Annotated in this window: 50 protein-coding genes, 1 tRNA gene and 5 pseudogenes (1 of these 56 only partly in view); 18 read left to right on the top strand and 38 right to left on the bottom strand. The window is 71.3% G+C overall.

All coding sequences use genetic code 11. The features are described 5' to 3' along the window. The 11 genes from MF605_RS08805 to MF605_RS08755 all read right to left on the bottom strand — a co-directional run. Positions 1-489, bottom strand: the 5' portion of a protein-coding gene (locus tag MF605_RS08805; RefSeq protein ID WP_041104228.1) for a GNAT family N-acetyltransferase. It extends 444 nt beyond the left edge of the window; only the first 489 of its 933 coding nucleotides appear in the window; it begins with the start codon at positions 487-489; its stop codon lies beyond the left edge, outside the window. Next, complete coding sequence (gene ispG, locus MF605_RS08800) at positions 464-1,648, bottom strand: flavodoxin-dependent (E)-4-hydroxy-3-methylbut-2-enyl-diphosphate synthase (RefSeq protein WP_061866731.1); 1,185 nt, start codon at positions 1,646-1,648, stop codon at positions 464-466. The genes MF605_RS08805 and ispG overlap by 26 nt, the downstream gene beginning before the upstream one ends. 105 nt (positions 1,649-1,753) lie before the next feature. Then, positions 1,754-3,121, bottom strand: coding sequence for a M50 family metallopeptidase (locus MF605_RS08795; protein WP_041104226.1), 1,368 nt, complete (start codon positions 3,119-3,121; stop codon positions 1,754-1,756). Then, on the bottom strand, positions 3,118-4,353 hold the full coding sequence (dxr, locus tag MF605_RS08790) for a 1-deoxy-D-xylulose-5-phosphate reductoisomerase (protein ID WP_166795261.1): 1,236 nt from the start codon (positions 4,351-4,353) through the stop codon (positions 3,118-3,120). Before dxr ends, MF605_RS08795 begins: the two co-directional genes overlap by 4 nt. 139 nt (positions 4,354-4,492) lie before the next feature. Then, positions 4,493-6,115 carry a monocarboxylic acid transporter gene (locus MF605_RS08785; protein WP_134416520.1) on the bottom strand — a complete coding sequence of 541 codons (1,623 nt, stop codon included), beginning with the start codon at positions 6,113-6,115 and terminating at the stop codon, positions 4,493-4,495. Beyond that, a complete protein-coding gene (locus MF605_RS08780; RefSeq protein WP_134416518.1) occupies positions 6,112-6,486 on the bottom strand; it encodes a DUF485 domain-containing protein in 375 nt (124 codons plus the stop codon). Before MF605_RS08780 ends, MF605_RS08785 begins: the two co-directional genes overlap by 4 nt. 201 nt (positions 6,487-6,687) lie before the next feature. After that, positions 6,688-7,566, bottom strand: coding sequence for an HpcH/HpaI aldolase/citrate lyase family protein (locus MF605_RS08775; protein WP_134416516.1), 879 nt, complete (start codon positions 7,564-7,566; stop codon positions 6,688-6,690). Next, positions 7,563-8,093, bottom strand: coding sequence for a MaoC family dehydratase (locus MF605_RS08770; protein ID WP_002855019.1), 531 nt, complete (start codon positions 8,091-8,093; stop codon positions 7,563-7,565). The genes MF605_RS08775 and MF605_RS08770 overlap by 4 nt, the downstream gene beginning before the upstream one ends. Before the next feature lies 1 nt (position 8,094). Next, positions 8,095-9,282, bottom strand: a complete 1,188-nt coding sequence (locus MF605_RS08765) for an acyl-CoA dehydrogenase family protein (RefSeq protein WP_036314059.1) — start codon at positions 9,280-9,282, stop codon at positions 8,095-8,097. Between the two features lie 15 nt (positions 9,283-9,297). Next, on the bottom strand, positions 9,298-11,424 hold the full coding sequence (locus MF605_RS08760) for an acetyl/propionyl/methylcrotonyl-CoA carboxylase subunit alpha (RefSeq protein WP_134416514.1): 2,127 nt from the start codon (positions 11,422-11,424) through the stop codon (positions 9,298-9,300). 7 nt (positions 11,425-11,431) lie between these two features. Next, a complete protein-coding gene (locus MF605_RS08755; protein WP_134416512.1) occupies positions 11,432-13,048 on the bottom strand; it encodes a carboxyl transferase domain-containing protein in 1,617 nt (538 codons plus the stop codon). A 113-nt stretch (positions 13,049-13,161) separates the two neighbouring features. Here MF605_RS08755 and MF605_RS08750 point away from each other — a divergent pair, with 113 nt between their 5' ends. After that, positions 13,162-13,809: a TetR/AcrR family transcriptional regulator gene (locus MF605_RS08750; RefSeq protein ID WP_036338402.1), complete on the top strand. Its 648-nt coding sequence runs from the start codon at positions 13,162-13,164 to the stop codon at positions 13,807-13,809. Positions 13,810-13,913: 104 nt separating this feature from the next. After that, positions 13,914-14,387, top strand: a complete 474-nt coding sequence (locus MF605_RS08745; RefSeq protein ID WP_051995227.1) for a GNAT family N-acetyltransferase — start codon at positions 13,914-13,916, stop codon at positions 14,385-14,387. 108 nt (positions 14,388-14,495) lie between these two features. Here MF605_RS08745 and MF605_RS08740 read toward each other — a convergent pair whose 3' ends face one another. The 9 genes from MF605_RS08740 to rpsB form a co-directional block, all read right to left on the bottom strand. Next, entirely contained in the window at positions 14,496-15,935 is a 1,440-nt protein-coding gene (locus MF605_RS08740) for a dihydrolipoamide acetyltransferase family protein (protein WP_134416510.1), read from the bottom strand. Then, complete coding sequence (locus MF605_RS08735; RefSeq protein WP_050773885.1) at positions 15,932-16,987, bottom strand: alpha-ketoacid dehydrogenase subunit beta; 1,056 nt, start codon at positions 16,985-16,987, stop codon at positions 15,932-15,934. Before MF605_RS08735 ends, MF605_RS08740 begins: the two co-directional genes overlap by 4 nt. 8 nt (positions 16,988-16,995) lie before the next feature. Beyond that, positions 16,996-18,150, bottom strand: coding sequence for a pyruvate dehydrogenase (acetyl-transferring) E1 component subunit alpha (gene pdhA / locus MF605_RS08730; protein ID WP_049147670.1), 1,155 nt, complete (start codon positions 18,148-18,150; stop codon positions 16,996-16,998). A 156-nt stretch (positions 18,151-18,306) separates the two neighbouring features. Then, positions 18,307-18,906: a DivIVA domain-containing protein gene (locus MF605_RS08725; RefSeq protein WP_134416508.1), complete on the bottom strand. Its 600-nt coding sequence runs from the start codon at positions 18,904-18,906 to the stop codon at positions 18,307-18,309. Positions 18,907-18,955: 49 nt separating this feature from the next. Further along, positions 18,956-19,792 carry a phosphatidate cytidylyltransferase gene (locus tag MF605_RS08720; RefSeq protein WP_134416506.1) on the bottom strand — a complete coding sequence of 279 codons (837 nt, stop codon included), beginning with the start codon at positions 19,790-19,792 and terminating at the stop codon, positions 18,956-18,958. 36 nt (positions 19,793-19,828) lie between these two features. Next, positions 19,829-20,386 (bottom strand): ribosome recycling factor, encoded by a 558-nt coding sequence (gene frr, locus MF605_RS08715; protein WP_036314042.1) that lies wholly within the window; start codon positions 20,384-20,386, stop codon positions 19,829-19,831. 53 nt (positions 20,387-20,439) lie between these two features. Then, positions 20,440-21,207, bottom strand: a complete 768-nt coding sequence (gene pyrH / locus MF605_RS08710; protein ID WP_002857706.1) for a UMP kinase — start codon at positions 21,205-21,207, stop codon at positions 20,440-20,442. Positions 21,208-21,413: 206 nt separating this feature from the next. Next, entirely contained in the window at positions 21,414-22,250 is an 837-nt protein-coding gene (gene tsf, locus MF605_RS08705; protein ID WP_134416505.1) for a translation elongation factor Ts, read from the bottom strand. Between the two features lie 103 nt (positions 22,251-22,353). After that, a complete protein-coding gene (rpsB, locus tag MF605_RS08700; RefSeq protein ID WP_061866738.1) occupies positions 22,354-23,220 on the bottom strand; it encodes a 30S ribosomal protein S2 in 867 nt (288 codons plus the stop codon). A 404-nt stretch (positions 23,221-23,624) separates the two neighbouring features. Between rpsB and MF605_RS08695 the strand changes: the two genes are divergently transcribed. Next, the gene (locus tag MF605_RS08695; protein ID WP_060974055.1) at positions 23,625-24,299 is read left to right on the top strand and encodes a M23 family metallopeptidase; all 675 of its coding nucleotides are present in this window, start codon (positions 23,625-23,627) and stop codon (positions 24,297-24,299) included. Here MF605_RS08695 and MF605_RS08690 read toward each other — a convergent pair. Continuing rightward, positions 24,235-25,431, bottom strand: coding sequence for a glycosyltransferase family 4 protein (locus MF605_RS08690; protein WP_134416504.1), 1,197 nt, complete (start codon positions 25,429-25,431; stop codon positions 24,235-24,237). The two genes, MF605_RS08695 and MF605_RS08690, sit on opposite strands and share 65 nt — an antisense overlap. 312 nt (positions 25,432-25,743) lie before the next feature. Between MF605_RS08690 and MF605_RS08685 the strand changes: the two genes are divergently transcribed. Further along, positions 25,744-26,622: a LysM peptidoglycan-binding domain-containing C40 family peptidase gene (locus tag MF605_RS08685; protein ID WP_134416503.1), complete on the top strand. Its 879-nt coding sequence runs from the start codon at positions 25,744-25,746 to the stop codon at positions 26,620-26,622. 61 nt (positions 26,623-26,683) lie between these two features. On the opposite strand, the gene MF605_RS08680 is transcribed toward MF605_RS08685, so the two are convergent. The 8 genes from MF605_RS08680 to glsA all read right to left on the bottom strand — a co-directional run bounded on the left by MF605_RS08680 (position 26,684) and on the right by glsA (position 33,979). Next, positions 26,684-26,757, bottom strand: a tRNA-Ile gene (locus MF605_RS08680). 45 nt (positions 26,758-26,802) lie between these two features. Beyond that, positions 26,803-28,023, bottom strand: a complete 1,221-nt coding sequence (locus MF605_RS08675; protein ID WP_134416502.1) for a glycosyltransferase — start codon at positions 28,021-28,023, stop codon at positions 26,803-26,805. 124 nt (positions 28,024-28,147) lie between these two features. Beyond that, on the bottom strand, positions 28,148-28,789 hold the full coding sequence (locus tag MF605_RS08670; protein WP_134416501.1) for a CDP-alcohol phosphatidyltransferase family protein: 642 nt from the start codon (positions 28,787-28,789) through the stop codon (positions 28,148-28,150). Between the two features lie 151 nt (positions 28,790-28,940). Further along, entirely contained in the window at positions 28,941-29,864 is a 924-nt protein-coding gene (locus MF605_RS08665; protein WP_049147661.1) for a phage holin family protein, read from the bottom strand. 131 nt (positions 29,865-29,995) lie between these two features. Continuing rightward, positions 29,996-30,829, bottom strand: coding sequence for an aldo/keto reductase (locus MF605_RS08660; protein WP_134416500.1), 834 nt, complete (start codon positions 30,827-30,829; stop codon positions 29,996-29,998). 80 nt (positions 30,830-30,909) lie between these two features. After that, positions 30,910-31,980 carry a nucleoside hydrolase gene (locus tag MF605_RS08655; RefSeq protein ID WP_049147658.1) on the bottom strand — a complete coding sequence of 357 codons (1,071 nt, stop codon included), beginning with the start codon at positions 31,978-31,980 and terminating at the stop codon, positions 30,910-30,912. Continuing rightward, positions 31,977-32,915: an SDR family oxidoreductase gene (locus tag MF605_RS08650; protein ID WP_134416499.1), complete on the bottom strand. Its 939-nt coding sequence runs from the start codon at positions 32,913-32,915 to the stop codon at positions 31,977-31,979. Before MF605_RS08650 ends, MF605_RS08655 begins: the two co-directional genes overlap by 4 nt. Positions 32,916-33,028: 113 nt before the next feature. Then, entirely contained in the window at positions 33,029-33,979 is a 951-nt protein-coding gene (gene glsA / locus MF605_RS08645) for a glutaminase A (protein WP_166795259.1), read from the bottom strand. A gap of 272 nt (positions 33,980-34,251) precedes the next feature. On the opposite strand from glsA, the gene MF605_RS12095 reads away from it, so the two are divergent. After that, entirely contained in the window at positions 34,252-34,461 is a 210-nt protein-coding gene (locus tag MF605_RS12095) for a DUF72 domain-containing protein (protein WP_242821267.1), read from the top strand. Positions 34,462-34,548: 87 nt separating this feature from the next. Then, the gene (locus MF605_RS08635; protein ID WP_010079170.1) at positions 34,549-35,394 is read left to right on the top strand and encodes an alpha/beta fold hydrolase; all 846 of its coding nucleotides are present in this window, start codon (positions 34,549-34,551) and stop codon (positions 35,392-35,394) included. Positions 35,395-35,872: 478 nt separating this feature from the next. On the opposite strand, the pseudogene MF605_RS08630 reads toward MF605_RS08635, so the two are convergent. Then, positions 35,873-36,214 (bottom strand): annotated as a pseudogene (locus tag MF605_RS08630) (transposase); the annotation flags it as partial. 310 nt (positions 36,215-36,524) lie between these two features. Between MF605_RS08630 and MF605_RS08625 the strand changes: the two are divergent. Together MF605_RS08625 and MF605_RS08620 are read left to right on the top strand one after the other, a co-directional pair. Continuing rightward, on the top strand, positions 36,525-36,935 hold the full coding sequence (locus MF605_RS08625) for a four-helix bundle copper-binding protein (RefSeq protein WP_113913952.1): 411 nt from the start codon (positions 36,525-36,527) through the stop codon (positions 36,933-36,935). A gap of 96 nt (positions 36,936-37,031) precedes the next feature. Further along, positions 37,032-37,916: a fructose bisphosphate aldolase gene (locus MF605_RS08620; RefSeq protein WP_113913951.1), complete on the top strand. Its 885-nt coding sequence runs from the start codon at positions 37,032-37,034 to the stop codon at positions 37,914-37,916. A gap of 106 nt (positions 37,917-38,022) precedes the next feature. Here the strand turns inward: MF605_RS08620 and MF605_RS08615 are convergent. From MF605_RS08615 to MF605_RS08590, 6 genes and pseudogenes are all read right to left on the bottom strand, one after another. Then, positions 38,023-39,077 (bottom strand): annotated as a pseudogene (locus tag MF605_RS08615) (type II glyceraldehyde-3-phosphate dehydrogenase). A gap of 88 nt (positions 39,078-39,165) precedes the next feature. After that, positions 39,166-39,840, bottom strand: a complete 675-nt coding sequence (locus MF605_RS08610; RefSeq protein ID WP_060974078.1) for a DUF305 domain-containing protein — start codon at positions 39,838-39,840, stop codon at positions 39,166-39,168. Positions 39,841-39,899: 59 nt separating this feature from the next. Beyond that, a complete protein-coding gene (locus tag MF605_RS08605; RefSeq protein ID WP_113913950.1) occupies positions 39,900-42,137 on the bottom strand; it encodes a copper-translocating P-type ATPase in 2,238 nt (745 codons plus the stop codon). Positions 42,138-42,212: 75 nt separating this feature from the next. Further along, positions 42,213-42,542, bottom strand: coding sequence for a heavy-metal-associated domain-containing protein (locus MF605_RS08600; RefSeq protein WP_002854303.1), 330 nt, complete (start codon positions 42,540-42,542; stop codon positions 42,213-42,215). 97 nt (positions 42,543-42,639) lie between these two features. After that, on the bottom strand, positions 42,640-43,782 hold the full coding sequence (locus MF605_RS08595; protein WP_113913949.1) for a sensor histidine kinase: 1,143 nt from the start codon (positions 43,780-43,782) through the stop codon (positions 42,640-42,642). Then, on the bottom strand, positions 43,779-44,504 hold the full coding sequence (locus tag MF605_RS08590; RefSeq protein ID WP_017488138.1) for a response regulator: 726 nt from the start codon (positions 44,502-44,504) through the stop codon (positions 43,779-43,781). Before MF605_RS08590 ends, MF605_RS08595 begins: the two co-directional genes overlap by 4 nt. Before the next feature lie 157 nt (positions 44,505-44,661). On the opposite strand from MF605_RS08590, the gene MF605_RS08585 reads away from it, so the two are divergent. The 6 genes and pseudogenes from MF605_RS08585 to MF605_RS08560 form a co-directional block, all read left to right on the top strand. After that, on the top strand, positions 44,662-45,528 hold the full coding sequence (locus MF605_RS08585) for a F510_1955 family glycosylhydrolase (protein WP_060775534.1): 867 nt from the start codon (positions 44,662-44,664) through the stop codon (positions 45,526-45,528). A gap of 612 nt (positions 45,529-46,140) precedes the next feature. Next, the gene (locus tag MF605_RS08580; RefSeq protein WP_113913948.1) at positions 46,141-47,706 is read left to right on the top strand and encodes a multicopper oxidase family protein; all 1,566 of its coding nucleotides are present in this window, start codon (positions 46,141-46,143) and stop codon (positions 47,704-47,706) included. 221 nt (positions 47,707-47,927) lie between these two features. Further along, a complete protein-coding gene (locus MF605_RS08575) occupies positions 47,928-48,227 on the top strand; it encodes a transposase (protein ID WP_002854321.1) in 300 nt (99 codons plus the stop codon). Next, on the top strand, positions 48,224-48,907 hold the full coding sequence (locus tag MF605_RS08570) for a DDE-type integrase/transposase/recombinase (protein WP_113913947.1): 684 nt from the start codon (positions 48,224-48,226) through the stop codon (positions 48,905-48,907). The genes MF605_RS08575 and MF605_RS08570 overlap by 4 nt, the downstream gene beginning before the upstream one ends. Then, positions 48,873-50,315 carry an IS30 family transposase gene (locus tag MF605_RS08565; RefSeq protein WP_422614627.1) on the top strand — a complete coding sequence of 481 codons (1,443 nt, stop codon included), beginning with the start codon at positions 48,873-48,875 and terminating at the stop codon, positions 50,313-50,315. Before MF605_RS08570 ends, MF605_RS08565 begins: the two co-directional genes overlap by 35 nt. Before the next feature lie 4 nt (positions 50,316-50,319). Then, positions 50,320-50,613 (top strand): annotated as a pseudogene (locus tag MF605_RS08560) (integrase core domain-containing protein); the annotation flags it as partial. A 499-nt stretch (positions 50,614-51,112) separates the two neighbouring features. Here the strand turns inward: MF605_RS08560 and MF605_RS12125 are convergent. Continuing rightward, positions 51,113-51,209: pseudogene (locus MF605_RS12125) on the bottom strand (IS5/IS1182 family transposase); the annotation flags it as partial. A gap of 59 nt (positions 51,210-51,268) precedes the next feature. Between MF605_RS12125 and MF605_RS08550 the strand changes: the two are divergent. From MF605_RS08550 to MF605_RS12090, 4 genes and pseudogenes are all read left to right on the top strand, one after another. Continuing rightward, a complete protein-coding gene (locus MF605_RS08550) occupies positions 51,269-52,051 on the top strand; it encodes an abortive infection family protein (RefSeq protein WP_036314019.1) in 783 nt (260 codons plus the stop codon). 42 nt (positions 52,052-52,093) lie between these two features. Continuing rightward, positions 52,094-54,928, top strand: a complete 2,835-nt coding sequence (locus MF605_RS08545) for a DNA methyltransferase (RefSeq protein ID WP_242821265.1) — start codon at positions 52,094-52,096, stop codon at positions 54,926-54,928. 297 nt (positions 54,929-55,225) lie between these two features. Then, on the top strand, positions 55,226-56,215 hold the full coding sequence (locus tag MF605_RS08540; protein WP_127435241.1) for a nucleotidyltransferase domain-containing protein: 990 nt from the start codon (positions 55,226-55,228) through the stop codon (positions 56,213-56,215). Next, positions 56,212-57,198 (top strand): annotated as a pseudogene (locus MF605_RS12090) (ThiF family adenylyltransferase); the annotation flags it as partial. The gene MF605_RS08540 and the pseudogene MF605_RS12090, both read left to right, overlap by 4 nt. Positions 57,199-57,207: 9 nt before the next feature. Here the strand turns inward: MF605_RS12090 and MF605_RS08530 are convergent. Next, the coding region (locus tag MF605_RS08530) for an integrase core domain-containing protein (RefSeq protein WP_242821269.1) at positions 57,208-57,339 on the bottom strand (132 nt) is incomplete at its 5' end.

Here is a 57,339-nt window from a genome sequence, read left to right as displayed (position 1 = left end):
GATCCCCCCGGCCGTGCCCAGCACGAGCAGCGGCTGGTTGGGGCGCACGGACCGGGACCGGTGGCCCGCGGCGGCGAGGGCCTCGCCGGCGGCCAGCACGGGACCGGCCGGGCCGTAGACCGACCCGTACCGGCGGCGCAGCGCGGCGGCCGCCGCGCCGAGCGCCTCCGCGTCGCCCGGCGCCCAGCCCGCGTCCGGGGCCTCGGACGCGGCGACCGGCACCACGTTCGAGCCGATCCAGACGGCCGCGCGCAGCGCGCCGGCGCCCGGGGCGTCGTCGTCGATCCCGAGGAACAGGGTGCCCGCCGCTCCCCCGCGCGGGCCGGCCAGGCGGCCCGCCTCGAGCAGGGAGTCCACGAACACGTTGGACACGGGGGCACGGGCGGACAGGGCCGCGAGCGCGGCGGTGTCCGCGTCGGTCAGCAGGCGGACGCGGTCACCCGTGGCGGCCCGGACCTCCCGGTCAGTGGACGGAGACCACCGGGGCACCGGCGGCAGCCTGGTCACCGCCGTCCTCCCCCAGGTCCATCTCACCGGCGATCCGGTTGGCCTCCTCGATGAGGGTCTCCACGATCTGGTCCTCGGGCACGGTGCGGATGACCTCGCCCTTGACGAAGATCTGGCCCTTGCCGTTGCCGGAGGCGACGCCGAGGTCGGCCTCGCGGGCCTCGCCCGGCCCGTTGACGACGCAGCCCATGACGGCCACCCGCAGCGGGACCTCGAGGTCCTGGAGGCCCTCGGTGACCTGCTCGGCCAGCGTGTACACGTCCACCTGGGCTCGGCCGCACGAGGGGCAGGAGACGATCTCGAGCTTGCGCTCGCGCAGGTTCAGGGACTGCAGGATCTGCAGGCCCACCTTGACCTCCTCGACCGGCGGCGCGGAGAGGGAGACGCGGATGGTGTCGCCGATGCCCTGGCCGAGCAGGTAGCCGAAGGCGGTGGCGGACTTGATGGTGCCCTGGAAGGCCGGACCGGCCTCGGTGACGCCGAGGTGCAGCGGCCAGTCACCCTGCTCGGCGAGCAGCTCGTAGGCGCGGGCCATGATCACCGGGTCGTTGTGCTTGACGGAGATCTTGAAGTCCTTGAAGCCGTGCTCCTCGAAGAGGGAGGCCTCCCAGACGGCGGACTCGACGAGGGCCTCCGGGGTGGCCTTGCCGTACTTCTGCAGCAGGCGCGGGTCCAGGGAGCCGGCGTTGACGCCGATGCGGAGGGAGGTGCCGTGGTCCGAGGCGGCCTGCGCGATCTCCTTGACCTTGTCGTCGAACTTCTTGATGTTGCCCGGGTTCACGCGCACGGCGCCGCAGCCGGCCTCGATCGCCGCGAACACGTACTTCGGCTGGAAGTGGATGTCCGCGATCACGGGGATGGTGGACTGCTGGGCGATGACCTTGAGGGCCTCGGCGTCCTTGTCCGTGGGGCAGGCCACGCGGACGATGTCGCAGCCGGCGGCCGTGAGCTCGGCGATCTGCTGCAGGGTCGCGCCGATGTCGTGCGTCTTGGTGGTGGTCATCGACTGCACCGAGACGGGGTGCTGCGAGCCGACGCCCACCGAGCCCACCTGGATCTGCCGGGTGGTGCGGCGCGGGGCCAGCACGGGCGGCGGGGCGGACGGCATTCCAAGGCTGACGGGCACGGGGGCGCTCCTCATGGGTTCTCGGGGTCGACGGCGCGGGGCCGCCGGGTTCTCCGGTCCATCCTAGGCGCGCGGGCGCCCCGGGGCTCGGGGCGACCGCCCACGGCGAACGGGCCGGGCTCAGAACAGCCGGACCGGCTCCACGATGTCCGCCACGATCAGGATGACGCCCATGAGCAGCATCGCCGCGCCCACCGCGTAGGTCAGCGGCAGCATGCGGGCCAGGTCGAACGGCCCCGGGTCGGGGCGGCCCGTGAGCCGGGCCCAGCCTCGGCGGACCGCCTCCCACAGGGCGCCGGCCACGTGGCCGCCGTCGAGCGGGAGCAGCGGGATGAGGTTGAACACCATGAGCGCCACGTTCACGCCCGCCAGCAGGGACAGCAGCAGGGCGGCCTTGTCCGTCAGCGTGGCCTGCTCGAGCGCCGCCGCCTCCCCGGCGATCCGTCCGACGCCCACCACGGACATCGGTCCGTCCGGGTCGCGCTCGGCCGGGGTCACCACGGCGACGGCGGTGTCCCACAGCCGCTGCGGCAGCACGAGGACGACGTCGACGACGCCCCGCACCTGCTGGGCCACGAGCGGGCCGGCGTCGAGCGGAGTGCCGCGGACCGTCTCGAGCTGCGCGCCCATGCCGATGAACCCGACCTCGTGGGTCGCGACGGTCCCGTCCGGGGCCCGCTCGGGCCGGCCCAGCGCGTCCGTCACGGGCCGTTCCGTCAGGCGCGGGGTCAGGGTGGCGCTCATCCGCTCGCCGTCGCGCTCCCACTCGATCCGGGTGGGCTGTCCGGCGCGGTCCCGGATCGCGGCGGAGAGGGCGTCCCAGTCGGAGACCGGCCGCCCGTCGAAGGCGAGCACGGTGTCCCCGGGGCGCAGTCCCGCCTCGTGGGCGGGCGCGGCGGGATCGCCCGGGCGGCAGTCCTCTGTCCCGCCCGAGGCGGCGCGGGCCTGCTGCTCCTGCATCGTGACCACGCACCGGTAGACCTCGGCGACGGTGGTGCTGGGCTGCGAGGTGCCCACCGTGGTGACCAGCAGGGCGGTGGCGCCCAGCGCGATGAGCAGGTTCATGAACGGCCCGCCGAGCATGATCACCACCCGCTTCCATACCGGCAGGGCGAGGAAGCGGCGGTGCTCGTCGCCGGGGCGGACCTCCTCGGCGGCCTGGGCCCGCGCGTCGTCGGCCATGCGGCCCAGCTGCTGGACGAAGCCCGTGGACGCCGCGCGGGGCGTCTGCCCGGGCCGCGGCGGGGGCAGCATCCCGATCATCGCGACGTAGCCGCCCAGCGGCACGGCCTTGAACCCGTACTCCGTCTCGCCGCGGCGCCACGAGACGAGCGTCGGGCCGAAGCCGATCATGTACTGCGTGACGCGCACGCCGAAGAGCTTGGCCGGGACGAGGTGGCCGATCTCGTGCAGGGCGATCGAGACCGCCAGGCCCAGCGCGACCGCGAGGACGCCCGCGACGTACCAGAGGATCTCCACGACGGTCACCAGCGGGCCCGCGCCGCACGGCGCGCCCAGGCCTCGGCGGCGAGCACGGCATCCACGGTGAGCCCCGTCGGCGCGGGGTCGTGGCCGGCCGCGGCGAGCACGTGCTCGGGGGCATAGTCGGCGACGACGGCGCGGACCGTGTCCACGATCCCGTCGAAGGGCAGGGCGCCGGCGTGGAAGGCGTCCACGGACTCCTCGTTGGCGGCGTTGAACACGGCCATGTGGGTGGGCGAGGCGGCCGCCGCCTCCTTCGCGGCCCGTACCGCGGGGAAGGCCTCCTCGTCGAGGGGCTCGAACGTCCAGGTGGCCGCCCGCGTCCAGTCGCCGGCCGGGGCCGCGCCCGGGAGACGGCGCGGCCAGCACAGCCCCAGGGCGATGGGCAGGCGCATGTCCGGCGGGGAGGCCTGGGCGAGCGTGGACCCGTCGACGAACTCGACCATCGAGTGGACCACGGACTGCGGGTGGACCACGACGTCGATCCGGTCCAGGGGCACGTCGAACAGCAGGTGGGCCTCGATCACCTCGAGGGCCTTGTTCACGAGGGAGGCGGAGTTGGTGGTGACGACGCGGCCCATGTCCCACGTGGGGTGTGCGAGGGCCTGGGCGGGCGTGACGGCGTGCAGGGCGGCGCGGTCCAGGCCGCGGAACGGCCCGCCCGAGGCCGTGAGCACGAGGCGGCGGACCTCGTCCGCCGTGCCCCCGCGCAGCGCCTGCGCGAGCGCGGAGTGCTCGGAGTCCACCGGCACGAGCTGGCCCGGGCGGGCGGCCGCCTTCACGAGGGCCCCGCCGACGATGAGCGACTCCTTGTTGGCCAGGGCCAGGCGGTGGCCGGCGTGCAGCGCGGCGAGGGTGGGCCGCAGGCCGATCGAGCCCGTGATCCCGTTGAGCACGGTGTCGGCGCCGGGCCACGCGGCGATCTGCTCGGCGGCGCACGGACCGGTGAACAGCACGGGTCGGGGGGCCGGGCGCCCGAGACGGGCGGCGGCGTCGGCGAGGGCGGCCCGCAGCTCCTCCTCCCCCGCCGCGGCGGAGCCCACCGCCTCGACCTCGAAGCGCACGGCCTGCTCGGCCAGCAGGGTCGTGTTCGCCCCGCCCGCGAGCGCGACGGCCCGGAGCCGGGCGGGGTCCTGGGCGATCACGTCGAGGCCCTGGGTGCCGATCGAGCCCGTGGAGCCGATCAGGGCGACGGCGCGCGGGGCGCCGTCGTCGTCCGCCGGGGCGGGGGCGGGCAGCGTGTAGTCGGTGAGGGATCCGTGCGTCACCCCGCCATGATGCCAGTCGGGCCTGGACACGGACGGGGGGCCGGCCGGACGGACACCGCACCGCGACGTCCCGCCCCGCCGACCCCCGTGGGGCCGGGTCAGCCGCGGATCAGTGCTGCACCGGCTTCTCGGCGCCGATGCCGGTGAGGGAGCGGACCTCCATCTCGGCCTGCTTGTCCGGGTCCTCGGCGCGCGACGAGGTCACCGAGCCGAGCCAGCCGAGGAAGAAGGCCAGCGGGATGGAGACGATGCCCGGGTTCTTCAGCGGGAACACCGCGAAGTCCGCGCCCGGGATCATCGAGGTCGGCGTCCCGGACATCACCGGGGACAGGACGATCAGGATGATCGCGGAGAGCAGTCCGCCGTACATCGACCACACCGCGCCGCGGGTGGTGAAGCGCCGCCAGAACAGGGAGTAGAGGATGGTCGGCAGGTTCGCCGAGGCCGCCACCGCGAAGGCGAGCGCCACGAGGAACGCCACGTTCTGGCCCTGGGCGGCGATGCCGCCGACGATCGCCAGGACGCCGATCACCACCACGGTGATCTTGCCGATCCGCACCTCCTCCTGCGGGGTGAGCGGGTGCTTGGCGATCACGGAGCCGTACACGTCGTGGGCGAAGGACGCCGCCGCCGTGATGGCCAGGCCCGCGACCACCGCGAGGATGGTGGCGAACGCGACCGCCGAGATCAGGCCCAGCAGGATGGAGCCGCCGAGCTCGAACGCCAGCAGCGGGGCCGCGGAGTTCTGCCCGCCGGGCGCGGCCAGGATGCGCTCGGGGCCGATCAGCGCGCCGGCGCCGTAGCCCAGCACGAGGGTGAACAGGTAGAACGCGCCGATGAGGACGATGGCCCACACCACGGACTTGCGCGCCTCCTTGGCGGTGGGCACCGTGTAGAACCGCATGAGCACGTGCGGCAGGCCGGCGGTGCCGAGCACGAGCGCGATGCCCAGGGACACGAAGTCGAGGCGGGTCAGCGCGCTGGCGCCGTACTGCAGGCCCGGCTCGAGGATCGCCTCGCCCTTCGGGTTCATCTCGACGGCGGCCCCCAGCAGGGCGTTGAAGTCGAAGCCGAACAGGGCCAGCGACCACACGGTCATGATCCCCGCGCCGGCGATCAGCAGGATCGCCTTGATGATCTGCACGTAGGTGGTGCCCTTCATGCCGCCGATCAGCACGTAGACGATCATCAGCACGCCCACGATCACGATCACGAGGGCCTGGCCGGCCCGGTCGTTGATGTTCAGCAGCAGGGACACCAGGCCGCCGGCGCCGGCCATCTGGGCCAGGAGGTAGAAGAGGCAGACGGCCATGGTGCCGAAGGCGGCGGCGATGCGCACGGGCTTCTGGCGCAGCCGGAAGGAGAGCACGTCCGCCATGGTGAACTTGCCGGTGTTGCGCAGCAGCTCGGCCACCAGCAGCAGGGCCACGAGCCACGCCACGAGGAAGCCGATCGAGTAGAGGAAGCCGTCGTAGCCGTAGAGGGCGATCGCGCCCACGATGCCCAGGAACGAGGCCGCGGAGAGGTAGTCACCCGCGATGGCCGTGCCGTTCTGGGTGCCGGAGAAGCCGCGGCCGCCGGCGTAGTAGTCGGCCGAGGACGCGTTCGTCTTGGACGCGCGGATCACGATCACGAGGGTGACCACCACGAAGGCGACGAAGATGCCGATGTTCACGGCGGGGTTGCCGACCGTCTGCGCGGCGGCCTGGAGCAGGGGGGTGAGCGCGCTCATCGCGTGGCCTCCGGGTTCTCGGGGGCGCCGGCCGCCTCGCGCTCGAGGCGCTCGCGCAGCGCCGTGGCGCGGGGGTCCAGGGTCCGGTTGGAGAAACGGACGTAGGCGAAGGTGATCAGGAACGTGGTGACGAACTGCAGCAGTCCGAGGACCAGGCCGAGGGTGATGTTGCCGCCGAGGCGGATCGCCATGAACTCGGGGAAGAACGCGCCGACGATCACGAACACCAGGTACCAGACGAAGAACGCCACGGTCATGGGGAAGGCGAAGGATCGGTGGGTGCGCCGGAGCTCGATGAACTCCTCGGACTGCTGAGCGGCGCGGAACTGCGCGGCCGTGGGGACCGGCGCCGTGGGCTCGCTGGATGACATGGGCCCTCCGGGGTGCGTGGGACGGATCAGTGTGAGACAGATCACTGTGATGACAACCACACTCTGGCGGTCGGAGGGGTGCGCCGTCAAGCGCACCCCTGGGCCGTGCGCCCCTGTGACAGCCCCGGGGCGCAGCCGTGCGGACACGGCCGCGCCCCGACGGCACGGAGCCGCCGGGGCACGGGGCCGCCGAGGAGCCGGTCAGGGACTCGCGGGCCGGGCCGCGTCCGCGCGGCGCAGGACCGCGCGGGCCTGGGCGAGGACCACCTCGTCGACCATCGTCCCGTCCAGCTCGAAGGCCCCGTGTCGGCCCTCGGCCGCGGCGAGGACGCGCCGGGCGCGCTCGACGGCCTCCGGGGCGGGCGTGTAGGCGGAGCGCACGACGGGCACCTGGCGCGGGTGCAGGCACACGGTCGCGGTGCAGCCCAGGGCGACGGCGTCCTCGGCCTCGGCGGCCAGCCCGGCCTCGTCGCCGAGGTCCAGGTGGACGGCGTCCCATGCGGCCGCGCCGTGGGCGGCCGCCGCCAGCAGCACCGTCGCGCGGGCGTGCTGGACCACGGAGCGGTAGGCGCCCTCGGGGGTACGGGAGGAGCTGCCGCCCATCGACGCCACGAGGTCCTCGGCGCCCCACATCAGCGCACCCACGTGCGGGTGGGCGGCCAGTTCGGCGGCGGCAAGGATCCCGGCCGCGGTCTCGCACAGGGCGACGACGCGGGTCTGCGGTCCGAGGGCGGCGACGACCCCGTCCACCTGCGCGGCGGACTCGGCCTTGGCGAGCATGAGCGTGCGCCAGCCCGTCCCGGCGAGCATGGCCAGGTCGGCGTCGTGGTCCGCGGTGCCCGCGGGGTTCACGCGCACCACCACGCGGTCCTCGTCCAGCGGGCCGCCGTCGACCCCGCCCGTCGCCCGCCCCGCCCAGGCCGCCGCGACGGCGTCCCGCGCGGCGGGCCGGGCCTCCGGGATGACGGCGTCCTCGAGGTCGAGGATCACCGCGTCCGCGCGTTCGAGCGCCGTGGCGTACCGCTCGGGGCGGTCCGCCGGGGTGAACATGACGGCCGGTCCGAGGGTCAGCGCGCTCATGCCCGCTCTCCCGTCCCTGCGGCGTCGGCGGCCTTCGCCTTGGCCTCCGCGTGCGCCTGCGCGGTCCACATCAGACAGGTGCGCTGGGCGCGGACGACGACGTCGCCGTGCTGGTTCTCCCCCGTCATCGCGAACGTGACGATCCGCTGCCCCGGCCGCGAGGAGGACTCGCGGATCGCGGTGACCTCGGAGCGCCCGTAGAGCGTGTCCCCGTGGAAGACCGGCTTCGGGAACGCGATCTCCCCCAGGCCGAGCTGGGCCACGAGCGTGCCCTGCGTGGTCTGCCCGACGGCGAGGCCCACCAGGGTGGACAGCGTCAGCATCGAGTTGACCAGCGGGCGGCCGAACGGCTGGGCCGCCGCGTACGCGTGGTCCAGGTGCAGGGCCTGCGGATTCATGGTGAGGGTGGTGAACAGCACGTTGTCCGCCTCGGTGAGCGTGCGGCCGGGCCGGTGCAGGTAGACCTGACCGACCGCCAGCTCGTCCGCGTAGCGGCCCCGCTGCTCGATCTCGACGCGTTCTGTCACGTCAGAGGCCCAGCTCGCGGGCGATCAGCATGAGCTGCACCTCGGTGGTGCCCTCGCCGATCTCGAGGATCTTGGAGTCGCGGTAGTGACGGGCCACGAGGGTCTCGTTCATGAAGCCGTAGCCGCCGAACACCTGGGTGGCGTCCCGGGCGTTGTCCATGGCGGCCTCGCCGGCGATCAGCTTGGCCATGGCGGCCTCGGTCTTGAACGGCTTGCCGGCCAGCATCTTCTGGGCGGCCTCGTAGTAGGCCAGGCGGGCGGCGTGCGCGCGGGCCTGCATGCGGGCGATCTTGAAGGACACGGCCTGGAACTGCCCGATCTTCTGGCCGAACGAGGTCCGCTGCGTGGCGTAGGCGACCGACTCGTCCACGCAGCCCTGGGCCGCTCCGGTGGCCAGGGCCGCGATGGCGATGCGGCCCTCGTCGAGGATCTCGAGGAAGTGGGCGAAGCCGCGGCCGCGGGCGCCCAGCAGGTTCTCCTCCGGCACGCGCGCGTCCGTGAAGTGCAGGGCGTGGGTGTCCGAGGAGTTCCAGCCGACCTTGTCGTAGGCCTTGGCCACGGAGAAGCCCTCGGTGCCGGCGGGCACGAGGATCGTGGAGATCTCCTTGGCGGGGCGGCCGTCGTGGCCGGTCCTGCCCTCCACGGTGCCGGTCACGGCGGTGACGGTGACGAGCGAGGTGATGTCCGTGCCGGAGTTGGTGATGAACTCCTTGGCGCCGTTGATGCGCCACTGGCCGTCCTCGAGCGCGGCGGTGGTCTGGGTGCCGCCGGCGTCGGAGCCCGCGCCCGGCTCGGTGAGGCCGAAGCCGGCCAGGTGCGTGCCGGCCACGAGGTCCGGCAGCCAGCGCTGCTTCTGCTCCTCGGTGCCGAACTTCAGCAGCGGCATGGCGCCCAGGGAGACGCCGGCCTCGAGGGTGATGGCCACGGACTGGTTGACGCGGCCGAGCTGCTCGAGGGCCAGGGCCAGGGCGAAGTAGTCGCCGCCCATGCCGCCGTACTCCTCGGGGAACGGCAGGCCGAACAGGCCCATCTCGCCCATCTGGGCCACGATCTCATACGGGAACTCGTGCTTGGCGTCCAGCTCGGCGGAGACCGGGGCCACGACCTCGTCGGCGAACTCGCGGACGGTGTCGGAGAGGACCTGGTAGTCCTCCTCGAGGGCGGGCAGGGTGCGGTGCTTGGTGCTCATGGTCCTCTCCTGTTCTCAGGCGTTCTCTTCGGGTGCTGCGTTCTCGGCGGGCTCGACGACGGCGATCAACGCCTGCGCGGCCACGGGGTCGCCCTCGGCGACGTGGACGGTCACGACGCCGGCGACGGCGGCCGTGACGGGGTGCTCCATCTTCATGGCCTCGACCACCGCCAGCTCCTGGCCCGCGGCCACGGTGTCCCCGGTGGCCACGGACACGGCGACGACGGTGCCCGGCATGGGTGTGCGGGCCTCGGGGGACGCTGCGCCGGCCGGGGCACGGCGCGCGGCCGCGGCCGCGCGGGCGGCCTCGACCACCTCGGCCCGGGTGAGGCGGCGGACCTGCCACGCGGCGCCGTCGCGGTGCAGCCACGCCGAGCGCGGGTCCCGCGGGTCACCGGCCAGGAGGTTGACGCCCGCCAGGGCTCCGGCGTCTTCGTCCACCTCGGCGTCGGCGGCGGGGGCGGTGAGGATGCGGTCCTCGTCCCCCACCCGGACGCGCATCCCGGGCTGCGGGGCGCCTGCGCCGCGCCAGCCGTCCGCCCGGGCCCACGCGGTGCCGGCCGCGCGCTGCTCGGCGGCGGCCGCGTCCTCGGACACGTCGGCCAGGGCCTCGGCCGCGAGGGCGGCGAGGTCCTCGGGCAGCGCGGGGGCGGTCCACGCCTCGAGGCCGTCGATCAGCTCGGTGGTGAGCCGGCCGGCCTGCACGTCCTCACGAGCGGCGAGCTCGCGCAGCCAGCCCAGGTTGGAGCGGACGCCGAACAGCACGGTGTCCGCGAGCGCGGCGTCGAGCCGCTCGAGGGCCTCGGTGCGGTCGGCGCCACGAGCGATGAGCTTGGCGATCATCGGGTCGTAGAAGCCGGTGATCTCGGGCTGAGCGCCGTCGACGTCCACGGGGTCCACGGCGCCGACGGCGGTGGCGGGCCCAGAGCCGAACGCACGCTCCTCGCCCTGCGAGGGCAGCAGGAGCGTGTCGACGCGGACGCCCTCGCCGGCGGGCTCGCGCCAGCGCAGCACCGGCCCGGTGGAGGGCAGGAAGCCGTTCGCGGGGTCCTCCGCGTAGACGCGGGCCTCGACGGCGGCGCCGTCGAGGCTCACGTCCTCCTGGGCGAAGCCGAGCGGCTCCCCCGCGGCGATGCGCAGCTGCAGCTCCACGAAGTCCAGGCGCTGTCCGCGCACCCGGACGACCTCCTCGGAGACCGGGTGCTCCACCTGCAGGCGGGTGTTCATCTCCATGAAGAAGAACTCGTCCGGGTTCTCGTCCGAGACGAGGAACTCGACGGTGCCGGCGCCGCGATAGCCCACGGACACGGCCGCGTCCACGGCGGCCCGGCCCAGGCGCTCGCGGAGCTCGGCCCCGTGCGCCAGCCCGGTCAGCAGGGGCGCGGGGGCCTCCTCGATCACCTTCTGGTGGCGGCGCTGCAGGGAGCACTCGCGCTCACCCAGGTGCACGGTGGCGCCGTGGGCGTCCGCGAACACCTGCACCTCGACGTGCCGGGGCGCGGTGATGAGCCGCTCGAGCAGCAGGGTGTCGTCGCCGAACGCCGAGCGCGCCGTGCGTCGGGCCGAGGCGAGGGCGCCGGGCAGCTCCTCGGCGGCGCGCACGGCCACCATGCCCTTGCCGCCGCCTCCCGCGGAGGGCTTGATCAGCAGCGGGAAGCCGACGTGCTCGGCCTCGGCCGTGATCTGCGCGTCGGTGAGCGTGGGGTCCTGGATGCCGGGGACCACCGGCACGTCGTACGCGGCCACGGTCTCCTTCGCGCGGATCTTGTCCGCCATCGCGTCGAGCGAGCCCACGGGAGGGCCCACGAACACGATGCCGGCCGCCTCCAGCGCGCGGGCGAAGTCGGCGTTCTCGGACAGGAAGCCGTAGCCGGGGTGCACGGCCTGGGCGCCGGTGCGGCGCGCGGCGTCGACGACGGCGTCGATGTCCAGGTAGGACTCGCGGGCCGGTGCCGGGCCGAGGCGGACCGCCGTGTCCGCCTCGCGGACGTGCCGCGCGTCGGCGTCGGCGTCGGAGTGCACGGCCACCGAGCGGATGCCGAGGCGGCGCAGGGTGCGGATGACGCGCACGGCGATCTCGCCGCGGTTGGCCACCAGCACGGTGTCGAACAGGGGCGTCCCCTGGGCGTGGTTCTCGGTCACGGGTGCCTCACATGCGGAACAGGCCGAACCGGGAGTCCGGCAGCGGGGAACGGGAGATGACGTCGAGGGCCAGGGAGAGCACCCGGCGGGTCTGGCCGGGGGTGATCACCCCGTCGTCCCAGAGGCGGGCGGTGGAGTACAGGGGGCTGCCCTGGTCCTCGTACTGCCGACGGACCGGCGCCTGGAAGGCCTCGACCTCCTCGGGGGACATCGGCTCCTCCCCCGCGGCGGCCCGCTGGTCCTGCTTGATCTGCGTGAGCACGGAGGAGGCCTGCGGGCCGCCCATCACGGAGATGCGCGCGTTCGGCCACATCCACAGGAAGCGGGGTGAGTAGGCGCGGCCGCACATCGCGTAGTTGCCGGCGCCGAACGAGCCGCCGATCACCACGGTCAGCTTGGGCACGCGGGCGGTGGCGACGGCGGTGACCATCTTGGCGCCGTCGCGCGCGATGCCGCCGGCCTCCGCGTCCCGGCCCACCATGAAGCCGGAGATGTTCTGCAGGAACAGCAGCGGGGTGCCGCGCTGGTCGCACAGTTCGATGAAGTGCGCGCCCTTGCGGGCGGAGTCGCCGAACAGGATGCCGTTGTTGGCGAGGACGCCCACGGGGTGGCCGTCGATCCGTGCGAACGCGGTGACCAGGGTGGTGCCGTGGAGGGGTTTGAACTCGTGGACGGAGCCGCCGTCCACGAGGCGGTCGATCACCTCGCGCACGTCGTAGGGGGTGTTCACGTCCACGGGCACGACGCTGGTCAGCTCGGCCGGGTCCTTGGCGGGCTCCGCGGCGGGGGCGACCTCCCAGGCCGGCGCCTCGGCCGGGGGCAGGGTGGCCACGATGTCCCGGAGGATCTGCATGGCGTGCAGGTCGTCGTCCGCCAGGTGGTCCGCGACGCCGGAGCGCTCGGCGTGCAACCGGCCGCCGCCGAGGTCCTCGGGCGAGATGTCCTCCCCGATCGCGGCCTTCACGAGCGGGGGGCCGCCGAGGAAGATGGTGCCCTGCTCGCGCACGATCACGGTCTCGTCCGACATGGCCGGCACGTACGCGCCGCCCGCCGTGGAGGAGCCGCACACCGCGGCCAGCTGCGGGATGCGCTGCGAGGAGAGCAGCGCCTGGTTCCAGAAGATGCGGCCGAAGTGCTCGCGGTCCGGGAAGACCTCGTCCTGGCGGGGCAGGAACGCGCCGCCGGAGTCCACGAGGTAGATGCACGGCAGGCGGTTCTCCAGGGCGATCTCCTGGGCCCGCAGGTGCTTCTTCACCGTCATGGGGTAGTAGGTGCCGCCCTTCACGGTGGCGTCGTTGCCCACCACCATCACGAGGCGGCCGTGGACCAGGCCGATGCCCGCCACGACGCCGGCGGCGGGGCTGTCCCCGCCGTACAGGCCGTGCGCGGCCAGCGCGCCGACCTCGAGGAAGGGCGAGCCCTCGTCGAGCAGCGCGTCGATGCGGTCCCGCACCAGCAGCTTGCCGCGGCCGGTGTGGCGCTCGCGCGAGCGCTCGGGCCCGCCGAGCGACGTGCGGGCGACGAGGTCGGCGAGCTCCTGCTCGAGCCGAGCGTGGCCGGCCGCGTTGCGCTCGGCCACGGTGGGCGCGGACTGCGCGGCCGGGGCCGGGGTGCTGGCGGTCATGAGACCCCCTTCAGTGAATGACGACTAACTGAACCGAGCCTCAGTGTAGTGACGATCGTCACTGACGTCGACCGGGCGCCCGGCGCGCCTCGTCTCGTCCTACAGTGGAACCCATGCCCGCCGCCGATCCCGCGTCCCCCGCCGCCCCGGCGACCCCGCCGACCGCCCGGGAGGCCGCCAAGGCCCGACGCCGGGTGGACCTGCTCGCGGCCGCGGCGCGACTGTTCGCGGCCCGGGGCTTCGACGCGGTCCGCCTCGAGGACATCGGCGCCGCGGTCGGGATCAGCGGCCCCGCCATCTACCGCCACTTCGCCGGCAAGGCCGCCGTGCTCACGGCGATCCTCGACACGGCCTCGCAGGACCTGCTCGACGGCGGGCTGGCCGCCGAGGCGCAGCACGCGCCGGGGGCGGAGACCCTGCGGGCCCTCATCGGCTTCCAGGCGGACTTCGCCCTCGCCCAGCGCGACGTGATCCGCGTGCAGGACCGCGACATGTCCGCCCTGCCCGACGGCGCGCGCACGGCCATCACGCGCACCCAGCGCGCCTACATCGACGTGTGGGCGCGCCAGCTGCAGGTCGTCCACCCCCGCGAGGACCAGGCCACCGCCGTGTTCCGCGCCCAGGCCGTGCTGGGCCTGCTCAACTCCACCCCCCGCTCGGTGCGGCGCACCGCGGCCGACCGCGCGGCCCGCCGCGCGACCCTCGTGGCCATGGCCTGGGCCGCGGCCACGGCCCCCGGGCCGCTCTCCGGCGAGGACTGAGCGGGCGGCACCGGCCCGGCGGGCCGACGTCGTGCCCGGTGGTACGGTGGCCGGTACCCGCGACGGCGGACGCCGTCGAACCCCGCCCCGAGAGGTCCACCGCCGTGCTTCTTCGTGACGTCCGACCCGAGGATCTGGACGAGTTCTTCCTCCACCAGCAGGACGAGCAGGCCAACCTGATGTCCGCCTTCGCCCCCCGCAACCCCCGGGACCGCGGTGTCTTCGACTACCACTGGGCCCACCTGCTCGGGGACGAGGACACCGTCGTGCGGACCATCGAGCACGAGGGCCGCGCCGTGGGTGCGCTCGTGTGCACCCAGCAGGACGGCGTGGGCGAGCTGTCCTTCTGGACCGCGCAGGACTACTGGGGCCTGGGCCTGACGACCGCGGCCGTGGACCGGTTCCTCGAGGAGCACACCGCCCGCCCGCTGCGGGCGCACGTGCCCGAGGACAACGTGGGCTCCGTGAAGGTGCTCTCCCGCCGCGGCTTCGAGACCGTCGGCGAGGAGAAGGTCTTCTCCAACGCCCGCGCCGAGGTCATCACCGAGCTCGTGATGGAGCTGCCCGCCGCCGACTGAGCGCGCCCCGTGGCCCCCGCCGTGCCCGCGGCCGCGCCGGCCTGCCACGACGACGGCCCCGCCTCCCCCCGGTGCCCGGGCGGCGGGGCCGCGGCGCGTCCGGGGCGCTCAGACCATGGTCAGGGTCAGACCCGGGCGGCGCAGGATCGCGCCGACGTCTGCGAGGAAGCGCGAGCCCTGCTCGCCGTCCACGAAGCGGTGGTCGAACGAGAGGGACAGCGTCATGACGTCCCGCAGGGCGATCTCACCGCGGTGCTCCCACGGCATCCTCCGGACCTGGCCGATCGCGATGATCGCCCCCTCGCCCGGGTTGATGATCGGGGTGCCCGCGTCCACGCCGAACACCCCGACGTTCGTGAGCGTGAAGGTGCCGCCGGCCAGATCCGCCGGGGACAGCCGCCCCTCGCGGGCGAGGCCCGTGAGATCGCGGATGGCGTCGGCCAGCTCCCTCAGGCTCATCGCCTGGGCGTCCTTGACGTTCGGCACCATCAGCCCGCGGGGGGTGGCGGCGGCGAAGCCGAGGTTGACGAAGTTCTGCTGCACGATCGTCCCGGCGGCCTCATCCCACCGGGCGTTGACGTCCGGGGTGCGCTCCATCGCCACGAGGCACGCCTTGGCGGCGAGCGTCATGGGCGTGAGCTTGACGTCCCGGAACTCGCGGGAGGCCTTGAGCTCGGCGAGCAGCTCCATGGTCTCGGTGACGTCCACCTGCAGGAACTCGGTCACGTGCGGGGCGGTGAACGCGGACTGCACCATGGCCGCCGCCGTCGCCTTCCGCACGCCCTTGACCGGCACGGCCTCGGTGCGCGGGCGGCCGCCCAGGGTGCGGACGCCCCCGGTCGAGCCCGACTCGGCGCCGGACTGCGGCGGCGTCGCCGCGGCCGCGGGCTGCCCGCCCCCGGCCAGGAACGCCTCGACGTCCGCGCGGGTGATGACCCCGCCCACGCCGGTGCCGGTGACCTGTTCCAGATCCACGCCCGCGCGGCGCGCGTACAGGCGCACGGGTGGGGTGCAGCGGGGCCGCTCGCCCGACGCCGCGCCCCGCACTGCTTCCGGGGCCGCGTCCGCGCGGACGGGCTCGGCGGCCTCGGGCTGCGGGCGCCCGGCGCCGGCCGGGGCCGCCTCCGACGTGGACGGCGCCTGTCCGCGGGCGGGCTCACCCACCGGGGCGGCCGACGTCGCCGGTGCCGCTGAGCCGCGCCGAGCACGGCGGCCGGGCTTGCCGGTGTCCGGCGCGGCGCCGTAGCCGACGAGGGTGGGCACGCGGCCGTCGCCCTCGGCGGGCCCGCCAACGTCGGGCTCGGCGCCCTCGAGGGTGAAGGTCACCAGGGGCGCACCGACCTCGAGGGTCTCGCCCTCGGCGCCGTGCAGGGCCGCGACGACGCCCGCGAACGGGCTCGAGACCTCGACCACGGCCTTGACCGTCTCGACGTCGGCGAGCACCTGGTTCACGGTCACCGCGTCGCCCTCGGCCACGCGCCACGTCACGATCTCGGACTCGGTCAGGCCCTCGCCGAGGTCGGGCAGGCGGAAGGTCTTCTGGCTCATCGGGTCTCCTCCCCGGCGTTCTGGGCGGCGAGGAACTGCTCGGCGGTCTCGGGGGCGGCGAACGCGTCCACGGAGTCCAGCGAATTCGGCCGGCCCAGAGCACGGTCCAGGCCGTCGAGGATGCGGTCGAGGTCCGGCAGGTGCAGGTGCTCGAGCTTGGACGGCGGGTAGGGCACGTCCATGCCGGTGACGCGCACCGGCGGGGCCTCGAGCCAATGGAACGCGCGCTCGGCCACCGTGGCCACGAGCTCGGCGCCGAGGCCGCCGGTGCGGGAGGCCTCGTGCGCGACGACGAGCCGGCCGGTGCGCCGCACCGAGGACTCGACCAGGCCGGTGTCCAGCGGGGACAGGCTGCGCAGGTCGAGCACCTCGACCTCGACGCCCTCCTCGGCCGCCACCTCGGCGGCCTGCAGGGCGGTCTTCACGAGCGGACCATAGGCCACGAGCGTGGCGTCACGGCCCTCGCGCAGGATGCGGGCGGGGCTCATCGGCGGGATCGCGACGTCCAGGTCCACGTCGCCCTTGTCGTGGTAGCGACGCTTGGGCTCGAGGTAGACCACCGGGTCCTCCGAGGCGACCGCGGCGCGGATGAGGTCGTACCCCTCCTGCGGGGAGGACGGGGAGACCACGCGCAGGCCCGCGGTGTGCAGGAAGTAGGCCTCGGGCGACTCGGAGTGGTGCTCCGGGGAGCCGATGCCGCCGCCGAAGGGGATGCGGATGGTCACCGGCATCGGCACGGCGCCACGGGTGCGGGCGCGCAGCTTGGCCAGGTTCGCCACGATCTGGTCGAACGCCGGGTACACGAAGCCGTCGAACTGGATCTCGACAACGGGACGGTAGCCGCGCATCGCCAGGCCGATGGCCGTGCCCACGATGCCGGACTCGGCCAGCGGGGTGTCGAGCACCCGGTCCTCGCCGAACTCGGCCTGCAGGCCGTCGGTGATGCGGAACACGCCGCCGAGGGCGCCGATGTCCTCGCCCATGAGCAGGACCTTGGGGTCGTCGGCCAGGGCACGGTGCAGGCCGCGGTTGATCGCACGGCCGAAGGTCATGCGCTCGCTCACGCGCCCGCCTCCTCGTCGCCGAACTGCTGCAGGTAGAGGGCGTGCTCGCGGCGCTGCCGCTCGAGCTCCTGGTGGGGCTCCGCGTAGATCTCGTCGAACAGCCTGTCCGCGCCGTCCTCCTCGAGCGCCTCGAGGGCGCGGCGGACCTCGGCCGCCAACTCGTCGGCCTCGGTCTGGGCCTGCGCGAGCACAGCGTCCACGTCCACGTCGAGGGTGCGCAGGTGTGCCTCCACGCGGGTCAGCGGGTCACGGGCCTTCCAGGCCGCGAGCTCGGCGTCGTCCCGGTAGCGGGTGGGGTCGTCCGCGGTGGTGTGCGGGCCCATGCGGTAGGTGACGGCCTCGATGAAGGTGGGGCCGCCCCCGTCGGCGGCGCGCTCGACGGCGGCGCGGGTCGCGGCGAGCACGGCCAGGACGTCGTTGCCGTCCACGCGCATCGACGGGATGCCGAAGCCCCACGGGCGGTCCGCGATGCTGCGGCGGGTCTGCAGGCGCACGGGCTCGGAGATGGCCCAGTGGTTGTTCTGGCAGAAGAACACCACGGGCGACTGGTAGGAGGCGCTGAAGACCATGGCCTCGTTGACGTCCCCCTGGCTCGTGGCGCCGTCGCCGAAGTAGACGATCGTGGCCACGTCCGCCTGGTCCCGCTGGACGCCCATCGCATAGCCGACGGCGTGCAGGGCCTGCGCGCCGATGATGATCTGCTGGGTGGCCACCCGCGCCTCGTTCGGGTCCCAGCTCGAGAACGTGGAGCCGCGCCACACCCGCAGCAGGTCCAGCGCGGGGACGCCGCGCAGCAGGGCCACGCCGTTCTCGCGGTAGGACGGGAAGACGAAGTCGTCCGGTCGCAGCGCGACGGCGGAGCCCACCTGGGCGGCCTCCTGGCCCAACAGCGGGGGCCACAGGGCCAGCTCGCCCTGACGCTGCAGGTGCGTGGCCTCGACGTCGAGGCGCCGGACCACGGCCATCTGACGGTACAGCGCGGCGAGGGCGTCGGCGTCGACGTCCTCGATCCACGGGTCGAGCTCCGGCTGTGGACGGCGGCGGCCCTCCGCGTCGAGCACCTGGAGCGCCACGGCCTCGGCCGGGCCCGCCGGGGGCGGAGAGCCGGCGGATCGGCCGCCGGTGGGACGGGTGTGGTCCACGAGGGTCACTGCACTGCCTTCCGATCGACGCCCACGGTGCGGGGCGAGGGAGCTGTACGCATGCGCGAGCAGGGGTGGAGCGCGCGGCGTCTCGGTGGTGCGATTGTACTCACGTGAGTGTGATCTGCGCCACTCTGCCCGGGGCCGCCGCGCGAGGGCCGGGTGTCAGGCGCGGCGCAGCAGCACGTCGACGGCGGCGTCGAGGTAGGCGTCGACCTGGCCCTCCTCGTAGCCGGCGGCACCCTCGGCCTCGCCGAACGACGCGCGGCGCACGTCGTCCGCGGTCAGCCCGCCCTCGGCGCCGGGATCCGTCGAGTCCTCCGCACCGGCCAGGGTGACGCGCAGACGGTCCACGAGCGCGTCCACCTGGTCCACGTCGTAGCTCACGGCGTCCGCGCGGGAGGGGCGGCGGAAGCGCTCCGCCGGGGCCCGGTCGGCGCGGGCCACGAGCTCGGCCACGCGCTCCTGGAGGTCTGCGGCCCAGTCCTCGTCCCCGCGCTCGGCGACGAAGGCCTGACGCTCGGCGGCGGCCAGCTCCTCTTCCAGACGGTCCAGCTCGTCGTCCACCTCGTCCGTGGCGTAGCCGCCGTTGACGGTCGCGAAGCGGGCCTGGCGCACCTCCTCCGCCGTCAGCGGGGCACCGCCGTCGCGCGCCTCACGGGCACGCGCCATGAAGGCGTCCACGTGGGTGGTCTCGTAGCCGATCTCGTCCTGCTCGACGAGCTCGAAGACCGGCTCGGCGTCCGGGGTGGTGCGGGGGGTCATGGGCGTCTCCTGCGGTGTGGGTCCCGGACGTGCCGGGTCGAGGGGTGGATCAGGTAAGGGGCAGCGCCAGCACGGTGTAGGCCACCGGCGCGGCGAACACGAGGGAGTCCAGGCGGTCCATCACGCCGCCGTGGCCGGGCAGGGCGGAGGACATGTCCTTGATGCCGAGCTCACGCTTGACCATGGACTCAGAGAAGTCCCCCGAGGTGGCGGCGGCGACGGTGGTCACGCCGAGGACGGCGCCGACCCACCACGGCTGGCCGACCAGCAGGGGGACGGCGACGACGCCCACCAGCACCGAGCCCGCCAGGGAGCCGGCCAGGCCCTCCCAGGACTTCTTGGGGCTGATGCGCGGGGCGATCGGGGTGCGGCCGAAGCGGTAGCCCACGATGTAGCCGAACGTGTCGTTGGAGACCACCATCAGCAGCAGGACCGCCACCATGCGGTGCCCCAGCGGCTCGTCCAGGAGCGCCGCGGCGAAGGAGAGCAGGAACGGCGCCCACAGCACGATGAACACGCCCGCGAGCATGAACTGGCCCGCCGGACGCCGGCGCGTCAGCGCCGTCCACACGGCCACCAGCGCCAGGCATGCCACCAGGGCGATGAACAGCGCGGGCACCCCACACCGCCACGCGGTGAGCGGCAGGACCGCCGCGGCCACCCAGAGCGGGGGCCGCGGCACGTCCAGGCCGATGCCGCGCACCGCCGTCGCGATCTCGGACACCGCGCCGACCAGCAGGGCGACCACGAGGAGGACCAGCAGCCAGTCGAGCCAGAAGAGGCCGACCAGGGCCGTCGCCAGCAGCCCCACCCCCACGAGGACGGCGGACTTGAGGTCGCGGCCGCCGCGCGGAGGTGCGGGCGAGGTGGACACGGCGGAGGTCATGGGGAGGTCATGGGGCGAGCGCGGACGGCGGGAGGCTCAGACCTCCAGCAGCTCCTGCTCCTTGTTCTTGGCCATCTCGTCGATGAGCTCGACGTGGCGTTTGGTGAGCGCGTCCAGCTCCTTCTCGCCGCGGGCGCCCTCGTCCTCGCCGACCTCGCCGTCCTTGACGGCCTTGTCCATGGCCTCCTTGGCCTTGCGGCGGGCATTGCGCACGGAGATCTTGTGCTCCTCCGCCTTGGACTTGACCAGCTTCACGTACTCCTTGCGGCGCTCCTCGGTCAGCTCCGGCATCACGATGCGGATGACCTTGCCGTCGTTGGACGGGTTCGCGCCGACCTCGGACTCGGACAGCGCCTTCTCGATGTTGCGCAGGGCCGACTGGTCGAACGGGGTGATGAGCAGCGTGCGGGCGTCCGTGGTGGTGAAGGACGCCAGCTGCTGCAGCGGGGTGAACGAGCCGTAGTAGTCGACCATCACCTTGGAGTAGAGGCCCGGGTTGGCGCGGCCCGTGCGCACGGAGGCGAAGTCCTCACGCGTGGCCTCGATGGTGCGGTCCATCTGCTCTTCGGCGGACTGCAGGGTCTCCTGGATCACGGTGTCTCCTCGGTGTGGTGGAACAGGTCTGCCGCCATCCTACGCGGCGCGCCTCAGACGGTGACGGTGGTGCCGATCGGCTCGCCGAGCAGGGCGCGGGTCACGTTGCCCGGGCCCTCCATGCCGAACACGCGCATGTCCAGGTCGTTGTCCTTGCACATGGTCATGGCGGTCAGGTCCATCACGCGGATGTTCCGCAGCAGCGCCTCGTCGTAGGTCAGGTGCGTGAGACGCTCGGCGGTGGGGTCCTTCTTGGGGTCCGCGGTGTAGACGCCGTCCACGCCGGACTTGGCCATCAGGACCTCGTCCGCCCCGACCTCGAGGGCACGCTGGGCCGCCACGGTGTCCGTGGAGAAGTAGGGCAGGCCGGTGCCTGCGCCGAAGATCACGACGCGGCCCTTCTGCATGTGGCGGATGGCGCGCAGCGGGATGTAGGACTCCGCCACCTGCTCCATGTGGATGGCGGACTGCACGCGCGTGGTGACCCCGGCCTGGATGAGGAAGTCCTGCAGGGCCAGGCAGTTCATCACGGTGCCGAGCATGCCCATGTAGTCGGCCCGACGGCGGTCCATCCCGTTCTCGGACAGCTCGGCGCCACGGAAGAAGTTGCCGCCGCCGACGACGATCGCGATCTCCACCTGGTCCGCCGCGGCGGCGATCTGCTCGGCGATCCCGCGGACGGTCTCCGGGTCCACACCGATCTTGCCGCCGCCGAACACCTCGCCCGAGAGCTTCAGGAGCACGCGACGGCGGCCGGTGTCGTCCGAGGTCTGCGGGGCGTGGGCGGTGGTCGGGTCCTCGGGGGCGCGGTTCGTCTCCATGGGAAGCATCTCCTGGTCGGTGGGGGTCGGGCCGGGGACGGCCGTCCGGGGGCGGACACGCGGACGGGGTGGCCGCCCGGTCGGGGCGGCCACCCCGTCATGCGATGGTCGTCGGCGCCGTCCGGCGCCGGAGTGGACCTCGGGTCGCTCCCGATCCTACGCCCCCGCGGGGCGTGGACCGGGAGCGGCCGGTCCGGGTGCGGCGATCAGTTGCCGACGCGGAAGCGGGCGAACCCGGTGACGTTGGTGCCGGCGTCGGAGGCGACCTTGCCGACGGTCTGCTTCGGGTCCTTCGCGAACGGCTGGTCCACGAGCACGATCTCCTTGAAGAAGCCGGTCAGGCGGCCCTCCACGATCTTCGGCAGGGCCTGCTCCGGCTTGCCCTCGGCACGGGCGGTCTCATCGGCGATGCGACGCTCGTTCTCGACGGTCTCGGCCGGCACGTCCTCACGGGTGAGGTACGTGGGCGAGTAGGCCGCGGTGTGCACGGCGATGTCGTGCGTGGCGGTCTTGGCGTCGGCGGAGTCGGCGTCCACGGCGAGGAGCACGCCCACCTGGGCCGGCAGGTCCTTGGAGGTCTTGTGCAGGTAGGCGTCCACGAAGGCGCCCTCCACGCGGGCCAGGCGGCGCACGGCCACCTTCTCGCCCAGCAGGGCGCCCTCCTCGGTCACGTAGTCGCCCAGGGTGCGGCCCTCGTAGTCGGAGGCCAGCAGGCCGTCGACGTCGGTGGCGCCGGAGGCGACGGCGGCGCGCAGCACCACGTCGCCCAGGGCGATGAACTTGTCGGCCTTGGCCACGAAGTCGGTCTCGCAGTTGAGCTCGATCATGACGCCGACGCCGTTCTCGACGGTCGCGGCCACGAGGCCCTCGGCGGCGGAGCGGCCCTCGCGCTTGGTGGCGCCCTTGAGGCCCTTCACGCGGATGATCTCGATGGCCTTCTCGGCGTCGCCGTCGGCCTCGTCCAGAGCCTTCTTCACGTCCATCATGCCGGCGCCGGTGCGCTCGCGCAGGGCCTTGATGTCAGCAGCGGTGTAGTTCGCCATGCTCGTTCGGTCCTTCCCGTGGTGTGGGTTGTGCGGGATGTTCGGGGTCTGAACCGGCCCGTCGGCCCGGCCGGGTGGGGCCGGGCGGACGGACCGGCCGGGATCACTCGCCCTGCGGGGCGGCCTCGGCGGCGGGGGCCTCGGCCTGCTCGGCCGGCGCCTCGGCGGCGGGGGCCTCGGCCTGCTCAGCCTGCTCGGCCTGCTGGGCGTTGTGCTGCTCGAGCAGCTCGCGCTCCCACTCGGCCATCGGCTCGGCGGCCGCCTGGCCGGACTTGCCGCCCTGACGGGCGATCAGGCCCTCGGCGACGGCGTCCGCGACCACGCGGGTCAGCAGGTTCACGGAGCGGATGGCGTCGTCGTTGCCCGGGATCGGGTAGGCGACCTCGTCCGGATCGCAGTTGGTGTCCAGGATGGCGACGACCGGGATGCCGAGCTTCTGGGCCTCGTCGACGGCCAGGTGCTCCTTCTTGGTGTCCACGACCCACACGGCGGAGGGGGTCTTGGCCATGTTGCGGATGCCGCCGAGGTTGGCCTGCAGCTTCTCGAGCTCACGGTTGAGCAGCAGCAGTTCCTTCTTGGTGAACTGCGAGCCGGCCACGTCCTCGAAGTCGATCTCCTCGAGCTCCTTCATGCGCTGCACGCGCTTGGAGACGGTGGAGAAGTTGGTCAGCATGCCGCCGAGCCAGCGGTGGTTCACGTAGGGCATGCCCACGCGGCCGGCCTGCTCCGCGATGGCCTCCTGGGCCTGCTTCTTGGTGCCGACGAACAGGATGGTGCCGCCGTGGGCGACGGTCTCCTTGACGAACTCGTAGGCGCGGTCGATGTAGGACAGCGACTGCTGGAGATCGATGATGTAGATGCCGTTGCGCTCGGTGAAGATGAAGCGCTTCATCTTGGGGTTCCAGCGGCGGGTCTGGTGGCCGAAGTGGACACCGGAGTCGAGGAGCTGGCGCATGGTCACGACGGGCATGACGTTCCCTTCTGTGGCAGCCGTGGCACCCCGCGCTTCACGCGCGGGCGGTCTGCCGGTCGATTTCTTGACGGTTGGCGGCCGGCCCGGTCGGGCGGCCCCTGGCATCACGACGGCGGGCTGCCGGGCCCCACGAGCACCCGCGCCGACGTCCTCTCCAGGAGGACGGCGGGGACGGGACCGAGCGTGGGGGCTGGGCCGCTGAAGCGACCCACCGCGATGCGCGGAGTCGGCGTCCGGGGCACAGCACAGGGCCGGCCACAGGACACCGCTGAGGTGAATCCTACCCCAGGTGGGCGACCGCTCCCATCGCCGACTCCTGCACAGGGGCCGGTGCGGCGGGCGCTCTCCACGATGGGACTGCGGGCCCGCCACGCGGCCGCCCGGGACGCCAGGCTGACGCCATGACCCCTCGCACGCTCCTCCCCCGTCCGCTCCCGCGTCCGCGCATCGCGGGGTGTGTCGCGGCAGCCCTGCTCGCCTGGCTCGTCCTCGCCCTGGGGATGGGCGACCTCGGCCCCGTGTCCCGGGCCACGCCCGCACCGTCCACGCGCGACGCGCTGCTCCTCGTCGCGGCGTCCCCGGCAGGTCCGGGCGCGACGGCCGCGCCGGTCGCGTGGCACCCGCCCGTCGCCGGCGCCGCCCCGGATGACGTGCTCCGCGCGTTCGTCGCACCCGAGCGACCGTGGAGTCGGGGGCACCGGGGCGTGGACCTCGCCGTGCAGACCGGGGCTCCGATCCAGGCGCCGGCGGCGGGCCGGGTCGTGTTCGCCGGGGTCGTGGTCGACCGCCCCGTGCTGACCCTCGAGCACGCGAACGGGACCCGCAGCTCCCTCGAGCCGGTGGAGGCCGACGTCGCGGTGGGGGCCGTCGTCGACGCGGGCGACCCCGTGGGGCGACTGGCCGGGGCGCCACCCCACTGCCCGCGGGCGTGCGTGCACTGGGGCGTGCGGGAGCCCGATGGCTGGCGGGTGGGGGACGCGGCCTTCGACCGCTACCTCGACCCGCTGGTGCTCATCGGCTGGAGCGGCCCGTCCGTGCTCTGGCCGCACGCCGCGCCACACCCAGCGCGGCCGTGAGGTCCAGAAGCCGGCGGGCGGACTCGTCCCAGCTGAACCGGGCCGCCTGGGCGACGCTCGCCCGGGAGGCCGCGGCGAACTCGGCGGGGTCCTCGAGCTCCCGCACGCGGGCCGCGAGCGCGGCCACCCGGTCCCCCTCGAGCGGGACACCCCGGAAGGACGCGGTGCCCGCGCCGGCGATCTCGCGGAAGATCGGCAGGTCCGAGCACACCACCGGCGTGCCGTGGGCCATCGCCTCGGCCACGGGCAGGCCGAAGCCCTCGGCGCGGGAGAGGGTGACGGCCGCGGTGGCCCGGCGGAGCAGGCGCACGTACTCGGCCTCGTCGGTGCCGTCGTGGAACACCACGTCTGCGCCGTCGGCCCCTGCGCCGGCGCGACGCTCGGCCAACCGGTCCTCGAGCTGCCCGCGGCGCTCCGGGCTGATGCGGGAGAGCAGGTGCAGCGTGTAGCCCGGCAGCAGCGGCGCGGCGGCCACGAGGGACTCGACGTCCTTGTAGTCCATGAACGAGCCCATGTAGAGCAGCGTGCGCTCCGGGGTCTCGTCCGGGTCCCGCGGCTCCGGGACCGCCTGCGCCGCGTTCGCGACGACGTGGACCGGACGCCGGGTGAGGCGGTGCCGGGCGATGAGCTCCGCCGTCGTCCGGGAGACCGTGGCGACCGCGTCCGCGCGGTCGAGCAGGAGCCGCTGCGGGATCTTGGTCAGGTGATAGGCCCGCCAGAGCCAGCGGATCGGCTCGGACAGGTTCCGCGGCGGGGTGCGGTGCTCGTAGTAGATGAGGTCGTGGAGCGTGAGGATCAGGGCGTAGTCCCGCCCCCACGACCCCATGGTCTGCATGGGCGAGAAGACGACGTCCGGTCGCAGACGCGCGACCTGACGGGCCACGAACGGCTCGCGTGGGGAGGTGGGGCCGGAGACGAGGTGCCACGGCACGCCGTCCGGGAGCAGGGCCAGCTGTCGTTCGTCCGAGATCAGCATCGCGACCTCGACGTCGACCCCCGCCGGGCCCGGTGCGGCGGCCCGGCGGGCCACCGCCTCGAGGAGGCTCGCGCCGTAGCGGGAGATGCCGTCGTGGAAGTCGGTGCGGGTGTAGCGGGCGTCCATCAGGAGGCGCAGGGGGCGGGAGGGGCTCACCCGGACCACGCTAGCGCCGGGTCGGAACGGGGCCCGGGCAGCCACGCACGGAGGGTGCCGAGCGGGGGGTGTCGAGCACCGTGCGGCCACCTGGGCGTCATCCGAATTTCTGATTGCGTTTCGATAACGATCGTGTATCTTGATCACGGATCGGTTACGACTGGTCCGCCACACCGGGGCTTCCTCCGCATCCTCGCGTACCCGGTCATCCGCACTGCTCGTCAACTCGCACCCGCGGTCCGGCCTCGTTCCGGGCATCGCCCGGAGGCACCGCCCTCATGGGCCGCAGGTCCTGTCCGGGAAGAAGATCCGATGTCCGTGACCTCCTCGCACGCCGCTGTGCGTCGCGCCCCCCGCACCGCCGCCGCCTCCGTGGCCCTCGCCCTGGGCGCCGCCGCCCTGACCGGCGTCGGCACCGTGTCCGTCGCCGAGACCGCCCAGGCCGCCGAGACCGCCTACACCGTCCGCTCCGGCGACGGCTGGTGGATCATCGCCCAGCGCACCGGCGTCTCCATGTCCAGGTTGCAGTCGCTCAACGGCATGACCGCCGCGACCGTGCTGCATCCCGGCATGGTCCTCAAGACCTCCGGCACTGCCACCCCGACCCCGGCCCCGGCGCCGTCCACCTCGGGCTCGACCTACACCGTGCTGGCCGGCAACGGCTGGTGGATCATCTCCTACCGCACGGGGGTGTCCGCCTCGATCCTGCAGTCCATCAACGGCATGAGCTCCTCGACCATGCTCCACCCGGGGATGGTCCTGAAGACCACCTCGGTCTCCAACTCCAGCGCCCCCGCCCCTGCGCCGGCGCCCGCGTCCAAGCAGGCTGCCGTCGACTACGTGCGCTCCGCCGTCCGGAACCCGTCCTCCTATTACGTGTGGGGCGGCAACGGCCCCTCCGGCTTCGACTGCTCCGGCCTCACCCAGCAGGCCATGGCCCGGGCCGGCATCTCCATCCCGCGCCGCGCCGGCGACCAGTACCTCGCCGCGAAGTCCTACGTGCCGATCTCCCAGGCCCAGCCCGGCGACCTCGTGTTCTATGCGAACCAGTCCACCGGCCGCATCTACCACACGGCCATGTACATGGGCGGCGGCCAGCTCGCCCACGCCCTCAACGAGGACGCGGGCCTGGTGTTCACCTCCACGACGATCATGAAGTCCGACATGCTCGCGGTGGCCGCCCGCTACTGAGCACCGGCACGACGACGGCCCCCGGCCCGCGCCATACCGCGCGGCCGGGGGCCGTTTTCTGTAGGGCGTGCGGGACTTGAACCCGCGACCCAGGGATTATGAGTCCCCTGCTCTGACCGACTGAGCTAACGCCCCTCCCCCGCGGCATCGCGCGGGACCCGCCCATCCTACCGACAGGGCTCAGAGCATCGCGCGGACCTCGGCGGCCGTCGCGCCGCGGTAGAGGCGCTCGAAGATGTCCACCGTCTTCTGGGCGGAATGATGCAGGGCCTTCGCGTGGGACGCCTCGCCCATGGCGGCGCGGTCCGCGTCCGAGAGGTCGAGGATCCGGGCGATCCGATCGGCCAGGGCCACGTGGTCCCCGGGCGGGAAGAGGTGGCCGTTGACGCCCTCGTCCACGAGGTGGGGCAACGCGAGGGCGTCCGCGAGGACCACCGGGGTGGACGCGCTGAGCGCCTCGAGGGTCACGAGGGACTGCAGCTCCGCCGTGCCCGGCTGGCAGAACACGTCGGCGCGCAGGTAGGCCGCCCGCAGCTCCTCCTCGGAGACGTGGCCGCGCAGCAGGACGCGGTCGGCCACCCCCTCCTCGTCCACCGTGGCACGGATGCGGTCGCGCTGCTCGCCGTCGCCGACGATCTCGGCGTGCACGTCCAGGTCGGGGCGGGTGCGGGCCAGGTGCGCGATCGCACGGATCAGCACCTCCACGTTCTTCTCCACGGCCAGCCGCCCCACGAAGAGCACGACCGGATGGCCGGGATGGTCCACCCTCTCCCCCGGCTGCAGCTCGTAGGCGCTCGCGTCGATGCCGTTGGAGACCGGGAGAACGTTGTCCAGGCCGGCGTGCTCGGCCATGGCCTGCGCGGCGAGGGCCGTGGGGGTGGTGACCACCGCGCCCTTGCCCATGAGTCGACCCATGTCCTTCCACGACACCCGGGAGACGATGTCCAGGAACCACTGCGGGAACGGCAGGAACGGCTCGAGGTTCTCCGGCATGAAGTGGTTCGTGGAGACGATCCGGATGCGGCGCCGCTCGGCCTCGTTGATGGCGGCCTCGCCGATCATGTAGTGGCACTGGGCGTGCACGACGTCCGGCTGGACCTCGCGGTAGATGCGGCGGAAGGAGGTCTTGGCGTGCCGCGGGAGCACCACACGGTAGTACTCGTGCGTCGGCGCCGGCAGGGAGCGCAGCAGGTGCACGGTGGCCTCCGGCCGGTGCTCCACGGTGTCCGGGCCGGCGTCACTGCGCGGCATCACGACGTGGACCTCGTGGCCGCGCGCGTGCAGCGCCGTGGCGAGGCGGTGGCCGAAGGTGGCGGCCCCGTTGACGTGCGGCGGATAGGTGTCTGCGGCGATCAGCACCTTCAGGGGGCGGTCGGCGGCGATCCCGGGACGGTCGGACACGGCGGTCCCTCTCTGTGGTGGCGATGGCACGACGGCGCCCGGCCCGTGCCGTGCGGATCGGCCGCGGGCACGGCGCGCGTCCCACGGTAGCAACCGTCGGCGCCGGCACGACCATGCGCCGGGGTCAGCCCCGGCGGGACGGGCCCTCGCGCGGGTCCTGACCGTCCGCCCGCAGGCCGCGGGCCTTGCCCACCGCGCGCACGAGGTAGTCCCCCGCGGCGAGGATGTGCAGCAGGCAACCGGCCCCGACCAGAGCCAGGGTCACGCCGCTCCACGGGCCGCCGTCGACCCCCGGCACACGGGCGAGCAGCAGCAGGGGCGTGCCCACCAGCAGCAGCGCGGTGCGCACCTTGCCCAGGACCGTGACCGGCAGGTCCGGGCTGCCGCCGAACAGCCACAGGCACACGGCGGCGAGCACGACGTCCGGGATCGCGATGGCCAGGGCGAGCCAGAGCGGGGCGATGCCGGTGGCCACGAACGTCACGGCCACCACCAGCAGGGAGAGGCGGTCCGCCACCGGGTCGAGCCACCGCCCGACCGTGGAGATCATGTCGAACCGGCGCGCCACGTAGCCGTCCACCCAGTCCGTGCCGGAGAGCACGGCGAGGATCACGAACGCGTCCAGGTGTCGGCCGTCGACGGTGAGCCACACGAACACCGGGACCAGGGCGAAGCGGGCCAGGGTGATGAGGTTCGGCACGGTCAGCCAGGTGTCGCGGACGCGGTACTCGTGGCCCTCGCGCAGGCCGACGTCGATCACACGCATGGGTCACTCCTCCAGGGTCCGCGGGCGGACGCCCCCGCCGGGCGCCCCACACGCCCAGCCTACCGACGCCGTCGCCCCTCCCCGCAGACGACGAGGCCCCGATCCGTGGGGATCGGGGCCTCGGGGGCTGGGGAGGGCGGGCGCCCTCGGATCAGCGGCGGCGCAGGCGGCCGGCGAGCGCCACGAACGCGGCGGAGGAGGCGCCGAGCAGCGCGAGCGGCTGCCAGTTGTCCTTCACGTAGTCCTCGGCCTCGGCGGTCCGCTCCCCCGCGCGGGCGGCACCGGTGAACGGCGCGGTCTGCTCGGTGGCGTGTGCGGTCTCGGGGGTGACGCCGCGACCCTTGCGCTGCGCGGCGAAGGCCGCGAGCTGGCCCTTCACGCTGGTCTTCTCGTCCAGGCCGGAGCGGATGTCGCCCAGGTGGCGGCGGCGCAGGTCGGCACGGCGACGGATCTCCGCCTCGCTGGCGTCGGCGCGGTCCGGATGGGGAGCGGCCTCGCCGTTCTTGCGGGCCTTCTTGTTCTCCTCCTTCTCCACCTTCTTCCGCTCGGCCTCGCGGGCGGCCTCGACACGCTTGGCCTCGGCGCGCTCCGCCTTGAGGCGGTCGTACTCGGCCGGGTCGAAGGCGTTGCCCTCCTTGAGGTAGCCGAGGTCGTACTCGAGGTTGCGCACGGTCTCCTGCGGCACGAGCGGCATGGCGCCCTTGACCATCACGAGGCCGACGCCGGCGAAGATCAGGCCGAGCACGAGGAACGCCAGCGCCACCATGAGCGCCGGGAACCAGAACGTCGGGTCGGCGAAGGCGCCGATCAGCGTCACCACGAGGGCGACCACCATGAGCGCGAGGAAGAACAGGCCCACCACCGCGACGCCGGCGCCGATGCCGGCCTTCTTGCCCTTCGCGGCCACGTGTCCCTTGGCGAGCGCGAGCTCGTCCTTCATCTGCAGGGGCAACAGGCGCACGACGGCGCCGAGCAGGTCGGTCAGCGAGCTCGCGCGGGTCTGCGGGGTCACCGGGACGGCGGTCCGCGGCGCGCGGGCCTTCGACGCATCGGCGGGGGGAGCCTGGTGGGACATGGTGCATGCCTTCCGTGGAGTGCCTGGACAGATGCGCCCGGGCGGCGCGGCGGCCGCCGGGCATTCTCGAGCAAAGCTATCACCGGCCCGCCCCCAGGGGGACGGGCCGGGTGCGCGCGGTGGCGGCTGGATCAGAAGTCGATGACCGCCGGGTCGGGGCCGAGGCGGCCGTCCTCGCGGTCGAGGGCGTCGATCCGGGCGACGTCGTCGGCGGTCAGCTCCACCCCCGCGGCCTCGAGGTTCGAGACGATGCGCTCGGGCGTCACGGACTTGGGGATGACCACGAAGCCCTGGGCGAGGTGCCACGCGATGACCACCTGGGCCGGCGTCGCGCCGCGGACCTCGGCGATCTCCGTGACCACGGGGTCGGCGAGGAGGTCGCCGCCCTGACCGAGCGGGGACCAGGACTCGTGGACGATGCCGTGGCGGCCCTCGACCTCGCGCAGCTCGCGCTGCTGCCAGTACGGGTGGGTCTCGACCTGGTGGATCACGGGCACCACGCCGGTGGCCTCGATGATCTCCTCGAGCTGGGCGGCCGGGAAGTTGGAGACGCCGATCGAGCGCACCTTGCCCTGCTTCTGCGCCTCGATCAGGGCCTTCCAGGTGTCCAGGTACTTCCCCTGCGCCGGCTTGGCCCAGTGGATGAGGTAGAGGTCGACGTAGTCGGTGCCGAGCTTGTCGAGCGAGACGTCGAGGGCGGCGAGCGCCTCCTCGTAGCCCTGGTCCGAGTTCCACACCTTGGTGGTGAGGAACAGCTCCTCGCGGGCGACGCCGGACGCGGCGATGCCGCGGCCCACGCCCTCCTCGTTCCCGTAGATCGCGGCGGTGTCGATGTGGCGGTAGCCGGCGCGGATCGCCTGCTCGACGACGTCGGCCGCGACGTCGTCCTCGACCTGCCACACGCCGAGCCCGAGCTGCGGGATCTGCTGGCCGTCGTGGAAGGGGACGGTGGGAACGTCGGTCATGAGGGAGCTCCTGGAGGGTCGGGGTCGGGCGGATGCCTCGGGTGCAACCGCACGCGGACGGGGGGCATTCCCGACGGCGGTCACCGGGCCGGGGAACCGCCGTCGAGCGTGCGCTCCCCCGCGACGACGGCGCCCACCGCGCGGGCGAAGGCCGCGAACACCTCCGCGGGGTCGTTGGCCGTGACGAGCTGGGCGTTGGGGCGCCTGCCCCAGATGTCCCGCGTGTCGTGGACGGTGGTGCCGCGCAGCAGCTCCGAGTCCGCCTCGACATCGACGACGGTGGCCCGCGTGGCGATGCGGGCCTGGCCCGCGGCCACCTGGGCGGCGAAGAGGTCGTGCAGGTGGGCGATGTAGCCCTGGTCGTAGTCGTGGTGGAACTCGAAGTAGAAGCGCAGTGCGTCGGCGAGCACGTCCAGGACGGGGCTGCCGGTGGCGGCGTCCGGCCCGGCGACCCGCGGCCGGTCCGCGGACCAGCCGACGGGGCGGGCCCCGGCGTCGGCCAAGAGGCCGTCCAGCAGGGCCGGCGTGTACTCGATCCGCTCCGTGGTCTCGAGCGCGCAGACGATCGGCAGGCGGTCCTCGGGCAGGCCCTCGACGGCCGCGAACACCTCCTTCGCGGCGTCCGGGTCCACCCAGGTGTTCCACTCGGCGGTGGGCGTGGTGTTGCCCGGATGATAGAAGGAGCCGCCCATGATCACGATGCCGCGGGCGAGGAACGGCAGGCGCGGCTCGGTGCGCAGGGCGAGGGCCAGGTTCGTCAGCGGCGCGGTGCAGAGGATCGTCGTCTCCCCGGGGTGGGCCCGCAGCTCGTCCAGCCACACGTCCACGGCGGGCCGGGACGAGAGCCGCTCGGGGCGCCGAACGATCCGGGCATGGCCGAGACCGCCGTCGCCGTGGGTCTCCGGGGTGGTGACCGCAGGGCGGCGCAGCGGGGTCTCGGCACCGACGGCCACCTCGACGTCGGCCCGACCGGCCAGGTCCAGCACCGCGGCGGTGTTGAGGGCGCAGTCCCGGGCGGTCGCGTTGCCGCCCGTGGTGGTGACGGCCGCGAGCTCGGGGCCGACACCGAGGCGGTGGGCGCCCACGAGGTGGAGCAGGGCGCAGGCATCGTCGATGCCGGTGTCGACGTCGGCGAGGAGGCGGGCGGTCACGGGGTGGGCGTGCCGCCGTTGGCGTTGAGGGTCTCGCCGTTGACGTAGCTGGACTCGCCCGAGGCAAGGAACACGTAGGCGGGCGCCATCTCCACGGGCTGGCCGGCGCGGCCGAGCGGGGTGCTGTGGCCGAACTCGGGCAGCTTCTCCTCGGGCTCACCGTAGGACACGTGCTGCACCGTCCAGATGGGCCCGGGCGCCACCGCGTTGACACGGATGCCCTTCGGGCCGAGCTGCTCGGCCAGGCCCTTGGTGAAGTTGTTGATGGCGCCCTTGGTGGCCGCGTAGTCGAGGAGCCTCGGGTTGGGGTTGTAGGCCTGCACCGAGGTGGTGTTCACGATCGTGCTGCCCGGGCCCATGTGCTTCAGCGCGGCGCGGCTGAGCGTGAACATGGACATGATGTTGATCTGGAACGTCTCGTGGACCTGCTCGTCGGTGAGATCGGTCAGGTCATCGGAGATGAACTGCTTGCCCGCGTTGTTCACGAGGATGTCCAGGCCGCCGAGGCGCTGCGCGGCCTCGTCCACGAGGGAGGCACGGTAGTCGGCGTCCATCAGGTCGCCCGGCAACGCGACGGCGGTGCGCCCGGCCGCCTCGATCGCCGCCAGGACGCGGTCGGCGTCGGGCTGCTCCTGAGGCAGGTAGGCGATGGCGACGTCCGCGCCCTCACGGGCGTAGGCGATGGCGACCGCGGCACCGATGCCGGAGTCGCCGCCGGTGATCAGGGCCTTGCGGCCGGTCAGCCGGCCCATCCCCCGGTACGAGTCCAGACCGATGTCCGGGACGGGATCCGTCTTCACGTCCAGGCCCGGCTCGGGCTGGCGCTGCTTGGCGACGCGGAGCTTCGGGTGGCGGGTGCGCGGGTCGTCGTGGGCCAGCTGCGAGTCCCGCACGGGGATCGCGGGGGCGTCGTCCTTCTTCTCTGGAGTGGTCATGGGCCCGATGCTACGAGGCGAGCGCCAGAGGGTGACAAGGGACGGGGCGCGGCGTCGTCGGCGGCGTGGCCCACGCGACGACGGCGCCGCGGCGGCTAGGCGTCAACGCGGGGTCAGCGGGGCCCGCTGAGGCCGCGCAGGGCGCCACGGTGCTGGAGCACGTGCAGGTCCCAGCGTGCGCTGAGCCCCTCGAACAACCCGATGCCACGCCGGGAGTTACCTTGCTCGTCCAGGCGCGGCGACCACGTGGCGATGCCCAGGGCCCCGGGCACGGCGCCGAGCAGCGCGCCCGAGACGCCGGACTTCGCGGGCACGCCGACCTCGGCCACCCACTGGCCGCTGGCGTCGTACATGCCGCAGGTGAGCATCACGGACATCGCCTGCTGCGCTACCCACTCGTCCAGCACCCGCTCCCCCGTCACGGGGTTCGTGCCGCCAGCGGCGAGGGTGGCGCCCATGACGGCCAGCTGGGGTGCGGTGACCAGGACCGAGCACTGCGCGAGGTACCCGGCCACGGCCTCGCGGGCCGAGATGGGCAGCCGGCCGGCGTCGGCGAGCAGGTGGGCCAGGCCCAGGTTGCGGTCGGCGCGGGTGCGCTCGGCGTCGAGGACGTCCTCGCAGACCTCCAGCTCGACGCCGGCCATCGCGCTGTAGCGGCGCAGTAGCAGGGCCGTCCGCTCATCCTCGTCCCCGGCGGGCAGGAGGGAGTGGACCAGGATGGCGCCGGCGTTGATCAGCGGGTTGTACGGCCGGCCGTCGTCGTGCAGGGACAGGTGGTTGAACGACTCACCGGAGGGCTCGACGCCCACGTCCTCCAGCACGTGGTCCAGGCCGATCTCCTGCAGCACCACCGCGTAGGTGAGGGCCTTGGAGACCGACTGCAGCGCGAAGGCGTGCTCGGTCTCCCCGGCGGCGGCCTGGTGACCGTCCACCGTGCACACCGCCACGGCGAGGCCGTCCACATGCTGGCCGGCGACGTCCTCGAGGTAGTCGGAGGGCTCACCGCGACGGTCGGACTCCACCTCGTCGAGCATCGCGCGCAGGTCGTCGTCGAATCGCGTCATGTCCATTCCTGGCACAGTAGTGGGCGGGCGCCCGGGTCGCGGGCGGGCGCCGGGCCGGTCACGGCGTTCACTGGACCGGTGCAATCGGGCCCAGCGGCAGGTCATGGCAAGACCCGGGGACCCGGGCCGGGAGTGTCGTCGGGGGCTGGATGTGCGGATCGGGACCTCCGGCTGGATCTACAAGCACGGGCGCGGGACCTTCTACCCGCAGGGGCTGCGGATCGCCGATCAGCTCGACCACTGCACGGAGCGCGACCGGGTGTCTCGCCTACGTGCGCTTCCACAACGCGGACCCGGACTGGCGCTACGGCGGATCGTTCTCCGACGCCGAGCTCTCCCCCTGGGTGAAGCGGCTGCGGGAGCTGACCGGCGCGGACGCGGCGGGCGCGCGCCCCGCCTACGTCTACTTCAACAACGACAACCACGGCCACGCCGCGTTCAACGCGCTGACGCTGCGCAGGATGGCGGAGACCGAAGCCTGACACGTGCCGAGCGCGTGCCTAGCGTGAGGAGGAAGCGGCGGCCGAGCGCCGCCGTCGTCCCCCGAGAGCACAGGAAGGCAGACGCACATGACCCTCATGCAGATCCCCACGGACCACGGCACGATCGGGCTGAACGTGGAGGAGGCCGGCCACGGGCGTCCCGTCGTCCTCATCCACGGCTGGCCGCTGACCCTCGACTCGTGGAAGGACCAGGTCGCAGCCCTGTCCCCGCACTACCGCGTGATCACCTATGACCGGCGCGGCTTCGGCGCCTCGGAGAAGCCCGCCGGCGGCTACGACTACGACACGATGACCGCCGACCTGCACGGTTTGCTCACCGAGCTCGACCTGCGTGACGTGACGCTCGTGGGCTTCTCGATGGGCGGTGGCGAGGTGGCGCGCTACATGTCCCGGTTCGGCGCGGACCGGATCCACTCGGTGGTGTTCGCCGGCGCGGTGCCCCCGTACCTGCTGAAGACCGACGACAACCCCGACGGCCCGCTGACCGAGAAGCAGGCCGCCGAGATGCGGGCGGGCCTCGAGAAGGACCGCGAGTCGTTCTTCGACGACTTCACGACGACGTTCTTCTCCACCCCCAAGCTGGCCGGCCTGACCAGCAGCCTCAAGGTCACCGAGGAGCAGCGCCAGGAGGCCATCCGGATGGCGCTGCAGTCCGACCAGACGGCGGCGCTGGCCTGCATGGACGCGTTCGGGGCCACCGACTTCCGCCGCGACCTGCCGGCGGTGACCGTGCCGGCCCTGGTCCTGCACGGCGACGCCGACCAGATCGTGCCGTTCAAGGGCTCCGGCAAGCGGACGCACAAGGCGATCGACGGCAGCCGCGTCGAACTCGTCAAGGATGCCCCGCACGGCTTCAGCATCAGCCACTCCGAGGAGTTCAACCGGATCCTGCTGGAGTTCCTGGCGGAGTGAGGGCGCGGGCGGGCGCATCAGAGTGCGGGACGCGAGACGGCACTCGCGGGGGTGGTGCATGCCGCCCACCGCGGCGCCGACGCCGACCTTTCAGGTTCGATCCGACGCCGTGATCACCCGGAGCGCGGGATCAGGCCGACCGGCCGGCAGAACCGCGCGTCAGGACGTCGAGTACGAAGCCGATCGGCCCATGACGGGTGCGCGCGTCCTGAAATAGGCCAGATCGAAACTGCGAGCCCCGGTCCTCGTGCACCAGGCACCCAGCCACCACGGCTGCACCGCCGCGGCCTGCGACGGCCTTGTTCGCGCAGAGACAGAGCTTCTCCTCAGCCGTGAAGTGCTTCCTGATGTCGGTCAGTCAGAGCCTGCGCGGCGCTTCTGGAGCGGGCTGGCGCACAGACCGAGGTGCTGTCGATCCATGACGGCGAGATTCAGGCGCGTGAGAAGGGTCTGCCATGAGTTTGCTTGACACGAGTTATCAGGCGGCGGCAGCCGCCTGGACTGATTGAACCATCTCGAACTCGACAGGGGTGAGCTTCCCGAGACGGGCCTGCCTACGACGGCGGTGATAGGTCCGCTCGATCCAGCTCACGATCGCGAGCCGGAGCTGGTCGAAGGACTGCCAGCGACGCCGGTTCAGCACGTTCTTCTGCAACAGCGCGAAGAAGGATTCCATTGCCGCGTTGTCCCCAGCAGCACCGACCCTGCCCATCGACCCGACCAGGCCGTTGACCCGCAGCGTCTCCACGAACCGCCTGGCTCGAAATTGCGATCCTCGATCCGAATGCACCCGGCAACCCTGCACCGGCGGCCTCGACGCCCCTGGTCGGATCGCATAAGCGCTCTTCCTGACACCGACCGTCCGGTCCGACAGGATCCACGTTGAGGCGAGCCCTGCTGGTCCTCCCCGTCGGCGTGGTCCTCAGGGCCGTCGGCCGGGCTGAGGGGCGGCTGGTCACACCTTCGTCATCCCTGCCCGTAAAGGAGTCCGCGGGCCTCCGTGGCCGGCGATCTTCACGGAACCTTCAAGGTTGAGCCCTTCACCCGCGTCGGCGGGGCGGTCTACGGTCGATGGCAGGGCGGGCCGGCGAAGGCCGGTGCGTCGGATCAGATCGACGAAGGAGCACATCATGACCCATCACGTGAGCGCCATGCTGGAGACCTACCCGAAGGAGGTGGGGAACATCGATCGGCAGAAACTGGCCGAATGCATCCAGGCCTGCTTCGAGTGCGCCCAGACGTGCACCGCCTGCGCGGACGCCTGCCTGGCCGAGGACATGGTGGCCGACCTGAGGCAGTGCATCCGGTTGAACCTGGACTGCGCCGATGTGTGCGCCGCCACAGGCCGGATGCTGTCCCGGCAGACCGGCAACAACGTCGAGACCACCCGCGCCCTGCTCGAGGCCTGCCGGGCCGCCTGCAAGACGTGCGGGGACGAATGCGAGAGCCACGCCCAGATGCACGAGCACTGCAAGGTGTGTGCCGAGGCCTGCCGCCGGTGTGAGCAGGCCTGCGCGGACCTGCTCGTCACCCTGGGTTGAGCCTGCTGATGACCGTTCCCCCTTGAGGGCGGCCAGTCGTCCATGACGCGCGCAGGGAACCCGGACCACCGTGCTCCCTCGCCGCGGAAGGCTCCCATGCACTCGGAGAAGTATCAGAGGGTCAGGAACGGTGTCGGATTCGTCGCGGCGCTGGACCAGAGCGGGGGCAGCACCCCGGCGGCCTTGCACCTCTATGGGATCGACAAGGATGCCTACTCCGGCCCAGAGGAGATGTTCGACCTGGTACACCAGGTGCGCACACGTATCATCACCAGCCCCAGCTTCGACGGTGAGCGCGTCATGGGGGCCATCCTGTTCGAGAACACAATGAACCGCCAGGTGGAGGGTTCCCCCACGGGCGACTACCTGTGGAACAGCAAAGGCATCGTGCCCTTCCTCAAAATCGACCAGGGCTTGGCCCCGGAACAGCAAGGCGCCCAGCTCATGAAACCCATCCCGCACCTGGATGACTTACTGTCTCGAGCCGTCGAAAAGCACATGTTCGGGACGAAGATGCGCTCGGTCATCAAGCTGCCCGGGGACGGGGTGGGCTCCGTCGTGGAGCAGCAGTTCGGGCTCGCCCGTCAGATCCTCGTTACCGGGCTGGTGCCCATCATCGAGCCCGAGGTGGATATCCGCAGCCCCCGCAAGGCCGAGGTGGAGGACCAGTTCAAGGCGGCAATCCTCGCCCAACTGGACAAGCTCGGAGACGACCAGTCGGTCATCCTCAAAGTGACGCTGCCGGAGCGGGCGGACTTCTACCGCGAGTTCGTGGACCATCCCCGAGTGATCCGCGTCCTGGCCCTGTCGGGCGGCTATACCCGGGCCCAGGCCACCACCCTGCTGGCCCGCAACCACGGCGTGATCGCCAGCTTCTCCCGCGCCCTGACCGAAGGGCTGAGTACGGCCCAGAGCCCAGCGCAGTTCAATGCGGTGTTGGATGAGGCCATCAACGCGATCGCGACGGCCTCTCGCACCTGACCGGAGGCCATAGGACCGCTGCGGTAGTCCGCGGCCGCCGAAGCGGTGTCCGACCACCCCCCATTCCTGGGGCCGGGCACCGCCTCAGCGGCGTCTGCCGCGCAGTTCAACGGGCAGCCACCGAGGAGCGCACGAAGTCCTGGCGCACCCCCAAGGCGCGGTCGGTGCGCCGGATGGACTCGCCGCCGTCGTCGACGGTTCCGGTGAGGGCCCGGATCGCGTCGATGTTCTCGGGGACGACGATCGCCTGGTTGTCCACCGTGTAGGTGTAGTACAGCTCGTTGCCGTCCACGGTGAGGATGTCTTCCCAGAGGGCCACCTCATACATATCACCCCGGGGCCGGCCCAGGTCCTCCATGAGTTCCACGGTGCTATTGACCGCCACGACGCCGTCCGAGCGCCGGACGAAGGCGATCCGCGGCATCGCCCGGAACGCCTCCAACACCTCCTGCTTCTCGGCCGGGCGGGTGAGCTCGATCGTCCAGTAGTGCAGGTGGTTCTGAGTGTGGGCTCCCTTGGCGGCCATGGTGACCACGTCCAGGTCCGGGACCACCGACTGGGCGTCGGGCCCCTGATGGCTGGGGATTCGGCCCTCGGGGACGATGGTGTTCATGATCCCGGAATGGTCCGATTCCCACGGATCGGTGGCCCGGCGGATGAGCACCCCCGGGCCTTGGACAGCAGTCCGACGTCCTTCAGCGCGGTAAGGGCCCGGACGGTGGCGGTGGTATTGCAGGACACCACCCGGGTGCTGTCCCGGCCCAGGGCGGTGGCGTAGTTGGCGTGGGCGACGAAGGAGTGGCCGGTGAGATCGTGCTTCTCCCCGCCCTGGAACACGGATTTGACCCCGTGGGCACGGTAGAGCTCCAGGTTGCCGGCGCCCACCTGGGCCGGGGTGCAGTCCACCACGACGTCAACGTTCTCGAGCAGGTCGTGCAGGCCTCCGACGACGGGAAGGCCGGCATCCGCCATCACCGGTAGGGCCTGCTCGGTAGAGGCGTAGACGGGGATACCCTTCCCGGCCGCAGTCGCGATCCGGTAGTCAGCGATGACGTCACTGACTCCGACCAGCGCCATGTCCTCCTGGGCCCGGACCGCGTCGGCGACGCGTTTGCCGATGACCCCGTACCCGTTCACCGCGACCTTGATCTTGTCCTGCATGCTCGTCTCCTTTCCTGGAGGACCCGTTCCGGTTTCGGGGTCTATCGCCAGCCGCGTCTCACCGGATGCCCGCAGCGGACGACGGTGCTCAGAGCTTGTCGAGCATCTGTTGCATTTCGGTGATCTCGGCCTCCTGGTCGGCGATGACCTGCTCGGCGAGCTGCACGGCCTGCGGGTTCTGGCCGTCCTCGACCTCGTCCTTGGCCATGTCCACGGCGCCCTTGTGGTGGGCGGTCATCTGCTCCAGGTACAACCGGGCGGCCTCGGTGCCCTGGGCCTGCTCCAGGGCGGCCATGTCCTCCTCGGACATCATCCCGGACATCCCGCCGTGGTCCATGCCCTCCATACCGTCCGTGTCCACGGGGTCTTGGCCCCAGGCGGTGAGCATGGCGTTCATGCGCTCGATCTCCGGGCCCTGGGCGTCGATGACCTTCTGGGCGAACGCGGCCACCTCCGCCGGGACGTCATCCTTGGCCAGCAGCATCTCGCTCATCTCAACGGCCTGCTGGTGGTGCGGGATCATCATTTGGGCGAACATCACGTCCGCGTCGTTGTGCTCGGCGGAGACCTCCTCGGCCGAACCGGTCGCCGTGGTGGACGGTGTCGCGGTGGCCGTGGCCGCAGGGGTGGCGGCGGGGGCGGAGCTGGTCGCGGTGGCCGAGGCCTCAGCGCCGGCGTTCTCGTCCTGGGCGCCGGTGCCGCAGGCGGTCAAGGTCAGGGCGGAGGCCAGGGCCAGGGCGGTCAGCGTCATGGTGCGTTTCATGGTGGGTCCTTCCACAGTGGGTTGAGGGTTCATATCAGAGTTAGCGCCAAGAGGCGCGATCAGGAGGTCGCGGGTTGAAGGGCAGCCTGCGACCGGGGGCGCTCGAGAGGAGCCAGGTGCTCCGGGTCCAGGTCGATCCGGCGCAGCAGCTGGGCGTTGAGGGCCACCACGATGGTGGAGACGGACATCAGGATCGCGCCCACCGCGGGGGAGAGCACGAACCCGATCGGGGCGAGCACGCCGGCGGCCAGCGGCACGGCGAGCACGTTGTAGCCGGTGGCCCACACCAGGTTCTGGATCATCTTGGTGTAGCTGGCCTGGGAGAGCTCGATCATCGACAGCACCGCGCGGGGGTCGTTGCTGGCGAGCACAACGCCGGCGGACTCCATGGCCACGTCGGTGCCGGCGCCGATGGCGATGCCGACCTCGGCCCGCGCCAGCGCCGGGGCGTCGTTGACGCCGTCGCCCACCATGGCCACGGACAGTCCCCGGGACTGCAACTCGGTGACCTTGGTGTCCTTGTCCTGGGGGAGGACCTCGGCGAAGACCTCGTCGATGCCCAGGTCCGCCCCGACGGCCTCGGCGACCTGGCGGGCATCGCCGGTGATCATCGCGACCTTGATGCCGCGGGCGTGCAGGGCGGCCACGGCGGCCCGGGACTCGGGGCGGACCTTGTCCTCCACGGCGACCGCGCCGATAACGGACCCCTCGCGCAGCACGTGCAACACCCCGGCCCCGCGCGCGGTCCAGGAGGCGGTGTGCTCAGTGATCTCCGCCGGCATGGTCAGGTTAAGCTCGCGCAGCATGTTCGGGCCCCCGACGAGGATCTCGGAGCCGTCCACGGTGGCGCGCACCCCGCGGCCCATGGCAGCACTGAAGTCCGTGCCGCGCTTGCGCAACGTGCTGGCCTGCGGGTGCTGCCCGGCGGCGGTGACGATGGCCCGGGCCACGGGGTGCTCGCTGTCAGCCTCGGCCGCGGCGGCCACCGCCAGCAGTTCTGCCTCGGACACGCCGGGCATCGCGGTGACGGCGGTGACGACGTGGGCGCCCTCGGTCAGGGTGCCGGTCTTGTCGAACAGGACCACGTCGATGGTGCGCATCCGCTCCAGGGCCATCCGGTCCTTGATCAGGACCCCGGACTTGGCGGCCTTCTCCGTGGAGAGGGCGATCACCAGCGGGATGGCCAGGCCCAGGGCGTGCGGGCAGGCGATCACCAGCACGGTCACGGTGCGGGTGACCGCGTCGGTGGGCTGGCCGATCGCGGTCCACACGATCGCGGTGATGATCGCCGCAACCAGGGCGAACCAGAACAGCAGGGCCGCCGCCCGGTCGGCCAACGCCTGGGCGCGGGAGGAGGATTCCTGGGCGTCGGCGACCATCCGCTGGATCCCGGCCAGGGTCGTGTCGGTCCCGACGGCGGCCACCTTCACCCGCACGGTGTTGTCGGTGGCCACGGTCCCAGCGACCACCGTGTCCCCGGCCTGGCGCAGCACGGGCTTCGACTCCCCGGTGATCATCGCCTCGTCGAACTCCGCGGCGCCCTCGAGGATGGTCCCGTCGGCCGGCACCCGGGCCCCGGCCCGCACTAGCACCACATCGCCCACGGCCAACTCGGTGATCGGCACGGTGATGGTGTCACCGTCCACGACCTTCTCGGCCTCCTCCGGCAGCAGCGCCGCCAGCGCGTCCAAGGCGGAGGAGGCCGCGCCCAGGGCGCGCATCTCCATCCAGTGGCCCAGCAGCATGATGACCACCAGCAGCGCCAGCTCCCACCAGAAGTCCAGCATTAGGTCCCCGATGCCCAGGGTCGTGACCCAGGAGGCGACGAAGGCCACCGTGATGGCCATCGCGATCAGCAGCATCATCCCGGGCTGGCGGGCGCGCAACTCGGTCAGCCCGCCCTTCAGGAAGGGCATGCCGCCATAGAGGTAGATCACGGTGCCCAGCACCGGGGCGATCCACGCCGAGCCCGGGAACTCGGGGACGTGGTAGCCCAGCAGCTGCCCGACCATGTGGCTGAAGAACACCACCGGGATGGAGAGCACCAGTGAGACCCAGAACCGGTTCTTGAACATCGCGGTGGAATGCCCGGCGTGCTGACCGTGGTCGTGGACCTGGTGGTCCTCGTCCAGGGCCGAGTGGGCGTGGCCCTGGGGCATGGCCTGCCCGTGGGTGGCCGCGTCCGCGGGGTGGTGGGCGGCATGGTCGGTGTGGTTGGCGTGGCCGGCGTGGGGGTTCGGGTCTGGGTGTTCGGCGGTCTGGTCGGTGGGGTGATCGTGGTGGTGCGGGGTGCTCATGGTGTTCCTTCTGCTCGGCGGTCTGTTCGGCGACCGGCTCGGCGGTGGGGCGCCGACCTCGAGGGGATGGGTCGGTTAGATCCGGACGCGGTAGCCGGCCGCTTCGATGGCCGTCCGCACGGAGTCCGCGGAGGCGGGCCCGGTCACGGTGACGGGGGAGGCCCCGCCGGCGACCAGTTCGACCCGGACATCGTCCACCCCGTCCAGGGCGCTCACGGCCTCGGCGACGGAGCCCACGCAGTGTCCGCAGGTCATGCCCTCCACCTGGTAGGTCGCGTCGCCGGCGCTCGTCCCGGTTGGGTCGGCACTCTGGTGCCCGGCGGGGGCGGTGGCGTCGGCGGCTGGGGCGCAGCACGAGCAGCCGTTGGTGGCCCCCGGCAGCGGGGTGCGGGCGGATTCGGTCATGACGGTCTCCTTCAGGTCTGAGGGCGGCGCCGGACGGCGCCTCTCCTCTTGGTATATACCCCCCGGGGGTATCATTCAAGGGGTGGAGCGCCGGTGTTCACGGTGGATAAACGGGTGCGCCGGTAGGTGGGCTGGTCGGGGGCTGCTTGGTGGGCAGGTCGATGGTGAACGTCGCCCCGGCCGTGGTGGAGGTGGCGCTCAAGGTGCCGCCGTGGGTCTGGATGAGAGCTCGGGAGATGGCCAGGCCGACCCCGGAGCCGCCGTGGTCACGGTCGCGGGCGGTGTCCCCGCGGTAGAAGCGTTCGAAGACGTGCGGCAGGTGCTCGGGAGAGATCCCCTCCCCGGTGTCGGTGACGCTGAGCGTGACCCCGGACGGGCTTTGTCGGGCCTCGAGGGTGACCCGGCCCCCGGCCGGGGTGTGGCGCAGGGCGTTGGTGAGCAGGTTGCCCAGGACCTGGCCCATGCGCTGGCGGTCCACGTCCACGGCCAGGCCCGGATCGGCGTCCATGGTCAGGGCCACGCCCTTGGTGGCGTAGGCCTCCTTGTGGGCCTCGGTCGCGGCATGCAGCAGCCCGCTGACCCCTTGGGGGCTGCGGTCCAGTTCGATCCGGCCCTCCTCGGCGCGGGAGACGTCGTTGATGTCCTCCACCAGCCGGGTCAACCGGGCCAGCTGCTCGCCCATCAGCTCACCGGTGGGCTCGTCCCAGTGGGACACCCCGTCTTGCAGGGCCTCGTGGTAGACGGTCAGCACGGAGACGGGGGTGCGCAGCTCGTGGGCCAGGTCCGAGAGCATCCGTCGCCGGGTGTCCTCGGTGCGCTGAAGCCGTGCGGCCATGGTGTTGAAAGACCCTGCCAGCTCCTCCACCTCGGTGCCGGCGCCCATGGCCGGCACGCGGGTGTCGTACCGTCCACCGGCCATGGCCTTGGCCGCCTGGGTCAGGGCGTTGATCGGACTCTGGATCCGGCGGGCGACATGCCAGGTCAATGCCAGACAACAGATCAAGGCCGTGGCCAGGGCCACGCCCAGAGTCCAGAAATTGGCGTCCCGGTAGGCCTGCTCCACGTGCAGCACCTGGGCTGCATCGTGTCCGGCCCCGGCCTGTTCCAGGTGCTCGTGGAACAGTGGTGGGCCGGCCAGGGAGGCCACCACCACCGCGGCCAGCACGCTGGCCCCCACCACCAGCAGCTGGGCGAGGAAGAACCGGGCCGCTAATCCTTGGTAGCGCCGCCGGCCGGTCATTGCTCCGCCATCCGGTAGCCGACCCCGCGGACGGTGTCGATATAGCGGGCCGGGTCCGCGTCGAGCTTGCGGCGCAGGTTCTTGATGTGCACGTCCACGAGCCGTTCATCGCCCACCCAGGCCGGGTCCCAGACGATATCGATCAGCTGGCGCCGGGAGAAGGCCTGGTGCGGGCGCCCCGACAAGGCGGCCAGCAGGTCGAACTCCGTGCGCGTTAGTTGCACCACCTGGCCCGACACGCGGGCCTCGTGGGCGGCCAGGTCGATGACCAGGTCACCGCAGACCCGTTCCGGTTCGGGGGCTGACACCGTTGTGCGCGGCCGGCGCATGACCGCCCCCACCCGGGCGACCAGCTCCCGGACGCTGAAGGGTTTGGTGATGTAGTCATCGGCCCCCACCGCCAATCCCTCCAACCGGTGGTGCTCATCGCCGCGGGCGGTGAGCATCAGCACATAGCACTCGGAGAAGGCCCGCACCCGCCGGCACACCTCGATCCCGTCCAGCCCGGGCAGGCCCAGGTCCAGGACCATCACGTCGGGCTCGTGAACCCGGGCGGCCTGCACTGCGGCCGGGCCGGTGTGGGTGAGGGCCACCTCGTAGCCGGCCCGCTCCAGGTAGGTGGCCACCATGCGCGCCAGCGGCTTCTCGTCATCGACCACCAACACCCGGCCGGCCGCCGGACCAGTCCCAGTGTCAGTCCCAGTGCCAGTGCCAGAGTTCATGGGTCCAGTCTCGCTCTGTCTCGCGCCCCGGCGGCTCAGAACGGTGCCGGGGCGGGGAATCTTCATCGAATCTTCAAGGCAAACCGCCCCATCCCGGCGCGTCACCGGCCGACAATGGTAGATGGCCCCGCCTTTTGGCCCGGGGCGGAAAGGCTCCATGACCCCCCTGACCCGCAGAACCCTGATCGCCGGCGGGCTGACCCTGCTCGGCGCTGGCACCCTCACCGCCTGCGCCGCGCCGAACCCCGCGACATCCCCGGCGGCCGGCACCGGCACGCAGGGCACCGGCACGGCCATCACCCACGTCCATGCCCTCACCCGGGACCCCGAGTCCGGTGAGGTGCTGCTGGCCACCCACCAGGGCCTGTTCCGGCTCCAGGACGGGGAGCTGACCCAGGTCGGTCCGGTCGTGGACTTCATGGGTTTCACCCTGACTCCCGAGGGCCGCTACCTGGCCTCGGGTCACCCCGCGCCGCGCACCGACCTGCCCGAGCCGCTGGGCCTGGCCGAGTCCACCGACCGGGGCCAGAGCTGGACGGTGCTCTCCCGCGGCGGCGCATCCGATTTCCACGCCCTGGCCGCCGGCCCGAACGGGGTCCTCGGCTTCGATGGGCAACTGCGCGCCAGCACCGACGGCCTCACCTGGCAGAGCCTTGAGATCCCCGTCGCCCCGGCATCGCTGGCGATCTCCCCCCAAACCGGGACCGTGCTGGCCACCACCGAAACCGGCATGTTGCGCTCGACCGACCACGGCGCGACCTGGACCACCCTGGACACCCCCCAGCTGATGCACCTGGTCGCCTGGGCCGATGACACCACCGCCGTGGGCGCCGGCACCGAGGGACACCTGCTGACCAGCACCGACGCCGGCGACACCTGGACCGCCAGCGACCGCCCGGTCGGCACGGCCTCCGCCCTGGGCGCCGGCATCACCGACGACGGGCAGACCGAAGCACTGCTGGTCATCGGTTCGACCGTGCTGTCCACCACCGACGGCGGGAACACCACCGAACAGCTGCTGTGACCTCCCCCCGCCGCCCCCTGTCCGGCTGGCCCGCCCTTCGAACCGTTCTGGGCACCCTCGTGTTGATCCTGGGCCTGCTCGGGATGCACGCTGGTACGGGCACCAGCGCGGCTTGGGCCGCCACCGCTACGGCCGCCGCCACAACTGTTCATCACCTCGGGCCGGGCGCCATCGGTCCGGCCGGCATGGTGCCTGAGGTCGTGCTCCCGGCCGAGCCTGCCGGGGATGAGGCAGCCGACCCCGGGCTGCCGGTCTGTGCCCTGGAGGCCGTGGACGATACCTGCGCCTCGGCCCTGACCAAGGCACCTGTCGTGTCCCACTTGGCCTCCCGGGCCCTCCTGCCTAGCCCCGGTGGGGGACTGACCGCACCACCCCTGCCCTGGGTTGCCCATTTCCGGCCCCCGTGGACCCTTCACTGGCTCAACTGGCCGTCAGCCGCACCTAAAGCCCCCGGCCGCGCCCCACCGGTGAGCGCAGGGTCCGCCAATACCTCCGGGTGACAGCGGCACGCAGCCCCGGTACGCCACCGGCCTCACCCAGCAACTGATCAGCCATGCCCGGCCCCGTCGCGCCCGCCTGCGACACGGGGCCGGATGACGGAAAGAAGAACCGATGACCTCCTCACTGACCACCCGCCGCACCTTCCTGGGCGCCTCCGTCGGGGCCCTGGCGCTGGCCGGGCTGGCCGCCTGCGCCGATCCCGTCATCAGCCCCCAACCGTCAGGGCGCATCCTGCCCACCGACCCGCTGGTCGCCGAGTACGAGAAACGACGCGCCGCCTCGGGCACCACCGTCACCCACCGGCTCTCCGCCGCACCCCTCGAGACCTCCCTCCAGGGTCGGGGCCTGACCACCTGGGGATACAACGACGGCCTCAACGGGCCGCTGCTGCGCGCCCAGACCGGGGACCTGCTCAAGGTCAGCGTCGCCAACGACCTGCCCGAGGACACGAGCGTGCACTGGCACGGGCTGGCCCTGCGCAACGACGCCGACGGAGTCCAGGGGGTGACCCAGGACCCCATCGCCGCCGGAGGACGCTATACGTACGGCTTCCGGCTGTCCCATCCGGGCACGTACTGGTACCACTCCCACTTCGACACCCAGCGCGAACGCGCCCTGTACGGGGCCCTGATCGTCGAGGACCCCAACGAGCCCCTCAGCTACGACCAGGAATGGGTCGTGATCCTGGACGACTGGCTCGACGGGATCACCGGAACACCGCAGGACGTCGTCGAGGAACTCTCCGCCGGGATGGACATGTCCGGCGACATGGAGGGCATGGCCGGCATGGCGGGCATGGACCACGGGTCCATGAGCCAGGACAGCTCCTCGGGCATGCCCATGAAGCACATGCTCATGGGCGCTGAGAGCGACTATCTGGGCGGGGACGCCGGCGACGTGAAGATCCCCGTGCACCTGTTCAACGGCCGCCCCCCATCCGACCCGGACACCTTCTCCAGCACCCCGGGCAACCGGATCCGCCTGCGCTTGATCAACGCGGCCGGAGACACCGCCTACCGGGTCGGGATCCCCGGCCAGGAACTGACCATCACCCACACCGACGGGTTCCCGGTCCAGCCCCGCCAGGCCGATGCCGTCGTCCTGGGGATGGGCGAACGCCTGGACGTGCTGATCACCCTCGGCGACCAGGCGGTGCCCGTACTGGCCCTGCCCGAGGGCAAGACCGGCCACGCCTACGGCATCATCGCAGCCGGTCCAAAGACCACGCTCTCCGGTCGGCTCCCGCAGACCCTGGGCGGAACCGTGCTCGATGGCAGCCGACTGAAGGCACACGAATCCGTCCTGCTCCCACCCAAGGACCCGACCAGGACCCACGAGGTACGCCTCACCGGATCGATGATGGAGTACGACTGGGGCATCAACGGGCGACGCTTCGACCCGGCCAACCCCTTCGAGGGCGCCTTCGAACTCCGGTTGGACGAACGCGTGCGGGTCACGATGACCAACGACACCGACATGTGGCACCCCATGCACCTGCACGGCCACACCTTCCAGCTGGCCGACCATGGCGCCCGCAAGGACACGGTCATCATCAAACCCCGGCAAACCATCGTCTTCGACTTCGAGGCGGACAACCCGGGCCAGTGGCTAACCCACTGCCACAACGCCTACCACGCCGAGGCCGGGATGATGGGCGTCTTCTCCTACATCCACTGACCCTCCCGCCCGGCCCACACCCCTCCATCCACGGGGGCATCGCACGGTGGCCGCCCAGGAAAGAACATGCCTTTATCGCTCACCCCCACCCACCGTGCCCAGCCCGCCCGAGACCTCTGGCCCGGCACCCCCGTCCTGACCCGTAGGAGGAAAGGGTCTGCCGTGAGTTTGGTTGACATCTGATCTGTGGTCCCGGGAGGGACTGCTGGAAGGATGACCCCATGCCCGCTGCATACCCCCGAGAGTTCCGCCAGGACGTGGTCGCGATCGCCCGTAAGGGTCAGATGCCGATCGCGCAGGTCGCGAAGGACTTCGGCATCGCCGAGTCCTGCCTACGGCGCTGGCTGGCCCAGGATGATGTCGAGGCCGGGATCCGGCCCGGCATCACCAAGGCTGAGAACGAGGAGCTGAAGGCTCTCAAGCGCCGCAACCGCGAGTTGGAGATGGAGAACGAGGTCCTACGGCGTGCGGCCGCGTATCTGTCCCAGGCGAACCTGAAATTGGGTCAGTCCCCAAAATGACCTATCCCGTCGTGAAGGACCTGGCCCGCGACGGGATTCCCGTGAAACTCTCCTGCCGGGTCCTCGGGTTCTCCCGTCAGGCCTACTACCAGTGGCTGGCCGAACCTGTCAGCGAGCGGGAATGGTCCGACGCGCATGCCGCCAACGCCGTCCTCGATGCCCATGCCGATGACCCGGAGTTCGGATACCGGTTCCTGGCTGATGAGCTCCGCGGCCGTGGCCTGGCCGTGTCGGACCATCAGGTGTTGAAGGCCTGTCGGCTCGTGAAGGTCCGCTGCTGCCACTCGATCCGTCGCGGCTCGGGCAAGCGTCCTGGCCCTGCCGTTCATGATGATCTGGTTCGTCGTGAGTTCGCCGCTGAGAAGCCGAACCAGCTGTGGCTCACGGACATCTCAGAGCATTGGGCCGGGGATTCCAAGCTCTATCTCTGCGCGGTCAAGGACGTGTTCTCGAACCGGATCGTGGGCTACTCGATCAATCGGCGGATGAGCTCGCAGCTGGCCGTGGACGCCCTGCAGATGGCTCTGGGCCGGCGTGGAGGCAAGGCCGAGGTGCAGGGTTGCCGGGTGCATTCGGATCGAGGATCGCAAGGTGGATTCAATCGGTCGTCGCAACACCCTCTCGGAATCACTGGAGGTATGGGCGATGGCAAGCAAGGACTGGGCGAGGAAGATCAGTGACGTGCCCGAGGGGACACGTCGGCAGTGGAGAGCGGATCGGGCCTTGCGGGCCCCGATGCGCTCTCCTGGCAGGCCGCAGCCCTCACGGGAGGTCCAACGCCAGTTCTGGCGTGTGATCGCCACCGGTGTCACCACGGTCGAGGCATCCCTGACTGTGGGCGTGTCCTGGCCCGTCGGGGCGCGCTGGTTCCGTCACGCTGGCGGGATGACCCCGCTGTCCTTAGCCGAGCCCACCGGCCGGTACCTGTCCTTCGCTGAGCGTGAGGAGCTCGCGATCCTCCATGCCCAGGGCCAGGGGGTCCGTCAGATCGCACGCACGCTGGGACGTGATCCCGGCACGATCAGCCGTGAGCTGCGCCGTAACTGCGCCACTCGTTCCGGGAAGCAGGAGTACCGGGCCACGGTGGCGCAGTGGAAGGCCCAGGAAGCTGCCAGGCGGCCCAAGCCGGCGAAGCTGGCCACGAACCAGCGACTGCACGACTACGTCCAGGCACGCCTGAACGGGGTGGTCCTGGGCCCCGATGGCGTGGCCGTGCCGGGACCGGTCGGGCCCGGTTTCAAGGGGCGGAAGATGAAACCGCGCCGGGCGGACCGGCGGTGGTCCACGGCGTGGAGCCCTGAGCAGATCAGCCACCGGCTGCGCCTGGAGTTCCCGGATGATGTGTCCATGCGGATCTCTCACGAGGCGATCTATCAGTCCCTGTTCGTCGAGGGACGGGGCGCACTCAAACGCGAACTCGTCGGGTGCCTACGCACCGGACGGGCTCTGCGCGAGCCGCGGGCACGTACCCGGAACAAGCCCCAGGGCCACGTCACCGAGGACGTGGTGTTCAGCAAGCGCCCACCTGAGGCCGCTGATCGTGCTGTGCCCGGGCACTGGGAAGGGGACCTGATTATCGGGACCGAGCGTTCAGCGATCGGGACTCTGGCCGAGCGGAAGAGCCGGGCCACGCTTCTGGTCCACCTTCCCCGCCTGCAGGGATGGGGTGAGCAGCCGCCGGTGAAGAACGGGCCGTCGCTGGGCGGGTACGGGGCCGAGGCGATGACCGCGGCCCTGACTAAGGCGATGACGACGGTGCCGGAGCAGCTGCGTCAGAGCTTGACGTGGGATCGGGGCAAGGAGCTGGCCGGGCATGTCCAGTTCACGATGGCCACGGGCACGAGAGTGTTCTTCGCTGACCCCCACTCGCCGTGGCAGCGGCCGACGAACGAGAACACGAACGGGGTGCTGCGGCAGTACTTCCCCAAGGGCACGGACCTGTCGAGATGGTCGGCCGAGGACCTCGCAGCAGTCGCGTACACGCTGAACAACAGGCCCAGGAAGGTCCTGGACTGGAAGACTCCCGCGGAGGTCTTCGCCGAGCAGCTACGCTCGCTCTCAACGCACGGTGTTGCAACGACCGGTTGAACCCGCCCAATTTCGAGCCAGGCGGTTCGTGGAGACGCTCCGGGTCAACGGCCTGGTCGGGTCGATGGGCAGGGTCGGTGCTGCTGGGGACAACGCGGCAATGGAATCCTTCTTCGCGTTGTTGCAGAAGAACGTGCTGAACCGGCGTCGCTGGCAGTCCTTCGACCAGCTCCGGCTCGCGATCGTGAGCTGGATCGAGCGGACCTATCACCGCCGTCGTAGGCAGGCCCGTCTCGGGAAGCTCACCCCTGTCGAGTTCGAGATGGTTCAATCAGTCCAGGCGGCTGCCGCCGCCTGATAACTCGTGTCAAGCAAACTCATGGCAGACCCCGGGCACCGATGGGACCTGTCAGGTCAGTACCGCGTCACGGTCAGCGTTGTGGTGGTGCACAAGGCGACCCTCTTCAGGGGGGGCGCCTTAGGATGCCGCCAAGGTCCCCAACATGAGCCCAGTTGCTGGTCGTTAGGGGTACCTCGTGTCCCGCGCGGCCGACGCTACCGGCGTTTCAGGCGTCGGCGGCTGCCTAACTTCCCAGACCGACCCAGCTGAGCACGATGGTGGCCAGGAGGGTGAGCACAGCCACTAGGGCGTGTCTGACAATCGTTTGGATTACGCGAGCACCGCCCGCGTCCGCTGCGGCGATCAGCATCTGAAGCACCCGATCCCAGGTGCCTTCTTCGGCCATGCGTCGATACCAGGTCCACACTTCTCTGCCGCGGCCAGAAGACCTTGGGCAGATCGCGCTAGGCGATCCCGCACCGGTACCGGTAGATGATGGCCTCGATCATCATCCGCGCATCCGAGAAGGGCCTGCCGGGCCGGCCCGTGTGAGTAGGCAGCATCGGGGCGATCAGCTCCCACTGGGCATCGGAGAGCATCTGGAAACGGGACATGCCTTCCAAGGTGCCAGTGGGCCCCTAGACTGTTTGTCAGACACGCCCTAGGAGCGTATATGGCCTCTACCTCTCCAACGCTTTTGCCGTTCCGGATCGATTCTCTAGCCACCTCGCTCTTCGCCAAGGAGACAGGCTTCAGCGGCCCCCATCTCCATGACTTCTTCGCTCGTTACACCGACATGCTGGGCCCCTATCGGTGGAACGGGAGCCCCTCCCGATGGCAGATCTTCCAGACCGGGTTGCATTCTCTTCCGCTGCCTCAACAACGCGCCGTGCTACTGGAGTTGTGTTCCTACGACGGCGAGTTCAAAAACGGCCGCCCCCCTGAAGGGGAGCTCACCCGGCTACGGGGCATGCTCCTCTCCGCCGGCACCCCCGGCGCGCACGCAGCACAGGAGTCCCTGCAGAAGCTCGAGGACTGGGAGGCCGTCAACAGGTCCTGGCAGGCCGCGCTGACCAAAGTCCAGGACGACCCCGACGGAGCTATCACCGCGACCCGCACCACCATCGAGAGCGTGTGCAAGCACATCTGCGATGAACGCGGAGTGAAGTACGAAGACGGGTGGGATCTCGCTCGGCTCTACAAGGCCACCTCAAGTGCGATGCAGGTGGCACCGGATCAGCACAGCGAACAGATCATCAAGCAGATCCTCAGTGGGGCGGCAACGCTTGTTGGAGGACTGGCCGCGATGAGGAATGCCCTCAGCGACGCCCACGGTCGAGGCAAGCGCTCTGTGGGGCCGGCACCTCGCCATGCCAAGCTCGCGGTCAACGCGGGGTTCGCCATCGCCGGCTTCCTCATCGACACCCACGTAGAGAAACCGCCCGTTTCCAGCTGACCCTCTCGGCCCCGATTCTTAGGTTTAGAACGGCAGGGCCCCGTGTACGTTGTGCCTGTGGAGCAACTTGCAGATCGCGGCGTCATCCGCACAGCCCTGGACGACTTCGGACATGCCTGGGGTCAGCGCATCGACCGCTGGCGCGCCGATGGACAGACCCACACGGAGAAGTCCTTCGCCCAGCAGTTCTGGTCCGACCTGCTGCGAACCTTCGGGGTGATCCCCGAGCGCATCGACCTGTTCGAGCGCGGGGCCGCGCGCGCCTCCACCGGCGGGGCCGGCTACATCGACTTCTTCTGGTCCGGCGTCGCCCTGGGCGAGGCCAAGTCCCTGGGTGCCGACCTCGACGTCGCCCACGCCCAGGCCCTGGACTACCTGGCCGGCGGATCCATCGGTCAGCACGAGTGGCCCAAGTACGTGCTCGTCACCGACTTCGCCCGCATCCGCGTCGAACGTCTGGGCGAGGCCGGCTGGGTGGCCGAGTTCACCGTGCAAGAGGCCGCCGATCACGTGGACCAGCTGATGTTCCTGGCCGGCCGGGACACCGTGACCAAGGCCGAGGAGCAAGAGGCCTCCATCGCGGCCGCGCAGCTGATGGCCTCTATGTTCACCGCCCTCGTCGGAGACGAGGTGGACGTGCCCGTGGGCGAGGAGGCCCCCGAGGACGCCGAGGAGGAGGAGTTCGCCACCCAGCAGGCCTCGATCCTGCTCACCCGGCTGCTGTTCCTGCTCTACGGCGACGACGCCGGCCTGTGGGAGGCCGACCTGTTCCAGCGTTGGGTGGAGTGGGACACCACCGCCGACAACCTCGGCCCCCAGCTCGACGCCCTCTTCCGCGTGCTCAACACCCCCGAGAACCGGCGCCGCGGTGTGCCGGACTCCCTGGCCCGCTTCCCCTACGTCAACGGCGGCATCTTCGACGGCACCTCCACCGCCGGGTTCCTCACCAACAACTTCCGGGACGCGCTCGTGGCCGCCTGCCGGTTCCGGTGGACCCAGATCTCCCCGGCCGTATTCGGCTCCATGTTCCAACTGGTCAAGTCCAAGCAGGCCCGCCGCGGGGACGGGGAGCACTACACCTCCGAGGAGAACATCCTCAAGACCATCGGCCCGCTCTTCCTGGACGAGTACCGCGCCCGAGCGGACCGGCTCATCCAGAACAAGACCACCTCCCGGCGTGAGGTGATCGGCCTGATCGAGGAGATGGCCGCCAACATCTATGTCGACCCGGCCTGCGGGGCCGGCAACTTCTTGAACCTGGCCTACGCCAAGCTGCGCGAGATCGAGACGGACCTGCTGGCTGACCAGCGCCGTCGTACTGGGTCCCAGGACCTGTCCCTGGACGTGAGCTTGGACCAGCGGATCCACATCGACCGGTTCTACGGGATCGAGATCAACTGGTGGCCGGCCAAGATCGCCGAGACCGCCATGTTCCTCGTGGACCACCAAGCCAACCGGCAGCTCGCCGCGGCCCTCGGCCAGGCCCCGGACCGCCTGCCGATCAAGATCACCGCGACCATCTACCAGCACGACGCGCTCACCCTCGACTGGGCCGAGGCCCTGCCGACCCCGGCCGGGCGCACGTTCGTGTTCGGCAACCCCCCGTTCCTGGGCGACCACACCCGCACGGCTGCCCAGCTGGCCCTGATGCAGGCCGCCTGGGGTGGTGACAAGCAGCTTTCCCGCCTGGACTTCGTGACCTCCTGGCACGCACTCACCCTGCGCCTGCTGGATGAGCGGGATGGGGAGTGGGCGTTCGTGACCACGAACTCCATCGTTCAGGGGGACCAGCCGGCCCGCTTGTTCGCCCCAATCTTCCAGGCTGGCTGGCGGATCAAGTTCGCCCACCGCACCTTCGCGTGGGACTCCCAGGCCCCCGGCAAGGCCGCGGTGCACTGCGTGATCGTCGGCTTCACCCGCGACCCCGACGCCAGGGCGCGCCTGTTCAAATACGAGCATGCGCGCGGTGAGGCCCGCGAGGTGCCCGGGGTGAAGACGATCAACGCCTACCTGGTGGATGGGCCCAACGTGTTGGTGGAGAAGCGCAGCATCCCGCTCGCCCCCGACATGCCGGAGGTCGTCTATGGCTCCAAGCCCACGGATGACGGCAACCTCATCGTCACCGCAGAGCAGTACCAGGCCGTGATGGCCGACCCCGTGATGGCCCCCTACGTGCGCCCTTACGTCGGTGCGGTCGAGTTGATCCGCGGCCAGCAGCGCTGGTGCCTCTGGCTGGCCGACATGGACCCGGATGCGCCCTCCCGCTCCCCCGAGCTCAAACGTCGCCTCGAGGGTGTCGCCGTCGAACGTGCCAAGTCCAAGGCCGCTTCCACCCGGGACTGGGCACGCTTCCCCCACCTGTTCCGCCAGCGCGGCCTCGTTTCCGATGTGCCCTTCGTCGGGATCCCAGAAGTCAGCAGTGAGGGGCGCGCCTACCTGCCCGTGGCCCACTTCGAGCCCGACGTCATCATCTCCAACAAGGTCTACGGTGCCGTGGACCCCGACGGCATCGTCTTCGCCGTGGCCTCCTCCTCGATGTTCATCACCTGGATGAAGACCGTCGGAGGACGGCTGGAGTCCCGCATTTCGTTCTCCAGCACGATCACCTGGAACGGCTTCCCCCTTCCTGCTTTGATCGACAAGGACCGAGCCTCTCTAGCCAAGGCCGGCCAGAAAGTCCTCGAAGCCCGGGCCCTCCATCCCGGACGCTCCCTGGCCCAGCACTACGCGCCCCTGGGCATGGACCCGGTCCTGGTGAGAGCCCACGACGGGTTGGACACCGTGATGGACCGGATCATGGGCGCCCCGCGGCGATGCCGCACAGAGCTCGAGCGTCAGGAGTTGCTCTTCGCCCGTTACGCAGAGAGGGCTTCGTAACCCCGTCCGGTACGACGAATGGGGTGGAAGGACCAGCCCCGGTGGCAAAGGTCGGACCTTCTCAGTCGACAAACCGCGACTTCGGCCGCACAGTCGAAGCGGCATCCATGACCACTACGCTCGCTTCCAGGGCAATATGGCCCGCCCACGGCCAAGATGCCCTCGAAGTCGCACCGGCCCTTTGGGGACCAGCTACCGAGTAGTCCCGAGCACCTGCGGCCATCCACCGGGTCCATGTGCGCGCTATCCTGAAGCCCACTTACTAGTGCTGATTGAAGGTCAGCGGGAGGGGGCCTCATGGCAGTCTTGAGCAAACAATTTCGAGATGCCTTGGCAGCAATCGAGCCAGCGGAGGATGCCGAACATGCTGCTGAAGCACACGAAGAGGTACGACGCGTGCTCAATTCCAGGGAAGATTTCAAGGATTGGGGACTGGAGACGCTCCTCATCGGCTCCTACCGGAGGCAGGTTTCGATCCGACGCGTCAAGGATGCGGACGTCTTCTGTCAGTTGCCGGACTTGCCTGTAGATGTTGACCCTCAAGACTTGCTTGATCGGTTCCTCTCCGCCCTCTCCGAAGAATACGGCGATCGAGTATCGCGCAACGACCGGTCGGTGAAGGTGGACTTCCCGGTCTATGACCTTCACGTCGACGTCGTGCCAGCACGACCTGTCGGGGACCTATGGGAAATCCCTAATAAGGGGGAGGGTTGGGAGACGACCCATCCCCTTCGCTTCAATGAACTCACCAGCGGATGCAACGCTACACACGATAAGAAGTACGTTCCTACGGTGAAGCTGCTCCGCCAGACGCGTCGCGCTTTGATGGGGACTGCGAAACCGGGTGGATTCTTTGTTGAGGTTGCCGCTTTCCACGCCTTCCAGAACATCCCAACGGAAGGAGCCCCCGACTTACCGTCCTCCATTGCGGAGTACTACACCGTGGCACTGGAGGCGATGGTGCCGCTGTTACGTGCCCATGCCGACGGCAGCGCGCCACTTCTAAACCCTGCTGTCCCTGGGCAGAAATTGCATGTACGGGCCACGACAGAAGAGCTGGAAGCTGTTGTAGCTGCGTGGGAGCATGCTGCTACGAGTGCTCGCGTCGCCCTGGACGAGATAGACGACCACGCCGCAGCGCAGGCCTTCCATGAACTGTTAGGACTGACCACCGAGGGCGAAGCAGTCTTCCCATTGCTTCCGCGGTCGGCTGGGACGGAGCAAGCCGCGAGTGTGCGCCCCGGCTACGCTAGCCTGCCCAGCGGTGACTCTCCCACGTTCGGATGAACGATGCCACACGTGATTTCCTGGATACGGCCGTCCGCCGCCTCGACGAGGGACTGAACCGGCGAGGTTTCCGCACCCAGCACTCAGGCGACCTCCCTACTGAGTGGGAATGGACCGGTCGGCTGGGGCCCCGACGTGAGCTGGTGCGGGTGACGCTGCAGCCGAGCTATCCCTTCTCTCCGCCGAACGTGTCCCTGCCCGACAGGGCCACAGACCTCGGATGGCATAGCGGACCGGAAGGGATCCTCTGCCTCTGGACCGAGGAGGGCCAGGCAGGCATTCCTTGGCTCGACCCAACGATTCTCATCGAACGCATCGAGAGTTGGATCGCCAACGACGCCGCCGGGTGGATCAAGGACTCCCCCCAACTCGATCTGGAGGCCTACCACCAGCCTCGCTTCCTCAAAGTCAACGGCTCCACCGTGCACCCTTCACTACTGATTGACCGCTGGGACGGTCTCTCACCCGGATGGTTCATATCATCGCTGCCAGACGCTCACGGAGTGATGCGCGTCAAGCGGGCGAAGACGCCTCCTCCTCCAGCTGCGACACCTGGCCAACAGGGGGCTCGGCGGAAGAACCGCAAACCCGACCGCTTCCTGAACGGTGTTGCGATCGACCTCGGTGAACTCGCAAAGCCGGTGATCTCACCATCCGACCTCGTTGCTGCCTGTGGAAGCGACAGACCAGCTATAGGCAAGTTCCTGGAGACTGGCCGGCCCCTTTTGGTCGCCATGCGCTACCGACGAGGAGCGGGCGACGGCTATATAGGGTTCTGGCTCGAGGACAAGGCCCCTCTCACTTACATCTCCGTCGCAGAGAGAGCACAAGCGCAACGACGCCGCGCCGGTTGGCATGCCCCCGCCCTTCGCAAGAAGTCAGTCTCAGTCATCGGCGCCGGCAGCATCGGATCCTACGTGGCGGAGGTGCTCGATCGAAGCGGAGTAGGAGACCTGCGCGTCCACGACTTCGACAAGTTGCTACCGGGCAACCTAGTTGTAAGAGGTCATGACGTTGTTGACTCGTGCCGGGGCCAACGAGGTTGGCGGGGCGTCCCCGCAGGAGGTATGAGGCCGATGGTAGTTGTAGTGGTTCACCCACACCTGCAGGGCCTCACGCCGAGC

Source organism: Micrococcus luteus, assembly GCF_022664405.1.
Taxonomy (GTDB): Bacteria; Actinomycetota; Actinomycetes; order Actinomycetales; family Micrococcaceae; genus Micrococcus; species Micrococcus luteus.
This window is presented reverse-complemented; position numbering and strand designations above follow the sequence as displayed.

Coding starts and splice junctions, on each gene's coding strand:
- ispG (WP_061866731.1), bottom strand. CDS start 1,648: ATGAGGAGCGCCCCCGTGCCCGTCAGCCTTGGAATGCCGTCCGCCCCG.
- MF605_RS08785 (WP_134416520.1), bottom strand. CDS start 6,115: ATGAGCGCGCTCACCCCCCTGCTCCAGGCCGCCGCGCAGACGGTCGGC.
- MF605_RS08780 (WP_134416518.1), bottom strand. CDS start 6,486: ATGTCATCCAGCGAGCCCACGGCGCCGGTCCCCACGGCCGCGCAGTTC.
- MF605_RS08775 (WP_134416516.1), bottom strand. CDS start 7,566: ATGAGCGCGCTGACCCTCGGACCGGCCGTCATGTTCACCCCGGCGGAC.
- MF605_RS08765 (WP_036314059.1), bottom strand. CDS start 9,282: ATGAGCACCAAGCACCGCACCCTGCCCGCCCTCGAGGAGGACTACCAG.
- MF605_RS08755 (WP_134416512.1), bottom strand. CDS start 13,048: ATGACCGCCAGCACCCCGGCCCCGGCCGCGCAGTCCGCGCCCACCGTG.
- MF605_RS08750 (WP_036338402.1), top strand. CDS start 13,162: ATGCCCGCCGCCGATCCCGCGTCCCCCGCCGCCCCGGCGACCCCGCCG.
- MF605_RS08740 (WP_134416510.1), bottom strand. CDS start 15,935: ATGAGCCAGAAGACCTTCCGCCTGCCCGACCTCGGCGAGGGCCTGACC.
- MF605_RS08735 (WP_050773885.1), bottom strand. CDS start 16,987: ATGACCTTCGGCCGTGCGATCAACCGCGGCCTGCACCGTGCCCTGGCC.
- MF605_RS08725 (WP_134416508.1), bottom strand. CDS start 18,906: ATGACCCCCCGCACCACCCCGGACGCCGAGCCGGTCTTCGAGCTCGTC.
- MF605_RS08720 (WP_134416506.1), bottom strand. CDS start 19,792: ATGACCTCCGCCGTGTCCACCTCGCCCGCACCTCCGCGCGGCGGCCGC.
- pyrH (WP_002857706.1), bottom strand. CDS start 21,207: ATGGAGACGAACCGCGCCCCCGAGGACCCGACCACCGCCCACGCCCCG.
- tsf (WP_134416505.1), bottom strand. CDS start 22,250: ATGGCGAACTACACCGCTGCTGACATCAAGGCCCTGCGCGAGCGCACC.
- rpsB (WP_061866738.1), bottom strand. CDS start 23,220: ATGCCCGTCGTGACCATGCGCCAGCTCCTCGACTCCGGTGTCCACTTC.
- MF605_RS08695 (WP_060974055.1), top strand. CDS start 23,625: ATGACCCCTCGCACGCTCCTCCCCCGTCCGCTCCCGCGTCCGCGCATC.
- MF605_RS08685 (WP_134416503.1), top strand. CDS start 25,744: ATGTCCGTGACCTCCTCGCACGCCGCTGTGCGTCGCGCCCCCCGCACC.
- MF605_RS08670 (WP_134416501.1), bottom strand. CDS start 28,789: ATGCGTGTGATCGACGTCGGCCTGCGCGAGGGCCACGAGTACCGCGTC.
- MF605_RS08665 (WP_049147661.1), bottom strand. CDS start 29,864: ATGTCCCACCAGGCTCCCCCCGCCGATGCGTCGAAGGCCCGCGCGCCG.
- MF605_RS08660 (WP_134416500.1), bottom strand. CDS start 30,829: ATGACCGACGTTCCCACCGTCCCCTTCCACGACGGCCAGCAGATCCCG.
- MF605_RS08650 (WP_134416499.1), bottom strand. CDS start 32,915: ATGACCACTCCAGAGAAGAAGGACGACGCCCCCGCGATCCCCGTGCGG.
- glsA (WP_166795259.1), bottom strand. CDS start 33,979: ATGACGCGATTCGACGACGACCTGCGCGCGATGCTCGACGAGGTGGAG.
- MF605_RS08635 (WP_010079170.1), top strand. CDS start 34,549: ATGACCCTCATGCAGATCCCCACGGACCACGGCACGATCGGGCTGAAC.
- MF605_RS08625 (WP_113913952.1), top strand. CDS start 36,525: ATGACCCATCACGTGAGCGCCATGCTGGAGACCTACCCGAAGGAGGTG.
- MF605_RS08620 (WP_113913951.1), top strand. CDS start 37,032: ATGCACTCGGAGAAGTATCAGAGGGTCAGGAACGGTGTCGGATTCGTC.
- MF605_RS08610 (WP_060974078.1), bottom strand. CDS start 39,840: ATGAAACGCACCATGACGCTGACCGCCCTGGCCCTGGCCTCCGCCCTG.
- MF605_RS08605 (WP_113913950.1), bottom strand. CDS start 42,137: ATGAGCACCCCGCACCACCACGATCACCCCACCGACCAGACCGCCGAA.
- MF605_RS08600 (WP_002854303.1), bottom strand. CDS start 42,542: ATGACCGAATCCGCCCGCACCCCGCTGCCGGGGGCCACCAACGGCTGC.
- MF605_RS08595 (WP_113913949.1), bottom strand. CDS start 43,782: ATGACCGGCCGGCGGCGCTACCAAGGATTAGCGGCCCGGTTCTTCCTC.
- MF605_RS08590 (WP_017488138.1), bottom strand. CDS start 44,504: ATGAACTCTGGCACTGGCACTGGGACTGACACTGGGACTGGTCCGGCG.
- MF605_RS08585 (WP_060775534.1), top strand. CDS start 44,662: ATGACCCCCCTGACCCGCAGAACCCTGATCGCCGGCGGGCTGACCCTG.
- MF605_RS08580 (WP_113913948.1), top strand. CDS start 46,141: ATGACCTCCTCACTGACCACCCGCCGCACCTTCCTGGGCGCCTCCGTC.
- MF605_RS08575 (WP_002854321.1), top strand. CDS start 47,928: ATGCCCGCTGCATACCCCCGAGAGTTCCGCCAGGACGTGGTCGCGATC.
- MF605_RS08570 (WP_113913947.1), top strand. CDS start 48,224: ATGACCTATCCCGTCGTGAAGGACCTGGCCCGCGACGGGATTCCCGTG.
- MF605_RS08565 (WP_422614627.1), top strand. CDS start 48,873: ATGGCAAGCAAGGACTGGGCGAGGAAGATCAGTGACGTGCCCGAGGGG.
- MF605_RS08550 (WP_036314019.1), top strand. CDS start 51,269: ATGGCCTCTACCTCTCCAACGCTTTTGCCGTTCCGGATCGATTCTCTA.
- MF605_RS08540 (WP_127435241.1), top strand. CDS start 55,226: ATGGCAGTCTTGAGCAAACAATTTCGAGATGCCTTGGCAGCAATCGAG.